Source organism: Bradyrhizobium sp. CCBAU 11361 (genome assembly GCF_028128935.1).
GTDB classification, from domain to species: Bacteria; Pseudomonadota; Alphaproteobacteria; order Rhizobiales; family Xanthobacteraceae; genus Bradyrhizobium; species Bradyrhizobium niftali.
Genome location: NZ_LBJZ01000193.1, coordinates 171,559 through 226,829 on the forward strand (window position 1 = coordinate 171,559; position 55,271 = coordinate 226,829).

Annotated in this window: 53 protein-coding genes and 1 pseudogene (2 of these 54 only partly in view); 22 read left to right on the plus strand and 32 right to left on the minus strand. The window is 64.0% G+C overall.

Going from position 1 to position 55,271, the window contains the following annotated elements; translation table 11 throughout:
- Together XI08_RS33775 and XI08_RS33780 are read left to right on the plus strand one after the other, a co-directional pair.
- On the plus strand, nucleotides 1-47 hold the end of the coding sequence (locus XI08_RS33775; RefSeq protein ID WP_271577711.1) for an O-antigen ligase family protein. Its footprint begins 1,312 nt before the window's first position; 47 of the gene's 1,359 nt are visible here — the last part of the coding sequence; the start codon falls outside the window, past its left edge; its stop codon occupies nucleotides 45-47.
- A 329-nt stretch (nucleotides 48-376) separates the two neighbouring features.
- Nucleotides 377-1,011, plus strand: a pseudogene (locus tag XI08_RS33780) (IS630 family transposase); the annotation flags it as partial.
- 547 nt (nucleotides 1,012-1,558) lie between these two features.
- Here XI08_RS33780 and XI08_RS33785 read toward each other — a convergent pair.
- From XI08_RS33785 to XI08_RS33795, 3 genes are all read right to left on the minus strand, one after another.
- Nucleotides 1,559-2,668 carry a Wzz/FepE/Etk N-terminal domain-containing protein gene (locus XI08_RS33785; protein ID WP_271577712.1) on the minus strand — a complete coding sequence of 370 codons (1,110 nt, stop codon included), beginning with the start codon at nucleotides 2,666-2,668 and terminating at the stop codon, nucleotides 1,559-1,561.
- 5 nt (nucleotides 2,669-2,673) lie between these two features.
- Nucleotides 2,674-2,964, minus strand: coding sequence for a hypothetical protein (locus XI08_RS33790; protein ID WP_271577713.1), 291 nt, complete (start codon nucleotides 2,962-2,964; stop codon nucleotides 2,674-2,676).
- Nucleotides 2,965-3,416: 452 nt separating this feature from the next.
- Nucleotides 3,417-4,316 (minus strand): LuxR C-terminal-related transcriptional regulator, encoded by a 900-nt coding sequence (locus tag XI08_RS33795; protein ID WP_271577714.1) that lies wholly within the window; start codon nucleotides 4,314-4,316, stop codon nucleotides 3,417-3,419.
- Nucleotides 4,317-4,994: 678 nt separating this feature from the next.
- Between XI08_RS33795 and XI08_RS33800 the strand changes: the two genes are divergently transcribed.
- On the plus strand, nucleotides 4,995-5,657 hold the full coding sequence (locus XI08_RS33800) for a LuxR C-terminal-related transcriptional regulator (RefSeq protein WP_271577715.1): 663 nt from the start codon (nucleotides 4,995-4,997) through the stop codon (nucleotides 5,655-5,657).
- A 709-nt stretch (nucleotides 5,658-6,366) separates the two neighbouring features.
- On the plus strand, nucleotides 6,367-6,627 hold the full coding sequence (locus tag XI08_RS33805) for a hypothetical protein (protein WP_271577787.1): 261 nt from the start codon (nucleotides 6,367-6,369) through the stop codon (nucleotides 6,625-6,627).
- A gap of 94 nt (nucleotides 6,628-6,721) precedes the next feature.
- Here XI08_RS33805 and XI08_RS33810 read toward each other — a convergent pair whose 3' ends face one another.
- Genes XI08_RS33810 through XI08_RS33830 form a run of 5 tightly spaced genes read right to left on the minus strand, consistent with a single transcriptional unit; the run spans nucleotide 6,722 to nucleotide 11,274 of the window.
- The gene (locus XI08_RS33810) at nucleotides 6,722-7,447 is read right to left on the minus strand and encodes an SDR family NAD(P)-dependent oxidoreductase (protein ID WP_271577716.1); all 726 of its coding nucleotides are present in this window, start codon (nucleotides 7,445-7,447) and stop codon (nucleotides 6,722-6,724) included.
- The gene (locus tag XI08_RS33815; RefSeq protein ID WP_271577717.1) at nucleotides 7,440-8,825 is read right to left on the minus strand and encodes an AMP-binding protein; all 1,386 of its coding nucleotides are present in this window, start codon (nucleotides 8,823-8,825) and stop codon (nucleotides 7,440-7,442) included. The genes XI08_RS33810 and XI08_RS33815 overlap by 8 nt, the downstream gene beginning before the upstream one ends.
- Nucleotides 8,812-9,057, minus strand: coding sequence for an acyl carrier protein (locus XI08_RS33820; RefSeq protein ID WP_027546417.1), 246 nt, complete (start codon nucleotides 9,055-9,057; stop codon nucleotides 8,812-8,814). The genes XI08_RS33815 and XI08_RS33820 overlap by 14 nt, the downstream gene beginning before the upstream one ends.
- A 34-nt stretch (nucleotides 9,058-9,091) precedes the next feature.
- On the minus strand, nucleotides 9,092-11,008 hold the full coding sequence (locus XI08_RS33825) for a long-chain-acyl-CoA synthetase (RefSeq protein ID WP_271577718.1): 1,917 nt from the start codon (nucleotides 11,006-11,008) through the stop codon (nucleotides 9,092-9,094).
- Nucleotides 11,005-11,274, minus strand: a complete 270-nt coding sequence (locus XI08_RS33830; RefSeq protein WP_027546415.1) for a phosphopantetheine-binding protein — start codon at nucleotides 11,272-11,274, stop codon at nucleotides 11,005-11,007. Before XI08_RS33830 ends, XI08_RS33825 begins: the two co-directional genes overlap by 4 nt.
- Nucleotides 11,275-11,517: 243 nt before the next feature.
- Here XI08_RS33830 and XI08_RS33835 point away from each other — a divergent pair, with 243 nt between their 5' ends.
- From XI08_RS33835 to XI08_RS33860, 6 genes are read left to right on the plus strand one after another with little or no spacing between them, the layout of a single operon-like run.
- Entirely contained in the window at nucleotides 11,518-12,744 is a 1,227-nt protein-coding gene (locus XI08_RS33835) for an acyl-CoA dehydrogenase family protein (RefSeq protein ID WP_271577719.1), read from the plus strand.
- A 26-nt stretch (nucleotides 12,745-12,770) separates the two neighbouring features.
- Nucleotides 12,771-13,775 (plus strand): amino acid--[acyl-carrier-protein] ligase, encoded by a 1,005-nt coding sequence (locus tag XI08_RS33840; protein WP_271577720.1) that lies wholly within the window; start codon nucleotides 12,771-12,773, stop codon nucleotides 13,773-13,775.
- A 32-nt stretch (nucleotides 13,776-13,807) separates the two neighbouring features.
- Entirely contained in the window at nucleotides 13,808-15,109 is a 1,302-nt protein-coding gene (locus XI08_RS33845; RefSeq protein WP_271577721.1) for an O-acetylhomoserine aminocarboxypropyltransferase/cysteine synthase family protein, read from the plus strand.
- Entirely contained in the window at nucleotides 15,106-16,263 is a 1,158-nt protein-coding gene (metA, locus tag XI08_RS33850; RefSeq protein WP_271577722.1) for a homoserine O-succinyltransferase MetA, read from the plus strand. The genes XI08_RS33845 and metA overlap by 4 nt, the downstream gene beginning before the upstream one ends.
- 11 nt (nucleotides 16,264-16,274) lie before the next feature.
- Nucleotides 16,275-17,132, plus strand: a complete 858-nt coding sequence (locus tag XI08_RS33855; RefSeq protein ID WP_271577723.1) for an acyl-CoA acyltransferase — start codon at nucleotides 16,275-16,277, stop codon at nucleotides 17,130-17,132.
- Nucleotides 17,133-17,160: 28 nt separating this feature from the next.
- The gene (locus XI08_RS33860) at nucleotides 17,161-18,048 is read left to right on the plus strand and encodes a branched-chain amino acid aminotransferase (RefSeq protein ID WP_271577724.1); all 888 of its coding nucleotides are present in this window, start codon (nucleotides 17,161-17,163) and stop codon (nucleotides 18,046-18,048) included.
- A 46-nt stretch (nucleotides 18,049-18,094) separates the two neighbouring features.
- Here the strand turns inward: XI08_RS33860 and XI08_RS33865 are convergent, their stop codons facing one another.
- The 11 genes from XI08_RS33865 to XI08_RS33915 form a co-directional block, all read right to left on the minus strand.
- Nucleotides 18,095-18,382 (minus strand): YciI family protein, encoded by a 288-nt coding sequence (locus XI08_RS33865; RefSeq protein WP_271577725.1) that lies wholly within the window; start codon nucleotides 18,380-18,382, stop codon nucleotides 18,095-18,097.
- 77 nt (nucleotides 18,383-18,459) lie between these two features.
- A complete protein-coding gene (locus XI08_RS33870; protein WP_271577726.1) occupies nucleotides 18,460-19,434 on the minus strand; it encodes a sugar ABC transporter substrate-binding protein in 975 nt (324 codons plus the stop codon).
- A 42-nt stretch (nucleotides 19,435-19,476) separates the two neighbouring features.
- Nucleotides 19,477-20,454, minus strand: coding sequence for an ABC transporter permease (locus tag XI08_RS33875; protein ID WP_027546406.1), 978 nt, complete (start codon nucleotides 20,452-20,454; stop codon nucleotides 19,477-19,479).
- Nucleotides 20,451-21,401 (minus strand): ABC transporter permease, encoded by a 951-nt coding sequence (locus XI08_RS33880; protein WP_027546405.1) that lies wholly within the window; start codon nucleotides 21,399-21,401, stop codon nucleotides 20,451-20,453. The genes XI08_RS33875 and XI08_RS33880 overlap by 4 nt, the downstream gene beginning before the upstream one ends.
- Nucleotides 21,394-22,917, minus strand: a complete 1,524-nt coding sequence (locus tag XI08_RS33885; protein WP_271577727.1) for a sugar ABC transporter ATP-binding protein — start codon at nucleotides 22,915-22,917, stop codon at nucleotides 21,394-21,396. The genes XI08_RS33880 and XI08_RS33885 overlap by 8 nt, the downstream gene beginning before the upstream one ends.
- The gene (locus XI08_RS33890) at nucleotides 22,914-24,308 is read right to left on the minus strand and encodes an FAD-linked oxidase C-terminal domain-containing protein (protein WP_271577728.1); all 1,395 of its coding nucleotides are present in this window, start codon (nucleotides 24,306-24,308) and stop codon (nucleotides 22,914-22,916) included. The genes XI08_RS33885 and XI08_RS33890 overlap by 4 nt, the downstream gene beginning before the upstream one ends.
- A gap of 60 nt (nucleotides 24,309-24,368) precedes the next feature.
- A complete protein-coding gene (locus XI08_RS33895; RefSeq protein ID WP_271577729.1) occupies nucleotides 24,369-25,253 on the minus strand; it encodes an intradiol ring-cleavage dioxygenase in 885 nt (294 codons plus the stop codon).
- 15 nt (nucleotides 25,254-25,268) lie between these two features.
- The gene (locus XI08_RS33900; RefSeq protein WP_271577730.1) at nucleotides 25,269-26,171 is read right to left on the minus strand and encodes an NAD(P)-dependent oxidoreductase; all 903 of its coding nucleotides are present in this window, start codon (nucleotides 26,169-26,171) and stop codon (nucleotides 25,269-25,271) included.
- Nucleotides 26,172-26,192: 21 nt separating this feature from the next.
- Nucleotides 26,193-27,566, minus strand: coding sequence for an amidohydrolase family protein (locus XI08_RS33905; protein ID WP_271577731.1), 1,374 nt, complete (start codon nucleotides 27,564-27,566; stop codon nucleotides 26,193-26,195).
- Nucleotides 27,567-27,570: 4 nt separating this feature from the next.
- Entirely contained in the window at nucleotides 27,571-28,650 is a 1,080-nt protein-coding gene (locus XI08_RS33910) for a maleylacetate reductase (protein ID WP_271577732.1), read from the minus strand.
- Nucleotides 28,647-28,970 carry a Dabb family protein gene (locus tag XI08_RS33915; protein WP_271577733.1) on the minus strand — a complete coding sequence of 108 codons (324 nt, stop codon included), beginning with the start codon at nucleotides 28,968-28,970 and terminating at the stop codon, nucleotides 28,647-28,649. The genes XI08_RS33910 and XI08_RS33915 overlap by 4 nt, the downstream gene beginning before the upstream one ends.
- Nucleotides 28,971-29,078: 108 nt before the next feature.
- On the opposite strand from XI08_RS33915, the gene XI08_RS33920 reads away from it, so the two are divergent.
- Complete coding sequence (locus tag XI08_RS33920) at nucleotides 29,079-30,002, plus strand: LysR family transcriptional regulator (RefSeq protein WP_027546397.1); 924 nt, start codon at nucleotides 29,079-29,081, stop codon at nucleotides 30,000-30,002.
- Nucleotides 30,003-30,062: 60 nt separating this feature from the next.
- Here XI08_RS33920 and XI08_RS33925 read toward each other — a convergent pair whose 3' ends face one another.
- From XI08_RS33925 to XI08_RS33950, 6 genes are all read right to left on the minus strand, one after another.
- Nucleotides 30,063-31,205, minus strand: a complete 1,143-nt coding sequence (locus XI08_RS33925; protein WP_271577734.1) for a caspase family protein — start codon at nucleotides 31,203-31,205, stop codon at nucleotides 30,063-30,065.
- Nucleotides 31,206-31,273: 68 nt separating this feature from the next.
- A complete protein-coding gene (locus XI08_RS33930) occupies nucleotides 31,274-32,422 on the minus strand; it encodes an amidohydrolase (protein ID WP_271577788.1) in 1,149 nt (382 codons plus the stop codon).
- 272 nt (nucleotides 32,423-32,694) lie between these two features.
- Complete coding sequence (locus XI08_RS33935; protein ID WP_271577735.1) at nucleotides 32,695-33,534, minus strand: alpha/beta fold hydrolase; 840 nt, start codon at nucleotides 33,532-33,534, stop codon at nucleotides 32,695-32,697.
- 10 nt (nucleotides 33,535-33,544) lie between these two features.
- Nucleotides 33,545-34,738, minus strand: coding sequence for a M20/M25/M40 family metallo-hydrolase (locus XI08_RS33940; RefSeq protein WP_271577736.1), 1,194 nt, complete (start codon nucleotides 34,736-34,738; stop codon nucleotides 33,545-33,547).
- A 168-nt stretch (nucleotides 34,739-34,906) separates the two neighbouring features.
- A complete protein-coding gene (locus XI08_RS33945; protein ID WP_271577737.1) occupies nucleotides 34,907-35,671 on the minus strand; it encodes an outer membrane protein in 765 nt (254 codons plus the stop codon).
- Between the two features lie 234 nt (nucleotides 35,672-35,905).
- Nucleotides 35,906-37,150 (minus strand): MFS transporter, encoded by a 1,245-nt coding sequence (locus tag XI08_RS33950; RefSeq protein ID WP_271577738.1) that lies wholly within the window; start codon nucleotides 37,148-37,150, stop codon nucleotides 35,906-35,908.
- Nucleotides 37,151-37,411: 261 nt separating this feature from the next.
- On the opposite strand from XI08_RS33950, the gene XI08_RS33955 reads away from it, so the two are divergent.
- A complete protein-coding gene (locus XI08_RS33955) occupies nucleotides 37,412-38,836 on the plus strand; it encodes a TAXI family TRAP transporter solute-binding subunit (RefSeq protein ID WP_271577789.1) in 1,425 nt (474 codons plus the stop codon).
- A gap of 779 nt (nucleotides 38,837-39,615) precedes the next feature.
- Nucleotides 39,616-40,062, plus strand: a complete 447-nt coding sequence (locus tag XI08_RS33960) for a 3D domain-containing protein (protein WP_271577739.1) — start codon at nucleotides 39,616-39,618, stop codon at nucleotides 40,060-40,062.
- A gap of 460 nt (nucleotides 40,063-40,522) precedes the next feature.
- Here the strand turns inward: XI08_RS33960 and XI08_RS33965 are convergent, their stop codons facing one another.
- Together XI08_RS33965 and XI08_RS33970 are read right to left on the minus strand one after the other, a co-directional pair.
- Nucleotides 40,523-40,792, minus strand: coding sequence for an HGGxSTG domain-containing protein (locus XI08_RS33965; protein WP_271577740.1), 270 nt, complete (start codon nucleotides 40,790-40,792; stop codon nucleotides 40,523-40,525).
- Nucleotides 40,789-41,394, minus strand: a complete 606-nt coding sequence (locus tag XI08_RS33970; protein WP_271577741.1) for a hypothetical protein — start codon at nucleotides 41,392-41,394, stop codon at nucleotides 40,789-40,791. Before XI08_RS33970 ends, XI08_RS33965 begins: the two co-directional genes overlap by 4 nt.
- A gap of 409 nt (nucleotides 41,395-41,803) precedes the next feature.
- Between XI08_RS33970 and XI08_RS33975 the strand changes: the two genes are divergently transcribed.
- Nucleotides 41,804-42,787, plus strand: a complete 984-nt coding sequence (locus XI08_RS33975; protein WP_271577742.1) for a Bug family tripartite tricarboxylate transporter substrate binding protein — start codon at nucleotides 41,804-41,806, stop codon at nucleotides 42,785-42,787.
- Nucleotides 42,788-42,823: 36 nt separating this feature from the next.
- Here XI08_RS33975 and XI08_RS33980 read toward each other — a convergent pair whose 3' ends face one another.
- On the minus strand, nucleotides 42,824-43,786 hold the full coding sequence (locus XI08_RS33980; protein ID WP_271577743.1) for a lytic transglycosylase domain-containing protein: 963 nt from the start codon (nucleotides 43,784-43,786) through the stop codon (nucleotides 42,824-42,826).
- Nucleotides 43,787-43,965: 179 nt separating this feature from the next.
- Here XI08_RS33980 and XI08_RS33985 point away from each other — a divergent pair, with 179 nt between their 5' ends.
- On the plus strand, nucleotides 43,966-45,000 hold the full coding sequence (locus XI08_RS33985) for a L,D-transpeptidase family protein (protein WP_271577744.1): 1,035 nt from the start codon (nucleotides 43,966-43,968) through the stop codon (nucleotides 44,998-45,000).
- On the opposite strand, the gene XI08_RS33990 is transcribed toward XI08_RS33985, so the two are convergent.
- From XI08_RS33990 to XI08_RS34000, 3 genes are all read right to left on the minus strand, one after another.
- Nucleotides 44,997-45,272: a hypothetical protein gene (locus XI08_RS33990; RefSeq protein ID WP_271577745.1), complete on the minus strand. Its 276-nt coding sequence runs from the start codon at nucleotides 45,270-45,272 to the stop codon at nucleotides 44,997-44,999. The genes XI08_RS33985 and XI08_RS33990 overlap by 4 nt on opposite strands.
- Nucleotides 45,273-45,349: 77 nt before the next feature.
- Entirely contained in the window at nucleotides 45,350-46,207 is an 858-nt protein-coding gene (locus XI08_RS33995; protein WP_271577746.1) for a VOC family protein, read from the minus strand.
- Nucleotides 46,208-46,359: 152 nt separating this feature from the next.
- Entirely contained in the window at nucleotides 46,360-47,550 is a 1,191-nt protein-coding gene (locus XI08_RS34000; protein ID WP_271577747.1) for a urate hydroxylase PuuD, read from the minus strand.
- 236 nt (nucleotides 47,551-47,786) lie between these two features.
- On the opposite strand from XI08_RS34000, the gene XI08_RS34005 reads away from it, so the two are divergent.
- The 4 genes from XI08_RS34005 (at nucleotide 47,787) to XI08_RS34020 (ending at nucleotide 51,737) form a co-directional block, all read left to right on the plus strand.
- Nucleotides 47,787-49,127 (plus strand): PQQ-dependent sugar dehydrogenase, encoded by a 1,341-nt coding sequence (locus XI08_RS34005; RefSeq protein ID WP_271577748.1) that lies wholly within the window; start codon nucleotides 47,787-47,789, stop codon nucleotides 49,125-49,127.
- Between the two features lie 80 nt (nucleotides 49,128-49,207).
- Nucleotides 49,208-49,690: a phosphate-starvation-inducible PsiE family protein gene (locus tag XI08_RS34010; RefSeq protein WP_271577749.1), complete on the plus strand. Its 483-nt coding sequence runs from the start codon at nucleotides 49,208-49,210 to the stop codon at nucleotides 49,688-49,690.
- Nucleotides 49,691-50,120: 430 nt separating this feature from the next.
- Complete coding sequence (locus tag XI08_RS34015; RefSeq protein WP_271577750.1) at nucleotides 50,121-50,579, plus strand: cupin domain-containing protein; 459 nt, start codon at nucleotides 50,121-50,123, stop codon at nucleotides 50,577-50,579.
- Nucleotides 50,580-50,828: 249 nt separating this feature from the next.
- Nucleotides 50,829-51,737: a hypothetical protein gene (locus tag XI08_RS34020; RefSeq protein ID WP_271577751.1), complete on the plus strand. Its 909-nt coding sequence runs from the start codon at nucleotides 50,829-50,831 to the stop codon at nucleotides 51,735-51,737.
- Nucleotides 51,738-51,844: 107 nt separating this feature from the next.
- Here XI08_RS34020 and XI08_RS34025 read toward each other — a convergent pair whose 3' ends face one another.
- Complete coding sequence (locus tag XI08_RS34025; protein WP_271577752.1) at nucleotides 51,845-51,997, minus strand: hypothetical protein; 153 nt, start codon at nucleotides 51,995-51,997, stop codon at nucleotides 51,845-51,847.
- A gap of 259 nt (nucleotides 51,998-52,256) precedes the next feature.
- Here XI08_RS34025 and XI08_RS34030 point away from each other — a divergent pair, with 259 nt between their 5' ends.
- The 3 genes in view from XI08_RS34030 to XI08_RS34040 are tightly spaced (each overlapping or abutting the next) and all read left to right on the plus strand, a layout consistent with a single transcriptional unit that may run on beyond the window.
- Nucleotides 52,257-53,063, plus strand: coding sequence for a cytochrome ubiquinol oxidase subunit II (locus XI08_RS34030; protein ID WP_271577753.1), 807 nt, complete (start codon nucleotides 52,257-52,259; stop codon nucleotides 53,061-53,063).
- Complete coding sequence (gene cyoB, locus XI08_RS34035; protein WP_271577754.1) at nucleotides 53,053-55,053, plus strand: cytochrome o ubiquinol oxidase subunit I; 2,001 nt, start codon at nucleotides 53,053-53,055, stop codon at nucleotides 55,051-55,053. The genes XI08_RS34030 and cyoB overlap by 11 nt, the downstream gene beginning before the upstream one ends.
- Nucleotides 55,053-55,271, plus strand: the 5' end (the start) of a protein-coding gene (locus XI08_RS34040) for a cytochrome (ubi)quinol oxidase subunit III (protein ID WP_271577755.1). Its footprint extends 423 nt past the window's final position; only the first 219 of its 642 coding nucleotides appear in the window; the start codon lies at nucleotides 55,053-55,055; its stop codon lies beyond the right edge, outside the window. Before cyoB ends, XI08_RS34040 begins: the two co-directional genes overlap by 1 nt.

The window sequence follows — 55,271 nt, forward strand, 5'->3', positions numbered from 1 at the left end:
TGGCGCGGTTGCGGTATCTCGCGAGCCAACCGGCGCCACGTGAATAATTGGCTTGCAGACAACCCATTGCGCCGAGCTGTTACCGGATACCAAGCGCGGCCGCCGTAACACTTGGCGTAAGCGCCAAGCTGAGGCCGTTCAGGCGTTGTGTCGGCCTCGATCTCCCATAGCCCAGCCATCGTCGTGACGGTCTGCGTCGCCAGGTGCTAGTAACATAATTATTGCATGGGTTTCGGGCATCTTGATCTCTTGATCGAAGGAGATACCCGATGCGGACCGAACGCCCGAAGGCGATGCTGACGGTCTCCGGCGACGAACGCACGCAGCTCACCGCCATAACGCGGTCGCGCTCGCTCCCTGTGGCGCTGACGCAGCGCCCTTCTTTGTCGAGAAGCTGTGCGATGTGGTCGGGCTCTAGCTCAATCCGCCTGACAAGGCCGTGGTGCTTTGCGTCGATGAGAAGAGTCAAATTCAGACTCTCGAACGAACCCAGCCCATGCTTCCTATGGGATTCGGCAACATCGAAGGCGTTACCCACGACTACCAGCGTCATGGCAGGACCACCCTGCTCGCGGCCCTCAATGTCCTCGACGGCGCAATCATCGCTCAATGCAATCCCCGCCATCGTCACCAAGAGTTCCTCGCCTTCCTGCGTCACATCGAAGCGAATGTGCCGGCCCAACTGGACATCCATCTCGTCGTCGACAACTACGCCACCCACAAGTATCCCAAGGTAAGGGCCTGGCTCGCCCGCCGCCCGCGTTGGCACATTCACTTCACGCCAACCTACGCCTCCTGGCTTAACCAGGCTGAACGCTTCGTCTCACTCATCACGCAACGCGCAATCCGGAGGCGGTCGTTCGATTCCACCGCCGAGTTCGGCAAAAAATCGACCGCTTTATCGGTACCCACCACGCAAGTTCACGCCCCTTCGTGTGGACCGCTACCGCCGACTCCATCCTCCAGAAACTTGCGCTACTTTGTCAGCGAATTTCCGGGACGGAACACTAGCTCTTGTTGACGTGCAGTTCGTAAATGTAAGCGTAGGTCTGCGGCCCCGTTAATTGGCGTTTGACCTCTATCTTGATCGAGCTGCAGCGCGGCGTGGGTTCCATTTTTCCGACAATGCGTTGACAGCGGCGTCGAGTGCCTTCCGATCGATGATGTTCGGATCGAACCCGCCGGCCCCAATCGCCGCATCTCTTCATACTCCGGATGCGTAGGATCGCCGATTGCTTCGAGTTAGTCCACGTCGCCGGGCGCGCCCCGACGTCCTCGGGAGGGGTAGCTAGAGTTTTGCGCCTCTGATCACGTTGACGGGCTGGAAACGCCGACGTGTTGTTGCAGCAAAATCGGCGGTAGCCGAAACGTCGCTCGGTCTGTGGCGCGCTATTGCGCCTAATCCCGATCGTCTATGGCCGTTGCCCGTCCCGCGAAGGTGAGATCAAAATCGGCTTGCTAGCGGACCACTGACCGGTGTCCGTCGTCAACCTAACGCCTTCGTAAGAACCGATCGGCCGGGCGGATGTCGATGGTCGGTGAATGAAAATGGCAGTCTTCAGCCGGATCCCGTGAAGCGCACTGCTCTTGCCTTTGCCGATGCTTCAGATTGAAGATCTGGTCGAACTGCGTCCGGAACAGGTCGCTCGATGATCCCGCCATCTTGTGCGCTTAGACGAGGTTCCTGCCCGCTGGCGTAGATGCCCCGATCCAACAGATCACGCAGCACTCCGATGGCGACGCCAAGAAGCAGCCCTCCAAGGGCCGATATTCCGAGCACGATTCTGGCTCTTGGCCAACTGGCCTTTAGGGGAGGAAACGCCCCGGCGACGAGACTGGCCTCAAACACCGGCGACGTCTGTTGTTGCGTCGCCTCCGTCTTACGCACCACGTGGCGAAAACTGTCATAGGTGTTTTTGGTTGATTCCGCTGCGGCCGTCAGTTTTTCGATGGTAGCTGCGGAATCCGCAAGCTCGTTCCCATCCTTACGATAATTCTCCAGTGCCTTTTGGGCAGCCAATGCTTGAACGCTCAATTCGTTCAGTCGATCCTTGACCCATTTCGCGTCTTGCAAGCCGGCATTGTCCATTTGATGGGTAATATATCTTTCGACAAGCGCGTTTAGGATCTCCGCCGCTCGATCAGGATTCTTGGATTCGAAAGTAACCTCGATAAGAAACGTAGGGCCGACACGTTTGGCCGAAAGTTTGCGTTCGAACGGTTCCAGGGCATAGCGCGCGGCGCTGGCTTCCGACTTCGGTTTACTCCAGCCGAGCAGCCGGGATATCGTGCTGCTAAATTGGCCCGTCGCAAATTCCGGGTCTTGAGCAAGGTCGAGCTTCTCGATCACGGCGGTCGCGATGCTCTCGGACTTTATGATTGCGATCTGACTTTCCACGACCGTTGACACCGCCGAAGCGTCCACCATGGCCAACTTCGAGTTTACGAGGAGTTGCGCCTTGGCGGTGAACGTCGGTACCGCGATGATGAGGTAAAGGATAGAAATGCAAAGCGCCGCGCAACAAGTCAGCGATATGATCGGTACATGTCGTCGTGTGAATCGCAGCACGGCCAGCACTTCTGCCAGCGACACGACCGGTCCTGGACGAAATTCGGGTGGCGGCCCATAGTCTCGATTTATCCGATTATCCGTATTGATCTGCAGCATTTTTTTTACCAGTGCTGATAGTTGAGGCGCGGCGGCGATACCCTACGAAGGAAAAGGTCGGTTAGCGGAAGATGCAGCAGATCAAGTCGCATCAATATGCCACCCTCTTGGAAGAGAGGGGCAGGGGGCGCATCTGAACTTGAAGCTTGCAGTTGCCCGATGAATCGAGCGGAATCCAGGGTGGCGAGCGGTAGCGCTTCCGGAATGCACTTGGCCCGGGCCGGCGAGGACACATCGACCGAATGTACCGGAAACCTGGTAGAGGCCAGCAAATCGGTGAAGAACGCATAACCCATGGCACTCTACGATCCAGCCGCTCATCTGCGATTGAATCAGTACATTCCAGGTCACTGGTTGGGAAAGGCGATAAATAGGTAACCAGGATGGTTGAGCCGCGGCGCTGCCGGACTAAGGTTCGAGCAGCAATCCGCTAGCGTGCCCATCTAACGGGCCTGGCGGCACTGCCGGGGTGACTCTCCCGTCGAGATGAAGACCGGCGCGCGCAGGATCATCAGCGCGACCTTCTCTCGCCGCTGGCGAGATACAAGCAGGAGGCACTGCGGGAGCGAGAAAGCCCGCTCCCGCAGTCCGCGTCGTCAACCCGAGGCCGAGGAGAGTGTCCGCACGACCTCGAGTGCTGTGCATGCAAGAGCAGCAGGGAATCTGCTGTCGGGCGCCTGGCCGTCGCGGAGTCGACGAAAGTGTCGCAGCTTCACTCCGCGATGGGGCCGTTCGCGAGTCCCTGCATCTACTTGCAGAGCCGTACCGCGGCGTGAGCCCCTGACTCGACACCCTTGCGGAGCAGGCTGTCGATACGGGGTACCACGACGTGACTGGAGTGAGGAACCAATGGCGCCGGCTCGTTGAGCTGCGCCATTTCGGAGATCACCTCGATGGGCTTCGCGATCCCTCTGCCCGCATCGACGGCTGAGGGGGCGCGATCGTTTGCCGGCCGTACCAGCGACCCGTGGTTCATTCCCCAGATCGCGGCCTGTGTCCGGTTCTGGACCCTGATCTTGCGCAGGATCGCCTTGACGTGAACCTTCACGGTCGCCTCGGCGATATTGATCTTCCTGGCAACGCACTTGTTGGAATCGCCTTCGATAAGGCAGGATAGAATTGCCTTTTCTCGGGGAGAGAGCTGCGGCAAGATCGCTTCGTCTGCAGCAGCGAGGATGGTTTGTCTGCATTCGCCGGGCTCCGCCGTTTCCGGCTCGCGATCGCGACCGGCATCAAGGGCGAATGACAGGAATGCAGGCGGGAAGACGGTCTCGCCCATCGTCACGAGTTCGACGGATTTGATGAACGCGTCGCACGAATTGACGTTCACGAAGTATCCGTTGGCCCCTGCTCGAAATGCTGAGGCAAGATCGACTGGCCGATAATTGTCGGACACGATCGCGATGCGCGCGTCCGGGTACCGATCTTTCACGAATCCGATTTGTTCTATCGCAACATTGAAGCCATCGCCGGTATGGACGATGAGGAACATCAATTTCTCTGCTTGAAGTGAGTTCGGCAATTCCTCGGGGCTCGATACCGAGGCCGGGATGTGAAAATTTGCCGCGTGCAGGATTTTAGCAATACCTTCTCTAATCAAAACGTTCTTTCCAATAAGAACGGTCTCGCAAGACTGCCGCCTCCTCATTTTACCCTCCAGCCTACTACGCAATGACACAACAGCGATGGGCGGTTGAACTGATATGACTTGTGGTTTTTAGGTCTATTGAGCTACCTCGATCGTGTTCCTCCGTTCTGGCCTGGTGTTCCTTGCCTCGTCTCGTTGGTGGATTTCGAGCAATCCATCGTGCTTAAGCTTTTATGAATGTTAGATGCGAATTCGCGATCGCCCTATATACCGTTGGTTATAGACGCGGGACTGCCTATACCCGTGTAATTGCGGGATAAAAAACCGCCTTCTGGCGCAGCCTCTGCGTGAATTAGGTGAGGATGTTCATTCAACATTGAAAGATTTGTTGGTTGTATTCGCTCGTAGATGCTATGTCTGGGCGAGCGCATTCTGCGAGCGAGTTAACGTTGAGGCATATATTGAACGTTGCGGAAATATCGAAGGCGTGCACCGTTGAGGATTACGCCATTAGGCGGACTGGATAGGCGCGGGGGGCTTGCTCGCCCCGTCAGATCACCGGAGGAAGCGAACAGATCCGGGCGTCGTGGATTAACCCTAAGTATTGTGCTGCGATTCCAACATTGCTTGTATGCTATGCTGCGATTCCAACATTGCGTGTATGCTATATGGTGTGGGTGAAACAGAAGAAGGTGCGCGGCGTTTATGTTGGGGGGGCGACTGGCTGAGGAGCGCGTAATGCGACGTATCAGTGTAGTCATTGCTGACCGGCATCCGGTGGTCTTGGAGGGGCTGAGCAAGGTGCTCGGCGCCGTGGCCGATTTCAATATCGTTGCATCCTGTAACGATGCCGCAAGCTGCATCGAGGCGATCCGGCGCTTGGCGCCCGATATGGTGATTGTCGATCCAGCAATGCCCGAGCTCGCCGCCGCGAAAATTCTTTCGACCGTCAATTCGGAAAATCGTTCGACGCATTTGGTGTTTTTCGTCGCGAGTGAAGATTGCGAACTGGTGTTCTCGGCGACGCCCGTGACCTGTAGTATCATCCTGAGAAATACCGATCCCGAGGCTTTGATGCAGTCGTTGCGGCATATCGCCAATGGTCACAACGTGCTGCCATCGACCCCATCCGACTCGATCGTGTCGCGCGAGCAGGGCACGCCTTCGGAGAACGGATTGACCGCGCTGACGGAACGCGAGCGTCAGATCATGCGGCTGGTCTCCGAAGGATTGTCGAACAAGGAAATCGGGCGCCGGTTGAATACGACCGACGGCACCATCAAGGTGCACCTTCACAACATCTTCCAGAAACTGGAAATCAGCAATCGGACGGTGCTCGCGGCCCTCGCCATCTCGCAACATGATCGCGCGACCGCCCCGCGGGAGAAGACGGAGGATTGAGTCCGACGAGTGGGGAGCGCTGAGGAGAGGCTCGTCACGCGCCACCATTCCCGGTCGACGCTCCCACTGCAATGGGCAGCGGCCTCTATGGGATGCAGCGACCCGATCCGAAAGATCCCCGTGAGCCCGCCAGACGCCGGCTTTCCTGCCGGGAGGCCCTGGTTCAGTCGGCCTTCCGTGCCATCGACGGCTGCTGAGCCAGTCCCAGGCCGCTATCGATCGCGACCACCCGGCCCAGCATCCGCCTCCTTTGGCGGCCGGCGATGAAGCTGCGTCTGTCATGGCGGCGCCCCGGCAACGCAACCGATCGACTGGAACAAGTAGCTTTAGGGGCTGAAGCCTGATTTCAAGCGCCGCTTGATTGGCGAGGTCGATGTCCGGGATGCCTAATGGGGTAGTCCCTCAGGCTTGGCGCCTGATCCAAAATCGCAGCCAAGGCGTCCGGCGGGAAGTGTACTTTATTCGTCATCTGCGGCTCTGGGTCGATCGCAGTCTGTCCGCTGTCAGGTAAAACGTAGTCGCGGGCTATGACGAACGGCTCCAGACATGATCGCAGAGATGTGCCGATTGGATCTCGGCGCATCCGGAGCGACGGCCCTGGCCCTACCTTCCTGCCCCCCCAGTGGTCAGGGTCGTTCCCTTCTGGCGGCCTGCCGTCAGGACCGGAACTCTGTCGTTGAGCTGAAAGCGAGTGCGCGGGCGCATCTTGATGTCCCTTCTGTTTCACCGTGCCGTCGAGGACATGGAAATCTGGAGTGCGGCCGGCGACGGCTTTTCCTTTGTGATCACGCATGAGACGCCTGCCGGTGCCGGCTTTCACGGACGTGCCGGCTACGTGGCGTCGTGGCGGCCGCTTTATCGGGGTAACGGCGCGATCAAGATTGGCGGTTCGGCGTTCTCAACCTTCGCGGAGGCGGAGAAGGCCTGCAACACGATGCTTGAGTATCTGAAGGGGCTATCGCCGAATTGAAGTGTGCAGCCTGATGTCAGGCCAGGTCGACTTCGAGTACCTTTGAGCCGAGAGGAGAGGTCGCCCTTGACGGCGGATGCCCGATTCCCGGCGCTCAGGCGGTGTTACCGGCGTCGACCGTCACCACGGTGCCGGTGATGTTTCGGCCGCCTTCGCCGAGAAGATATTCGACCACGGAAGCGACGTCGTCGGCTTCGGGCAGGTGGCGCAATGCGCTGCGGCGAGCGATGCGTCGACGCCCTTCGTCGTCCAGGGACCTGGTCAATTCCGTCTCGATGAAGCCGGGCGCGATCGCGTTCACTGTGATGCCGACCCTGCCAACTTCCCGGGCCAGCGAGCGGGTGAAGCCGGCAACCGCGGCCTTGGACGCAGCATACACGGACAAGCCGCTGTGGCCGGTCGAGGCGACGATGGAGGAAATGTTGACGATCCGCCCGGCGCCGTCGGCCATCATATGGCGCGCCACGTATTTGGTCAGGATCATGGGCGACAATACGTTCAAGCGAATCAAGGCCTCGATATCGGAATTGTGCATGGTCGCCAGCAGTCCGTCGGGACCGACCCCGGCATTGTTGACGAGGCCGTAGATCGCGCCGAATTCGTCGCGCAGCGATTTAGCGAAGGCCGGGATCGCATTGGTCACCGCAAGGTCGCAAGCGCGGAAATGCAGGCGTCGCTGCGCTTCGCGGACCGCAGTTGCAAGCTCCTCGCTCTCGCGGCGCGCGACGGCGATCACATTGTACTCGCCGGATGCGGCGAGCCTGCGTGCGATGGCAAGACCTATACCGCGGCTGCCGCCGGTGACGATGATGTTACGCATCGGCGCGTGCCAGCTTTCCCGCCGCGGTGACGTCGAGTCGCTGGACGAAGCGGATCACCGCAGGCACCTTCCATGCAGCCAGGCAATCTTTGCACTGACCGAGAATCTCCGTGCGAATCCTCTCGTGGCGCTCCGCATTGGTGCCGTTGGTGAGGATGACGTCGGCGACCACAATGGCGCCGGTGATGGGACTCCTGCGCGACCGCGCGCGCGACATCTGGACGGACGCGTGCCGGTTGATCACGGCTTCCACCTCCTCCGGATGCACCTTCAGCCCGCCGATGTTGATAATGCCGCCTCGCCGGCCGACGAAGTGGTATCGTTCGCCGCGCAGTTCGACCATGTCGCCGGTATCGACGAAGCCCTCGGTGTCAGCGAGCTGCGGAGCGTCGGCGCCGACATAGGCGCGCGCGGTACGCCGGGAACGGATCCGCAGTGAGCCGTCGACCACCTTCATCTCGACGCCGGCGTGACTCTGCCCGATCAGGTGGGCAGGAAAACCCTCGCGCCCGTCGTCCACGCTGAAACCGACGCCCGCCTCGGTCGAGGCATAGGCGTGCCCGATTGACGCATGCGGAAATGCTCTGGCCAGGCCGTCCAGCACCGCCTGGTCGGCGATTTCGCCGGACAGGCGGACATAGTCCGGCGCGAAATTGGCGGACGCGCCGCTCATCAGGAGCTTGCGCCAGTGCGATGGCGTCCCTGAGATGTGGGTAACCCCGCCCGCGCGCAGCCGCGCCACATGGGCGGCAATGGCTTCGCCGGGCTCCGAAAGCACCATCGATCCGCCGCCGATCACGGCCCGCAGGAAAATCTGCAGGCCGCCATAGCGGCGAATGTCGTAGAACGTCGCCCAGGTTGCGTTCCGGTGGCGCGCGGGCCCCTCGGCGATAATCGCGCCAGCGAGCCAATCAAGCGTATGTCGGACGATCTTCGGCAGTCCTGACGTCCCCGAGGTCAGCATCAGCCACTCGGTCGTGCGGTCAACCTCCGATCCCGTGGCCCTCCGTTCGGGCAGGTCGACGCCGATAACGACGTACTTGCCAGCGCTGCTTCGGTGCAGAGGCCGATCGGTGACGATGGTGTCGATATCGGCCTGCTCGAGCAGGACCTGCAGGCGATCCCAATCCAGGTCGGGCGGGCATAGGAGCATGCGACGGGCAATGCCGTCGAGCTCGATCATGGCTAGCGCGGACAGCAGCTGTCCCGACGTCGCAAGCAGCACCGAGCGGCCGGACAGCTCGGACGGTCCGCCAGCCAGGCAGCTGTGCTGGATCATGTCGGTCAGCGATACGCTGTGCCGGGCATCGGAAATCGTGCGGTCCTTCGGCCCCGCGCCGAGATATTGGCGGAGCGCGATGATGTCAGGCGGGAACATTCTCGTAGGCTCTGACAAACTCACCGAGGGTAGACGGGAAGGCCGCGTCCTCGGCGACAGTGAAGGGATCGATGCCAAGCTCGTCCTCCAGCCGCGCAACCAGGATGGCGAATGCCAGCGAATCGAACCCGGTTTCGTTCAGCGACAGATCGTCCTCAAGCGGCGGAAGCGTGACTTTCTGTTCTTCGGCGATCTGCTTCATCGCGGAGAAGATCTTCGATTTGACCGACATGATACACCTCACATTTCGGCTTTCCGAGCCAGTGTTAGAGCCTGATTTCGCCCTTTACGATGCGCGTGTAGACGGCCCGGTCGATCGAACGATAGTCACCGGTCGCCGGATCACGCATGAACAGCGGATCGTCCACCACCGAAGGATCGAATCCCTCGCGGATCAGCCGCTGCTTCTGCTGCTTGAAGGTGTCGGTCGTCTCGAGCGTCCGGCACAACCTGACGAAGACTGGAACTGCATAGCGCGGCAGCCGATACGAAAGGTGTTCTCTGAATATCCCGAAATCGAAATCTCGGCCCGCCACCAACGCCGCCATGCCGGCGCGGCCATCGACCCCGGACACCGCAACTCCATAGGTCGAGGCGTCGAGAACGCCGGTGCAGTCCCTGATTGCGTCGTTCACTTCGCTGGTCGCGACGTTCTCGCCCTTCCAGCGGAAGGTGTCGCCGACGCGGTCGATGAAGTGAAAGTACCCCTGCTCGTCGCGCAACATCAGATCGCCGGTGCGAAACCAGGCATCGCCCACAGCGAAGACGTCGTGCAGAACCTTCTTCCTTGTCGCCTCGGGATCCGTGTAGCCCTCGAAAGGCCGGCCGTCGCGATCGCCACCGCCGATACGTCCGACAGCCTCGCCGATCTCGCCAGGTGCGCAGGCGATGCAGAGCCCTGCGGCGCTCCGGACCGGGCTGCCGCTGTCGGCATCGACCTTGACGATCGAGGCGGGAAAGCGATGCGCCAGAACCGGCGGGATCCGGCCGATCGCGCCCGGTTTTCCATCGACATTGAACAGCGAGAAATTGCCTTCGGTTGCGGCATAGAATTCGAGGATCTGCGGAATCGCGAACCGGTCGGCGAACATCTCCCAGATGTCGCCGCGCAATCCGTTGCCGACGGCCAGCCGGAGCCGGTGTCGCGCCTCTTGTTCAGACGCTGGCGCCTTCAGCAAATAGCGGCAGAGCTCGCCAATATACTGGAAGACGGTGCAGTCGAAACGCTCGATGTCGTCCCAGAAGCTGCCAACGGAAAACTTCTCCGCAATCGCGACCGAACCGCCCGCGCAGAGCATGCTGCAGGGAGCGGCGACGCCGCCCACGGAGTGATGGAGCGGCAGGCAATCGTAGAGACGATCGTCGATGGACGCGTCCGTCAGTCCGGCAAACCATCCGCCCCAGGCGAGAATGCGGCGATGACTGACGTTCGCCGCCTTCGGTAGGCCCGTTGTGCCCGAGGTGTAGATGAGCAGCGCACGTCGGTCGATCGTGACGTCGCCGCGTTCGGCGGAGGATAGCGGGCGTGGGTCGAAGGCGGCGAGCGCCGCATCCAGATCGCCACTTGGATCGCCGGTGTCGAGGCTCCAACATTGCGGCACGCGGTGCAGGTGCGGACGCGAGCTCTCGAACGCATCCACGCATTCGGCAGCGAGGATGAGGTGATCGGCATGGGCGACGTCGATACAGTGGGCGAGCGACTGGCCGACCAGCCTGGTGTTGATCAGTGCCGCCGTCCCGCCGACGCTGCTGATGCCGAGCCAGCAGGCGAGGTAGTCCGGCCGGTTCGGCATCAGCACGCAGACGGTGCCTCCGGCATGGAGGCCGAGGTCCCGCGCCCAGCGTGCATACCGGTTGATCCGGGCAGCTAGTTCGCCATAGGTGAGGGATTGGCCATCCGAGAGCAAGGCGGGCCGCCCGGGCTGGCGCTGTGCCCAATCCTCCACGATGTCGGCGAACAACCGATGCGGCTGGGCTTCGAGCCGTGCGGTTAATGCGATGGCTTGCAGCCAGGTCTTGGCGGCGGACCGTCTGCGCCGCGGAGCGTCGCGGCTGGTCGCCCGCTGGATCGCGGCTTTCTTCGGGACGTGATCATGCGGCGGAGCTGGCTCGACGTGCGCGCGCGCCGGTTCGATGCTGCTCGCTTGGTTGTCGAAGCCGAACCTCTGTTCAACTGGCTTCATCCCGACCCGGATCCCAGCTGGTTGAGGATCATCCGCTCCATTGCCTTTACCGATCGGAAGTTTTCGGGGGTGATCTCGAACTGGGGAAGGATGAGATCGAACTCGGCTTCGACCTTGAGCATCAACTCGACCATGCCCATCGAGCTGAGCCCGATATCCACGAGTCGCGACTCCGGGTGGACATCGGCGGTGATCGCGTTCTGCTGCAGGACGCTCCTGACGACCGATAGAACACGGTTCTGAACGTTGATCGCAATGTTGTGCATCTCAGCCGGTCTCCCGCCGTGGCCAGGCGTGATCACATTCGGGGCGACGATACCCAACTGTTCTCTCGGCCAACAGCTCTGCTTCGGAGGTACCTCGCCCGGGAGTCACAGCTTCCTGATACCCACTTCTGCGCCAACGACGCGCCAGCGGAAGTGGGCTAGTTGTCGATTTGGAGCGGAATCCATCTCGATCTGGCTCGCATCGACCAATCATGACCACCATGAAACGGGAGGCTCTGGCCCATGACTGTGCAGGAAGTTCAGTTCCGCAACGTCGCCACGGAAATTGGCCGAGTAGCATTCTCTCCCGAAGGCCCCTCGTTCCAGCAGCGAACGGCAAATGTCGCGCAGGTCGCTGCGGCGGAGGCTGAGGCGGTCGATCGCGAGGCGCGCTTCCCGCGGAAGGCGATCGACGCGGCGCGCAAGGAGAGACTTCTGGGCGCCCAGATTCCGGTCGAGTTCGGCGGAGACGCTGCGTCTATCTCCGAGGTGGCCGATATGTGTTACGCGCTCGGCCGCTCCTGCGCTTCGGTCGGGATGATCTTCGCGATGCATCAGACCAAGGTCGCGTGCCTGGTTCGCCACGGCGCGGGCAGTGGCTGGCACGAAAGTCTCATGCGCCGCGTGGCTGCCGAGCAGATGCTGCTGGCATCGTCGACCACGGAAGGCCAGAACGGCGGAAACATACGCTTCAGTTCGGCCGCAGTGGAGAGCGCAGGCACCGAGATTTCGCTGGTGCGCGATGCGACGGTGATTTCGTACGGCGCCGAGGCGGACGGCATCATCACCATCGCGCGCCGCTCGGACGAGGCCGCCGGATCCGATCAGGTGCTGCTGGCCATCACCCGTGACGACTATACGCTGGAGCCCACGCTCGCCTGGGAGACGCTCGGCATGCGCGGGACCTGCAGCGCCGGTTTCAAGCTGAATTTCAGGGGCGCTGCGGAGCAGATATTCCCCGTGCCATACGAAAAGATCCATGCGCAGACGATGACGCCCGTCGCCCATCTGTGCTGGTCCTCGGTCTGGGCGGGGATCGCGGCTGCGGCGGTGGACCGGGCGCAGATCTTCATCCGCAAGGCCGCCCGCGGATCGGGGGGCAACATGCCTCCCGGCGCGGCGCACTTCACCGCCGCCAAAATGAGCCTGACGAAATTGCGCGCCGTCATCGCCGCGAATCTCCAGTTCTTCGAAGTCCGCGAACGGGACGTGCGCGCGCTCTCGTCCGTCGACTTCCAGTCCTCGATCAATCTCCTCAAGGTGGAGGCCTCTGAGCTCGCGGTTGCGACCGTCATGCACGCGATGCGCGCCTGCGGCCTGTCCGGATACCGCAACGACACCGACGTAAGTATCGGCCGCCACCTGCGTGACGTGCTTTCCGCTCCGATCATGATCAACAACGATCGCATCCTCGCCAGCATGGGGACCGCCACGCTGATGAGCACGGTTCCGGACTCTTTGTGCGATTGATCTTCTTCTGAAAAGGAAACGGCCTGATGAACGTGGTCATTGTCGAAGCACCTGCGGACTCCACTCCCCCTCCAGCCGATCCGTTGGATCATCTTGCAGATGCGCTGTTCCACGAGATGGGCTCTCCCGGCGTCTATGCCCGCACCGCTCTCTACGAAGACGTTGTGGAGCGAATTGCGGCGCTGATCTCGCGGAATCGCGAGCCGGACACCGAGGTGATGCGCTTCCCGCCCGTCATGAATCGCGCGCAGCTCGAGAGGTCGGGCTATCTGAAGAGCTTTCCCAATCTTCTCGGCTGCGTCTGTGGCCTGCACGGCATAGAAAGCGAGATCCACGCGGCGATCAGCCGCTTCGATGCCGGCGGCGACTGGACCGAATCGCTATCACCGGCCGATCTCGTGCTGTCGCCGGCAGCCTGCTATCCGGTCTATCCGATCGCGGCGAGCCGAGGGCCCGTGCCGGCAGCCGGCTGGAGCTTCGACGTCGCCGCCGACTGTTTCCGTCGTGAACCCTCGCGCCATCTCGACCGGCTGCAGTCCTTCAGGATGCGCGAATTCGTCTGCATCGGCAGCGCCGATCACGTCTCGGTGTTCCGGGACCGTTGGATGATACGCGCGCAGAAGATCGCCCGGGATCTCGGCCTGACCTTCAGGGTCGACCATGCCAACGACCCGTTCTTCGGCCGGGTCGGGCAGATGATGGCGGTGAGCCAAAAGCAGCTGTCGCTGAAGTTCGAACTGCTGGTGCCACTGCGCTCCGAGGAGCAACCGACCGCCTGCATGAGCTTCAACTACCACCGGGATCATTTCGGCACGACCTGGGGCATCGTCGATGCGGCCGGCGAGCCGGCCCACACTGCATGCGTCGCCTTCGGAATGGACCGTCTCGCCGTCGCCATGTTCCATACCCACGGCAAAGACGTCGCTCAGTGGCCGATCGCAGTACGGGACCTGCTTGGCCTGGGGCAGACCGACCGCGGGGCAGCGTCAACAGTCGAGGAGTACCGATGCGCCAAGGAAGTCGGGAGCTAGCCCGGGCTCGAAGAGCAGAAGGGGGCGCCTCCATGAGGAGAGAGACTCTCGCCATTCACGGCGGCTTCGAAAGTGATCCGGCAACGAAAGCCGTTGCCGTGCCGATCTACCAGACGGCCTCCTATGCATTCGACAGCGCCGACCATGGAGCCGCGCTCTTCAACCTTGAAGTGGACGGCTTCCGCTACACCCGGATCGGCAATCCGACCAACGCGGTGCTGGAGAAGCGCGTCGCCGCCCTGGAAGGAGGCATCGAGGCACTCAGCGTGGCCTGTGGTCAGGCCGCGGTGAATTATGCGGTCGTGAACATCGCGGAGATGGGCTCCAACATCGTCTCGGTTCCGCAGCTCTATGGCACCACGCATACGCTGTTCGCGCACATCCTGCCGAGGCAGGGCATTGCGGTCCGTTTCTCGGAAGACGACCGGCCGGAAAGCGTCGAAAGGCTGATCGACGACGATACGCGAGCGGTGTTCTGCGAGAGCGTCGGGAATCCGGCCGGAAACGTCTGCGACATCCAGGCGATGGCCGATGCCGCGCACAGGCACGGCGTCCCGCTCATCGTCGACAACACGGTGCCGACACCGATCCTGCTCAGGCCGATCGAATACGGCGCAGACATCGTCGTGGAGTCGCTGACGAAATTCATGGGCGGGCATGGCACGACGCTCGGTGGAATCATCGTCGACGGCGGCAGGTTCCCGTGGGCGGAGCATCGCCGGCGCTTCCCGATGATGAACGAGCCGGAGCAGTCCTACCACGGACTGGTCTTTACCGAGCGCTACGGCGCCGCCGCCTACATTGCGCGTTGCCGCGCCGTCTCTCAGAGGACCACCGGCGCCGTCCTGGCGCCGATGAACGCCTTCCTGCTGCTCCAGGGCATCGAGACCGTCGCGCTCCGGATCGAGCGGCACGTCGAGAATGGGGCAAAGGTCGCGCAGTTCCTGCGCAATGACCGCCGTGTCGAGTGGGTGAATTATGCCGGCTTTCACGACAGCCCCTATTTCGTGCTGACGCAGAAGTATCTGGGTGGTCAGGCGTGTTCGCTGCTGACGTTTGGCGTGGCCGGAGGCTTCGAGGCGGGCAAGCGGTTCTACGACGCGCTGAAGCTCTGCAAGCGGCTGGTCAATATTGGCGACGCGAAAACGCTGGCCTGCCACCCCGCATCGACAACGCACCGGCAAATGTCTCCCGGAGAACAGGACAGAGCCGGCGTGCGGCCCGAGATGATCAGGCTGAGCGTCGGAATTGAGCACATCGACGACATCGTCGCGGATCTCGATCAGGCCCTTTGCGCCGTTGACGTTTCGTCAAGCATGAAGGCACTCGCATGACTGTCTTGATCGACGTAGATTCGCACGAGCACCACCTCTTATCGCGAGCACCGGGCACAGGCGCCCACGCGACGGCGTCGTCGGGGAACCGGGCGGAGTGCCTCGACATCGGGCTCATCAACAACATGTCGGATGCCGCCTTGATGTCGACCGAGCGCCAGCTGTTCGACCTGCTGGCTGCGGCTTCCGGACGACTTTGCGTCAGGCTGCATTTCTATACGATGGAGGCGACCCCCCGTTCGGAATGGGGGCGCGATTACGTTCGTCGATACTACCGCAGCATCGACGATCTGCTGAACAGACAACTGGATGGAGTGATCGTCACCGGCGCCGAACCCAGAGCCGCCAGTCTGACGGAAGAGCCATACTGGACCACCTTCGCCGAGATCGCCGACTGGGCCAGGGACAATACGGTGTCGTCGGTGTTTTCCTGTCTGGCCGTCCACGGGGTCGTCCTGCACCTGGACGGCGTTACGCGCCACAAGCTCCCCACCAAATGCTTCGGTGTCTTCGCCCAAACGAAGACGAGACATCATCCCTTGATGCAAGATGTGCCGAGGACCTTCCGAATTCCGCACGCCCGGTGGAACGAAGTGCAGGAGGAGGATCTCTCGGACTGCGGATATTCGGTTCTCACCTGGTCGGCGGATGCTGGCGTCGATTGCTTCGTCAAGCAGCAGAAGAGCAGCCTCTTCGTCCATTTCCAGGGGCACCCTGAGTACGAAACCCAGAGCCTGCTGGGTGAATATCGCAGGGATATGGGTCGCTTCCTCCGGGGAGAGAACGAGGTCTGTCCGACGATACCGACGGGCTATCTGAACGAGGGCGCGGAAGAGATGATGATCGCTTTCCGGCAGAAAGCCCTTTCCGACAGAAACCCGGAGCTTTTTGCCGAGTTTCCGGTCGATCGGCTGACGAAGGACCTGCGCAATGTCTGGCGTCTGCCGGCCCAGCGCATATACCGCAACTGGTTGCTGTACATGGTGTCGCAGCGCGCCGGACGCTCAAAGCCGCTGGGAGCCCGAGAAGCGGCCCTGTCTGCCGCCGGAATTCCGGCGCATCGCCACGGACGCAAGTTGGTTGCCGCTCGATCCGCTCGTCTGGCGCGCTCGTCAAACCCGGCCAGCAAGAGGCGGCTCGGATACTACGAGTGAGAGTTCGGACCATGATCCGATGCCGTGAGATAGGAATAGCCGATCTTGATGCCATCGCCGATCTTCTGACACGCGGCTTTCCGATCCGTTCGCGCGACTACTGGATCGACGGACTCCGGCGCCTGTCCGTGCGCGAGACGCCCGACAGCTTCCCGCGCTTCGGCTACATGCTCGAGCACGACCGGGCGCCCGTCGGTGCTCTGCTGTTGATCCACACCGCAAGGAACGACGGTGGAAGCACCTCCATCCGCTGCAATCTTTCCAGCTGGTATGTGGAACCCGCCTTTCGCAGCTACGCACCGATGCTGACCAAGGTCGCGCAGCGCCACAAGGACGTGACCTACGTCAATAGCAGTCCGGCGGAATGGACTTGGCAAACCATCGAAGCGCAGGGATTCCAGCGCTATTGCGGCGGCTTGTTCTTCTCCCTTCCGGCGCTGTCGCATCCGGTCAAGGCCATGCGCGTGGAGATCTTCCGGCAGGACACGCAGGCGATCGACGGCTTGTCCGAGGCCGACGTTGCGCTGCTGGCGCGTCACGCAGCCTACGGCTGTTTCTGCCTGGTGTGCCGCGCCGCCGATGGCCGCGCCTTTCCGTTCGTCCTGCAGCAGATGCGCGCCGGTGGCATCAGGCTGCCGGCGATGCAGATGATCTATTGCCCCGATGTGGCCGATTATGTCGTGTGCGCCGGCGCCATCGGTCGCTTCCTGCTGCGGCACGGCCGGATATCGATTGCGTTCGACGCCAATGGCCCTGTGGCTGGCCTCGTCGGCATCTACAGGCCGGTCGGCCGCAAATACTTCAAGGGCCCGCATTGCCCCCGGCTTGCCGATCTGTCGGAATCCGAGCTGGTGATCTACGGACCATAACTCAGTCGTCCCGGAACGGAGGTTCGTCATGGTTCCCGATACCAAGTCCGTCAGCCATTCGAGGACATGGACATTCTTCCGCGGCCAGTGGCACGAGGGCAACGTGCCGATCATGGGGCCGCGCACCCATGGGCTCTGGCTCGCCTCGACCATCTTCGATGGTGCGCGCGCTTTCGAAGGCGTCATGCCCGACCTCGATCGTCATTGCGCCCGCGTCAATCAATCTGCAGTCAATTTCGGGCTCAAACCGGTCGTCGATCTCGACACGTGGCTCGGACTGGTGCGCGAAGGTATCGCCCTTTTCCCGATCAATGCCGAACTCTACATCCGCCCGATGTACTGGCCGCAAAACGGCATCGGCGGCGGTGTGCTGTTCGATCCGGAAACGACGGACTGGTGCCTTTGCATCTACGAATCGCCGATCCCGGAGCCCGTCGGCAGCGCGATTACACTGTCGCCGTTCCGCAGGCCGACCGCCGAATGCGCGCCGGCCGATGTCAAGGCCTCCTGTCTTTATCCGAACAGCTCCCGTGCGCTCAGGGAGGCGGTCTCGCGCGGCTTCCAGAATTGCCTGATGCTGGACATGCTCGGTAACGTCACGGAGTTCGGCAATTCGAACGTGTTCATGGCGAAAGACGGCGTTGTCTTTACGCCGGCGCCGAATGGCACTTTCCTGAATGGGATCACGCGGCAGCGCGTGATCGAGCTCTTGCGTGGTGACGGCATCACGGTGTTGGAGGCAACGCTGCGCTATGCCGATTTCGTCAGTGCGGACGAGATCTTTTCGACCGGCAATTTCGCAAAAGTCGCGCCGGTGATCCGGATCGACGACCGGCAACTCAGGCCCGGGCGCTTTTATGCGCGGGCACGAGAGCTGTATTGGGATTTTGCCCACGGGGTGAAGCTTGCCGCGTGAGAGGACTTCGAATCGAACTTGCCGGTTCGGCCGATGCCGAGGCCGCTCAACCCTGGCGGCGCAGAAAGCCCGTGATCGTGACCTTGTCCCAGATGCCGGCCGCGGCGAAGGGATCGGCGCGGTTGAAGGCTTCGACTTCGTTGCGGCCCGACGCCTCGATCAGGAACAGGCTGCCGATCATGGTCGCGCCGTCGTCGGAGACGAGCGGCCCCGACATCACGATCTTGACGCCGTAACACGAGGTGTCACTGAGAAAAGCCTTGTGGGCGTCGTAATTGGCGAGCCTGGTCGGCAGCGCTCCGGCGCGGTCGATGGCGTGAATGGCGAACAGCATGGTGGTCTCCGTTCTCTTGCTTCGGTTCTTGGGACGGCCGCGATGGCGGCCGTCCGTGCTTGTCGGGATCGGTTGATCTACTTGGCGCCGAGCTTGCTGGCGTCCTCGAAGGTCGGGCAGGTCCGCTGCTCCAGCGGCACGTCGAACGGCTGGTAATTGTCCTTGGTGATGACGGTCGGCTTCAGCACGATCTCGCTGATGACAGGCTGGTTGCGCAAGGAGCGGATCGCCATCATGGTGCCGAGGCAGCCTTGCGCAAATCCGTTGTAGTCGCCGCTCGCGAGCAGCTTGCCGGACTTGATCGCGTCGATCGCCTCCTTGGTGCCGTTGATGCCGATCACCTGCGCCTTGCGGTTGGCGCCGTCGAGCGCCTCGATCGCACCGACCGCCATGGCGTCGTTGGCGGCGAGCACGCCGTCGATCTGCGAATTCGACTGCATCAGATTCTCCATCACCTGGAGCGCCTGGAGCCGCTGGTAGTTGCCGGGCTGCGAGGCCAGCAGCTTGGCGCCGGCGTTCTCCTTCAGCGCGTCGTTGAAGCCGCGGACGCGGTCGACATTGGTCAGCGAGCCCTTGACGCCCTCGATGATGACGATGTTGCCCTTGCCGCCCAGCGTCTTGAGCAGGAAACGCGCGGTTTCCAGCCCGAGGCTGTAATCGTCGGCGCCGACGAAGGAGAGGAACTTGCCGCCGGCGGAGCGGTCGGTGATGTTGACGACGGGGATCTTGGCTTCGTTGATCTTCTCGACCCCCGGCACCATCGCCTTGTAGTCGACCGGCGTGAAGACGATGGCGCTCGGCTTCTTCACCACGACGTCCTCGATCTGGCTGAGCTGCTCGGGGATCGAGTCCGGCTTGGTCGGAATGTACTGGAGCGTCTTCGCGTTCAGCGCCTTCGCCATGTTGTCGGCGCCGACCCGCACCGTCTGGAAGAACGGGTTGGTCTGGTTTTTGGTGAAGACGGCGATGGTCTCGCCGTCCGCGCGCGCCTCCGTGGTGAGCGCGGCCGCCATCAGCAGCGGCAGCGCCAAATAGCCAAGTTTCCGTTTCATGTTGCCTCCATCCCTCATTTTGCTTGTTGGAACTCTAGGAACTCATTGCGCGCGGCGGCGGGTCTTCATGTCGAGCCAGACCGCGAGAATGACGATGATGCCGGTCACGAGCGGCTGCCAGTTGGCGCTGACCGAGAGCAGGTTCATGCCGTTCAGCACCAGCGTCAGGATCAGCGCGCCAATAAAAGTGCCGAACACGGTGCCGACGCCGCCGAACAGCGAGGTGCCGCCGATCAGCACGGCCGCGATCGCGGGCAGCGTCAGGCTCTCGCCGATGTCGGCCTCGGCCGAATTGAGCCGCGACAGGAAGATGATCGAGGCAAGGCCGGCCATGGTGCCGGAGACGGCATAGACCAGCAGCAGGCGGCGCGCGACCGGGATGCCCGAGAGCCTGGCCGCGACCGGATTGGCGCCGATCGCATAAATCTCCTGGCCCCAGATCGTGCGCTGGGCAAACAGCGTTCCGATGCCGAGGAAGACCAGCAGCAGGTAAACCGGGATCGGCAGGCCGAACAGATAGCCGCTGCCGATCTGGCGGAAGCCGGCCGGAAAACCGTGAAGGGTCTCGCCCGCCATGTACCAGTAGGTGAGGCCGTTCAGCACCCAGAGCATGCCATAGGTGGCGATGAAGGAGGGGATGCGCAGCGCGGTGACCATGACGCCGTTGAGCAGGCCGACGATGCCGCCGCAGGCAAGGCCCGTGAGGATGCCGAGCGCCGGTGAGCCGGTCTTGTGGATCACGGTCCCGGCGATACAGGCCGACAGCGCGACATTGGCGCCGACGGAGAGATCGAGGCCGGCCGTGAGCACGACCAGCGTCAGGCCCGAGGCGATGAAGAAGGTCAGGCTCGCCTGCCTGAGCACGTTGAGGATGTTGCCGAGGCTCAGGAAGGAATCGCTGAGCACGGCCAGCACTGCGCAGATCAGCAGCGCCGCGAGCAGCCGGTAGAACACCTGGATCGCGTCCTGCGACAGGAAGGAGCGCGGCGGCACGATCGCCTCTTTGCTGATGTCGGTCATGCGCGGCTCCTGAGGCCGTCGAGGAACAGGGCGACGATGACGAGGACGCCGACGCTTGCGACCTGCACCGAGGAGGGCATCGAGATCAGGTTGAGCCCATTGCGAAGCACGCCGACCGCGATCACGCCGAGCAACGTGCCGAGCAGCCAGCCATTGCCGCGCTCGAACGAGGTGCCGCCGACCGCGACCGCGGCGATGGCGTCGAATTCGAGCCCGAGGCCCGCGGTCGGATGACCTGAATTCATCCGCGCGGTCATCAACAGGCCCGCGATACCGGCCATGGCGCCGCCGATCGCATAGACCGCGATCAAGAGCCGGTTCGGCGAGAGGCCGGCATAGCGCAGCGCCTCACGGTTGCCGCCGAGCGCGAAGATGTAGGTACCGAAGCGGGTGTGATAGAGCAGGCCGTGAAAGACCGCATAAGTCACCAGCGCCATCACGATCGGCACGGGAACGCCCAGCAGCGTCGCCGAATAGATGTCGCGCACGCTGTGGGGGATGCCGACCACGCTCTGGCCGTCGCTGACGATCAGCGACAGGCCCTGCGCCATGCCGAGCGTGCCGAGCGTCGCCACGAAGGGCGGGATGCCGAGGATCGCAACCAGCCAGCCGTTGACGGTGCCGAAGGCTGCGCCGACCAGCAGGCCGGCGCCGAGGCCCAGCAGCATCGACTTGGTCGCGAGCGACACGATCGCGACGCAGAGCGAGGTCAGCGTCAGCACCGCGCCCATCGACAGGTCGAGCCCCTCGGTCATGATGATCAGGGTCATCGGCAGTGCGAGCATGGTCAGGATGGTCGACTGCACCAGCACGTTGGAGAGGTTGGCGACCGACAGGAAGCCGGGTGCGATCGCGCTGAACAGCGCGATCAGCAGCACCAGCACGATGGCAACGCCGGGAATGCGTTGCAGCGGATTGGGCTCGGAAACGACCGCGGCTTCACGCATGATGCATCCCCAGTCGCACGATGTTCTCCTCGGTCAATTCGTTGCGTGTCAGGTGCCCGGCGATGCGCCCTTCGCGCATCACATAGGCACGGTCGCAGACATGGCAGATCTCGACCTGTTCGGACGAGATCATCAGGGCGGCGGCGCCTTCGGCGACCAGGCGGTCGATCAGCGCAAAGATCTCGGACTTGGCGCCGATGTCGATGCCCCGGGTCGGCTCGTCGAAGATGAAGAGCTTCGAGCCGGCCGCCAGCCACTTGCCGATCACGACCTTCTGCTGGTTGCCGCCCGAGAGCAGGCCGACCGTCTGGCGCGCGCTGGGCGTCGCGATCCTCAGCTGCCGGATCAGGCCGTCGGAGGTGCGCTGCGCCGAACGCTGGTCGAACAATCCGCTCGGGAACAGTTTTCGCAGCGCCGACACCACCAGATTGTCACTTACGGACCGCAGCAGCGCGAGGCCTTCGCTCTTGCGGCTCTCCGGGATCAACGCGATGCCGCGGCGGGCGGCGAGATCAGGCTCGCCGGAAATGGTCTTGCCGTCGAAAATGATCTCGCCGGCGCTGACGGGATCGGCGCCGAAGATGGCGCGCGCGACCTCGCTGCGGCCGGAGCCGACCAGGCCGCACAGGCCGACGATCTCGCCCCGGCGCACCTCGATGTTGATGTCGGAGATGCCGGTCGACGAGCTCAGGCCCTTGACCTCCAGCAGCAGCTCGCCGGGCTTGTCGGCAAAATTGCGCGGATAGGTCATGTCCACGGTGCGGCCGACCATCATGCGGACGAGCTGGTCCGGCGTGACGTCGGCGGGACGGACGCCGTCGATGCGACGGCCGTCGCGCAGCACCGTGATGCGATCGCCGAGCGCGAACACCTCCGCCATGCGGTGCGAGATATAGACGATGGACACGCCGTCGGCTTTCAGCCGCGCGATCAGCGCGAACAACAGCTCGGTCTCGCGGTCGGACAGCGCCGCGGTCGGCTCGTCCATGACGAGGATGCGCGCGTTCTGGCTGATCGCCTTGGCGATCTCGACCATCTGCTGCTGCGCCACCCCCAGCTTGTCGACGACGGTGGAGGGGTCGATGTCGAAGCCGATCGTGCCGAGCACGCGCTTGGCGTCGGCGAGGATCTTGCGCCGATCGATGCTGCCGGGGATGCGCCCCTTCGGCTCGCGGCCGAGGAAGATGTTCTGGGCGATGTCGAGATGGGGGACCAGCGAGAATTCCTGGAAGATCACGGCAATGCCGAGCTTCTGCGCATCAGCGGCCGAGCCGATCGCGACCTTCTCGCCCTTGTAGTAGAACTCGCCGGCATCGGCGCTGTAGGCGCCGCACAGCACCTTCATCAGGCTCGACTTGCCGGCGCCGTTCTCTCCGAGCAGCATGTGGACTTCGCCGGGGAAGACGGCAAAGGACACGTCATCGAGTGCCTTGACTCCGGGAAACTCCTTGCTGACGCCGCGCAGCTCGAGCAGTGGCGTGGGCGAGGTGACCTCGATCGGAAGCGCGTCGCTCATGCCTTGGCTCCGCTCGCAAAGATCTTTCCGGGATTCATCAGGCCGTTGGGGTCGAGCGCGGTCTTGATCGATCGCATCACGTCCACGGCCTCGCCGAGCTCATCGGCGAGATAATCGATCTTGCCGAGCCCGATGCCGTGCTCGCCGGTGCAGGTGCCGTCCATGGCGATGGCGCGGGCGACCATGCGAGCCTGGAGCGCCTTGGCGCCTTCGCTCTCCTCCGGCTTTGCCGGATCGATCAGGATCAGCATGTGGAAATTGCCGTCGCCGACATGGCCGACGATCGGCGCGGTGAAACCGTGCTCGTCCGCGTCGCGCCGCGTCTCGGTCAGGCATTCCGCCAGCCGCGAGATCGGCACGCAGACATCGGTGATCACGGCACGTGCGCCGGGCCGGAGGCCCAGGCCCGCATAGAGCGTGTTGTCACGGGCGTGCCAGAGCCGGCTGCGGTCTTCCTGCGCCTTGGCCCAGGCAAAGCCATGGCCGCCATGGTCGGAGGCGATCGCCTCTGCGGCCTCGGCCTGCTCGGCGACAGAGGCCTCCGAGCCGTGGAATTCGAAGAACAGGGTCGGGGCCTCGCGATAGCCGAGCTTTGCGTAGGCATTGATGCCGCGCATCATGACGTCGTCGAGCAGCTCGATACGCGCCACGGGGATCGCGGACTGGATCACGGAGATCGCGGTGTCCACGGCATCATGCAGGGTGTCGAAGCTGCAAACCGCGGCCGAGATCGCCTGCGGCACGGGATGTACCTTCAGCGTGATCTCGGTGATGAGCCCGAGCGTGCCTTCCGCGCCGACGAACATGCGCGTCAGGTCGTAGCCGGCGGCCGACTTGCGCGCGCGCCTGGCGGTGCGGATCACGCGGCCGTCGGCCAGCACCACCTCCAGCGCCATGACATTGTCCTTCATGGTGCCGTAGCGCACCGCCATGGTGCCGGAGGCTCTCGTCGATGTCATGCCGCCGATCGAGGCGTCGGCGCCCGGATCGATCGGGAAGAAGAGACCGGTGCCGCGCAGCTCCGCGTTGAGCTGCTTTCGCGTGATGCCGGGCTGCACCACGACATCCATATCGCTGTCGTGCACCGCCAGCACCTTGTTCATGCGGGCGAAGTCGAAGCAGACGCCGCCGGCGACCGAGGCCGCATTGCCCTCGAGCGAGGTCCCGGCGCCGAACGGGACGATCGGCATGCCCGCGGCAGCGCACAGCTTGACGATCTCGACCACTTCCTGCGTGGTTTCGGGGAAGACGACGATGTCAGGCGGCAGGTTGCGGTAATGCGACTCGCTCTGGCCGTGCTGATCGAGCACGCCGCGCGCGACGCTCGCGCGCGGGCCGATCATGCCCGTGAGGCGATCGGCCAAAGCCACTGTGCTGACCCGCGGTCCCATCCTTGCTCCCTGTCTGCCCCGATGACGGACTCTTGCCGGTCCGCTGCGTTGTGGTTCGGCTTAGGCGGCTCTTGCGCTGCTCGCAACCTGCTTCAGGCCGAAATCGTAGTTGAGATGAAAATACTCGCTGTCCACCATGCGACCATCCGGCGCACGCCCCGCCGGGTGACGGACGAACTCGCGGATCAGGCTGTCCTTGACGCCGAACACCACGTCGCTGTCGAGATATTGGTCGCCGGCGACGAACACGTGGGTCACGAGCTGCTCGAAGCCCGGCGCTGAGATCATGAAATGCACGTGCGCCGGACGCCAGGGATGGCGGCCCTGCACCTCCAGCATCTCGCCGACCGGCCCGTCATGCGGAATCGGATAGGCGGCCGGCTTGATCGACCAGAAATGGAAGCGGCCGTTGGCGTCGGTGTGGAAGCGCGCGCGCATCGCGAGATCGCCGATGTCGTCGAGCTGCTGCACGTCGTAATAGCCGTCATCGTCGGAATGCCAGACGTCGACGATCGCGCCCGCGAGCGGCCGTCCGTCGACGGTCGAGACCGAGCCGGTGACCAGCATGGGGTCGCCTTCCATCGGACCCGAGATGTCGGCGCCGCTGTCCTTTTCCGGTGCGGCCTGGACGAAGAAGGGGCCGAGCACCGTGGTCTCGGTCGCGCCTTCCGGCACCGGATGGTTGATCGCGTCGACCAGCATGGAGACGCCGAGCGTATCCGACAGCAGGATGAACTCCTGGCGCTTGTCGTCGCACATGTGGCCGGTGCGGGTCAGGAAGTCGATGCCGTATTCCCATTCCTTCTGGGTCGGGCGGACCTCGCGGACGAAGGCATGGAGGTGGCGCACCAGCGCCTCGCTGACCTCCTTGATGCGCGGATCGGTTGCGCCTGCGATCCGCTCCAGCACCGCGTCCGTGATCGTGGTCTCGTTGAAGTTGCGCATGGGTGTCTCCGTTGATCAGAGCTTCGGTTCGCCGAGGCCGGACAGCCGCTCGAGATGCTTGACGGTCGCGATGAAGTCGGCCTCGCCGTCGCCCTGCGCCACCAGCGCCCCATAGGTCTCGCGCACTTGCGCCGCGAGCTGCAGCGGCACGCCGACGGCGTGGCCGGCGCCGAGGATGAGATCGAGGTCCTTGGCCATCTGCTTGCAGGAGAAGGTGGACTCGAAGTCGCGCGTCCGCAGCGGTGCGGTCTTGTACTTCACCATCGGTGAAGCCACCGCGCTGTCGTCGAGCACCTTCAAAATGTCCTGCCAGGCGATGCCGCCCTTGCGCGCCAGCGCCAAGCTCTCCGCCATCATCGCGGCCGACACCGCGATCATCAGATTGACCGCGAGCTTGGCGTAGCGCGCTTCCTCGGCTGGTCCGAGATAGGTCTGGGCGCGGGTGAAGGCCGAGAACAGCGGCTTTGCGCTGTCGAAGGCGTCCTTCGGCCCGGAGACGAAGCAGGTCAGCGCGCCGGTGTGAACGATGCTGGCATTGCCGGAGACCGGTGCGCGCAGATAGGCGACGCCGCGGGCTTGCGCGGTGGCCGCAACTTCGGTGGAGGCCTCGACGCTCACGGTGCTGGTCTCGATCAGAACGGCTCCCGGTGCCATCGCGGCGATGAGGCCGGCGGGGCCGAGCAGCGCGCCGCGCAAGGCGGCGTCATCCGGCAACGACGTGATAACAGCCGCCTTGCCGCTCACGGCCTCGGCCGGCGAGGCGGCAATCGAAATGCCCTGGGTGCGTGCCTCGTTGACCCGTGCCGCGCTCTGATCGAACGCGGTGACGGCATAACCGGCCTTGGCGACGAGCACCGACATCGGCAGGCCCATCTTGCCGATCCCGATGAAAGCGACATTTTTTGCAGCGTCAGTCATTGTTGGTGTCCATTGGCGCCTTCAGGCGGCGCGTCCCTGTCGTTCGATGTCCTGCACCAGCCGCCGGCCGGATAGCGCCAGCAGTTCCTTCTTCGTCTCCAGCCCCTCGACCAGCAGCCGGCCGTTCCGCCTCCTCCATGCGCCGCCGATCATGACGGCCTCGATGTTGGCGAGACTCGTCTGCATCACGACGGTCGCGACGGGGTCGTGCACCGGAAAGAGGTTGAGATCGGATGCGTTGATGATGACGAGGTCGGCCAGCTTGCCCGGCGTCAGCGATCCGATCTGGCTCTCGCGGCCGAGCATGCGCGCGCCTTCCGTCGTGATCCAGCGCAGCGCTTCGCGCACGGGAATCGTGGTGGTCGCCGGAATGGTGCCGCTGTCCCGGCGCGATTCCGCATTGTCGAGCGCCCGCTGCATCGACAGCGCAACGCGCGCGGCGGAGAAGAGATCGCCGGCCAGCACGGATTCCAGATCAATGCCGATCGTCGGCCGCACGCCGCGCTTGAGCAGCCGTCCGGTGATCGGAAAGCCGTGGCCCTGGATCATCTCGTTCTCGGGCGTCACCGAGAACGACACGCCGAGGTCGACCATCCGGTCGAGGAGTTCATCGGGCAGATCGTTGCCATGGACGATGTTGATTCCGGCGCCGACGAGGCCGGCCGCGATCAGCTTCTCCCAGCCATCCGGCGTCTTGGCCGGCCCGCCGCCCTGGTGCATCGAGGCGATCAACTTGAGCTCCCGCGCCAGGCGGAAATCGTGCATGGCGACGTCGAGCGTCGAATAGTGCGGTCCGAGAATCGCGAGCCCGAGCGTGACGAGGCCGTCGCGATCGGCGAGGGGGCCGGCGAGCAGCCGCTCGACCTCGCGGCGCGGATGCGGGATCTCCGAGAAATGCGGCTCGCCCGGCTTCGGCTCCGGTTTCGGCGAGCCGTGGAAGAACGCGGCGCGGATGCCGCTCTCGATCAGGCCGCGCACCGCGGCATCGGTATGATCGGGCGTCGGATTGTTGTGGCACCAGTCAACCAGCGTGGTGGTGCCGCAATTGATCTGGTTCAGCGCGCCGACCAGCGTGGCGATGTAGATGTCGTCGGGCCGGAACACGGTCGCGAGCCCGGCATGCATGCGGCGGAAATATTCCAGCAGCGTCCAGTTCGCGGCATAGCCGCGCAAGCCCGTCTGCCAGGTGTGCATATGCGCGTTGACGAGACCGGGGATGACGATGCGCCCGGCGCCATCGACGATCTCGGTCTCGGCCGCGCCGCTGCCGAGGTCGATCGATGGCCGCACATCGAGGATACGGCCGCCCTCGACCAGCAAATCGCCGGTGCTGAGGTCGCCAATCGCATCATCCATGCTGATGATTGTGGCGGATCTGATCAGCGTGCGCCGCATCGCTTCAAGCCACCGCTTTGACAGTAACAGGCGGCTCGCCGGCCCAGGCGCGCGCGATCAGGTCGCGGATGGCGCCCCGCTCGAGCGGCCGCGGATTCCAGTAGGCGTTGGTGACGGCGAGATCAGCCGCCTTGTCGATGCCGCTCGCGGGCATGCCGACGTCGCGCAGCGCCAGCTTTGCACCCAGCCGCTTTGCGAGGTCGTAAAGTCCCTGCGACGCATCGGCGGCGCCGATCGCGCGCGCGACGCGCGCCATCGCCTCGGGCACGGCGGGGGCGTTGTAGGCCAGCGCGTGCGGCAGAACGATGGTGTGCGTCTCGGCGTGCGGCAGATCGAAGGTGCCGCCGAGCGTGTGGCAGAGCTTGTGATGCAGCGCCATGCCGACGGTGCCGAGGCAGACGCCGCACAGCCAGGCGCCATAGAGCGCCTCGCTGCGGGCCTCGCGGTCATCGCTCTTTGCGGCAATGGCGGGCAGGGCACGCGCGAGCGCGCGAATGCCTTCTTCCGCCATCAGCGACGTCACGGGATTGGTATCGCGCGCGTAAAGCGCTTCCACCGCATGCGCGATCGCGTTGATGCCGGATGTTGCGGCGAGGCTCGCCGGCAAAGTCAGGGTGAGATCGACATCGTAGATCACGGTCTCCGGCAGCACGGCCGCATCGCGCACCGTGGTCTTCAGGCCGTTTTCGGTCTGGCCGACGATCGGCGTCATCTCCGAGCCGGCATAGGTGGTGGGGATGCAGAGCTGATTGACGCCGGTGCGCAAGGCGAGGGCCTTGCCGAGGCCGGTGGTCGAGCCGCCGCCGAGCGAGACGACGCAGTCGGCATCGCACGCCTTCATCGCCACGAGCGCCCGCTCGGTGACGTCAACCGGCGTATGCATGGTCGCGCCCGGAAAGATGCCGGCATAGAGCGGGCCGAGCGCTGCGCCCAGGCTCTTGCCCTGGGCCTCTTGCTGCGGCGTCGTCAGCACCAGTGCGCGCTTGCCGCCGAGCCGCTCCACCTCGGCCTTGGCGCTGGCCAAGGTTCCGCTGCCGAACACGACGCGGCAAGGCAGGTTTTCGAAGGTGAACGAACCGATCATGCGCCGGTCTCTTTGATGGGATAATCGACCTGAAAGCGGCCGATCCGCAAGTCGCCGAGCGCCTCGCGCACGCGCAGGTGCTCCGGGTGGGTGGCATAGGCCGCCAGCGCGGCCTGGTTGGTGAATTCGGAGAACAGCACGACGTCGCAGGCGTAATCGACAGCGCTGACGTCGACGCCGACCTCGATGTGGGTGAGGCCGTCGATCCGGCCGCGCAGGCCCTCGAACAGGGTCTTGACCTTGGCCCGGGCGGCGGACCGCTCCTCGGCGGTCTCCCCGCGCAGCCGCCACATCACGATGTGCCTGATCGGGCCCGACATTTCCCAGTTTCCTCGCCTGCTATCTTGCTTGTGTTGGGCCCATTTTGGCTTGCGGGATACGGAAATAAAGGCCAATAATTGTAAGTCTCTTTTCCTGAAAGTGGAAAAATGGATCGCCTGCTGCAACTCGAGGTGTTCGCCAAGACGGCCGAGCTCGGCAGCCTGTCCAAGGCCGCCGAGGCCTTGCGCATGTCGAATGCGGCCGCGAGCCGCTATCTCAGCGCGCTCGAGGAGCGCCTCGCCGTTCGCCTGATCGAGCGCAACACGCGCCGCTTGTGGCTGACGGAGGCGGGGCAGGAGCTGCTGGAGCGGTCCAGCCGGGTGCTGAGCGAACTGGCGGAAGCCGAGGACATCGTCAGCGATCGCGCGCTATCGCCGCAGGGCATGCTGCGGGTCACGAGCTCGCTGTCCTTTGCGGTGATCTATCTCGCACCGATGCTGCCGGCGTTCCGCGCGCGCTATCCGAAGCTCAACATGCAGATCACCACCGCCAACCGCTATCCTGATTTCATCGAGGCGGGCATCGACGTGGCGATCCGCACGCGCGAGCAGGAGCCGGATTCGAACATCATCGTCCGCCGTATCGGCCAGATGCGCCGCGTGCTGGCAGCCGCACCCTCCTATCTCGCAAGCGCAGGCGAGCTCGAACAGCCCGCCGATCTCGCGCGCCACAACATGCTCGTCTACAATCTGGCGAACGATCCCTATTCGCTGCGCCTGCGCAAAGGCAATGGCGCACAGACGGTGCGCATCACGCCGACGCTCGACAGCAATGACGGCCAGGTCATCCGCGGCGCGGCGCTGGCGGGGCTCGGCATCCTCATCCAGCCGCTCTACATCGTCCAGAGCGATATCGCGGCGGGCCGTCTGGTCCCGGTCCTGCTGGACTGGGAGCTGCCTCTGCTCACCATGAACATCGCCTACCAGAACCGTGCCGGGCTGCCGGCCAAGATCAGGGCCTTTTCCGACTTCCTCGTCACCCACATCCGCGAGCATTCAGAGCCGGGGATATGGATGGACGCGGCGAAGTAAGTGACGGACATTGAGATCCCGACTGTTTCCGAGAAGGCATGGGCACCAGCCGAGGCGCCTCTATTCGGCGCTGCGTTTCCAGGCGCCGGTGCCGAGCTTGCCTGTGATCACAGCCAGCGCATCGCGGATCTCGTATGCGCCACCGTCGCTGTAGCCTGACAGGCCCCTGAGGGCACGCAACGTCCAGCGGCCGTTCGCGGCAGTGATCGTGCCTTCGTGCGAACGAGCCGAGCGCTGCGGCTCGGCGTGGAACCTGTAGGTACCGTCGCCCATGATCTCCCAGATCCAGCGCGACTGGCCGCGGCCATTGGGCACCATGATTTCCCAGGTGCCGACCAGCGCGGGATCAATCGTCGACGACGGCCCGCGCGGCGCAGCAGGAGAGACGACGGCCGGAAGCGCCGCACCGTCGGCACCGGCGGGCGGCGGGCCAGCAAGGTAGATCGCCTTGCGTGACAGCGAACCATAGACGATCGGCTGCTGCCTGTTGCGGGTCGCCTCCATCACGTCGTCCCGGACATTGCGGAACATGAAGGTAACCTCGACACCAGGCGCCTCGATGTTGCGCAGGAGCGCCGCTGCAAACGGGCTGTTGCGCGCGTCCCCGTCAAGCGCCGTGGTGCCGTCGCGCGCGGCATAGGCGACGAGAACGTTACCGGTGGGCTCGATGCGGCCGAGCCCGCCCATCGTGGCCGCCCGTGTGGCGAGCGAGCGGCTCATCCTGACGGCAAAAGGATTGTCGCGGCAGGCGTCGAGGATGACGAGGCCGAGGTTCGTGGTATTGGACACCTGCAACATCACGCTTTGCAGGCTGATGGCTTCATTCGCCGCGTCCGTGTCGCGCTTCAGCGCTGCGTCGGTCGGGATCAGCCAGTTCTCGCCGTTGATCTCCATGCCATGGCCGGCGAAATACACGGCCGCCATGTCGGCGCCGGCGGCGTCGCGCCCCAATGCGATCAGGCCGCGGCGCATCTCATCGAAGTTGGCGTTCGTGGCCAGGGACACGGTGAAGCCTAGCCGCTTCAGCGCCGCAGCGATGTCGCTCGCGTCGTTCGGCGGATTGAGCAGCGCGGGAACGTTGCCGTAGGCGCCGTTGCCGATGACCAGCGCGACCCGCCTGCCTTCCGCTGCTGCAGCCGTCGGCGCCACGCCGGCAAGCGCGGCCGCAGCCGTCAATCCCGAAACGAATTCGCGCCGATTCATCCGGATCTCGCGGGCTCGAACGAGCCTCTATCCTAGCGCAACCGGTCCGGGGGAGCCACGGGGCGTTCCTAGTTCGACGCCAGCGCCGTCTTGGCGACCTCGGCCATCCAGCCGGATGCCACGGGAAGGATTGCGTCGTTGAAATCATAGCGCGGGCCGTGCAGCTCGGCGCCGTCGCGCAGTTCGCCGTTGCCGATCCAGACGAAGGCACCGGGCCGCTGCTGGAGATAGTGGGCGAAATCCTCGCCGGCCATGCTGGGCGCAAGGTCGCGCCTGACCTCGGCCTGCACCTTCTCCGCGGCAGCGCGCGCAAGGCTCGCCTCATCAGGCGTGTTGACCACGACGCCGACGCCCATGACGATCTCGGGCGTGACCTTGACGCCAAAGCTCGTGGCGATTCCGGCGCAGATCTCGCTGATCCGCGCGAGGAGGACGTCCTTGACCGCCTCGCGGTGAAACCGCAGCGTGCCGCGGATGGTGACGCGTCCGGCGATCTGGTTCGGTGCGGTGCCGCCTTCGATCGTGCAGAGCGACAGCACGGCGGTGTCGAGCGGATCGACGCTGCGCGACACGATCGACTGCAGCGCCACGATGAGATGGCCGGCCGCCATGACCGGATCGCGCGTCAGATGTGGCATGCCGGCGTGCCCGGCATGGCCCTCGATGGTGATGGTGACGCGCCCGCCCGAGGCCATGACGACGCCGTCATGGATCGCGATGGTGCCGGCGGCAAGGCCCGGCCAGTTGTGGAAGCCGAACACCCGGTCCATCGGAAAGCGCTCGAACAGCCCGGCGCCGACCATCGCGCGCGAGCCGCCATAGCCTTCCTCGGCCGGCTGGAAGATGAAATCGACCGTGCCGCTCCAGCTGGTGTCGGCGGCGAGCAGCGCCGCGGCGCCGAGCAGCGAGGCGGTGTGCCCGTCATGGCCGCAGGCATGCATCACGCCTGATGTCTTTGAGGCGTAGGGCAGGCCGGTATCCTCGGTGATCGGCAGCGCATCCATGTCGGCGCGCAGGCCGACGCGGCCCTGCGCGTGCCCGCGCGTCAAGGTCGCGACGACGCCGTGTCCACCGACGCCGGCCTCGAAGGGAATGCCGAGCTCGGTGAGCCTGTCCTGCACGAAGGCCGCGGTCGCCTTCTCCTGGAGGGACAGTTCGGGATGGGCATGCAAATGGCGGCGCCACGCGGTCAGTTTCTGGTGCAGCTCGGGTGTCAAGGCGCGGCTCTCTCGAATGGTGTCGGTTGCCGTCACCATAGCGGATTATCCGCGCCGCGCATCAAGCGTCCCGGAATAGCTCGCGTGCAGTCATATCGTCATGGCCGGGCTTGACCCGGCCATCCACGTCTTGCTTGCCGCACAAAGTTCGTGGATGCCCGGGACAAGCCTGGGCATGACGGCTTGCGCTACGGCACGAGCTTCGCCAGGACGCCTTCGGCACCAGCGGGCAACCGCGTTTGCGGCAATGCTGATGGTCGCTGCGAGCGACTTCAAGCGAAGAAACGACGCAGCTCTGCGGCGACACGGGCTGGATCGCCTTCGTTGTCTGCCGCGATGTGGCCGGTGCCCTTGAGTTCAATTCGTGTCGCGTTCGGCAGGATCGCAGTGAGAGCATCGACCCCGGCCTTGAGATAGCCCTGGCTGCGATCGCCACCGAGAAGCAGCGTTTTCGTGCCCAGGCCCCTGTAGCGATCGGGGTCGCCGACCATCTCCTTGATGAGCTCGATATCGTAATGGACCAGCGGGATGAGAGTAGCCAGAGGTGGGCGATCGCCCGCGCTTGAATCTCGACGCAGTCGCATCATCATGGCGAAGAACGATCTCAGCACAGGCGCGGGGAGCTTTGTCATGACCCCGTTGTCGCCGGTGCCTTTGACCACGGCAACATAGGCCGCGGCCAGGTCTCCCTTTGTCAGGGCCGCCTCGTAGTTCGAGGCCCAGTACCGTGGTTGGACCGAGCCGAACTCGAGCGGAGGCTCGTAAAGGGCAAGGCGTGAGATCGCCGGATTGACAAGCGCGGTGTGCAAGGCAACCAGCGCTCCGGAGCTGAGTGCAAACACATTGCGGGCTCCTGTCTCGGCGAGAAGCCGACCGAGATCATGGATCTCGGTCGCCATGCAGTGATCGGGCCGGAAGGGGCCGCTCAGACCCCGACCTCGACGGTCCGGGATGATGGCAGTAAAGCGGTCAGCCAGCGCAGCTCCGAGGTCGGCAAAGCTTGCTGCGCTCTGCAGCCCGCCATGGAGCAGCACAAGTCCGGGACCTGAACCGAGCTGCCGGTACCCAATGACGGTGCCGTCATTGGCGACAAACGATCTCTCAGAGCTCATCCGACGCGGCTCACCGCATCGTCGCAAGCTGCAAGGCCAGTGCGCAGGCGCGGTCGTATTCGTCGAGATTGATCCATTCGTCCACCGTGTGCGCCTCGTTCTGCCCCGCACCGAAGGTTACGGTCGGAACGCCGTGGCGGACCATCCAGTTCGCATCCAGCCCGCCATTGGCGGCGCGGACATTCGGAGTGCCGCCGACCGCGGACACCGCCTCGATCGCGCGTTTGACAACCGGCAGGTTGTCCTTCATGCGGAACGGATAATAGTCGGTCTCGGCCTTGAACTTGACCTTGCCGGACTTGCCCTGCGCGTTCGTCACCTTCTTGGCGGCCTTCTCGAACGCGGCCTTGTAGGCTTTGGTGATCTCCTTGAAGAATTTTCCGTCATGGCTGCGGCTTTCGCCGCGCACATGCACGTAGTCGGTGACGACGTTGGTGGCATCGCCCGCGGGGCGGCCCTCGCCGCCGGTGACCGGGCCGATATTGCTCGTCCCTTGCTGCTTGCCCTTCACCACCTTGCCGAACCAGCCGCCGGCCTTCACGTCCGCGAGTGCCAGCGCCATGATCATGGTCGAGGAGATGCCGCGCTCGGGCGCAACGCCGGCATGCGAGGCGCGGCCGAAGATCTCGACGGTCCAGCGGTCGGCCCCGACCGCGCCGATGATCACGTTGGAGGCCGAGCCGCCGTCATAGTTGAACGCCATCACCGGCGAGCCGAGCTCGCCCAGCTTGACGTGGCGCGCGCCATAGAGCCCGCTCTCCTCGCGCACGCAGAACAAAAGCGTGATCGGCGGATGATCGAGCTTCTGCTTGGCGAGCTCGGCGGCCAGCGTCACCAGCACGCCGCAGCCGCAGCGGTTGTCGCCGCCGAGCGCGGTCTTGGCTTCGTTGACGATCTTGCGGCCGGACTTCTTCGGCTTGGCGCCGGCGCACAGCGGCACGGTGTCCATGTGGGTCATGAACATGATGCGCGGCTGGTTGTGCAGCGCGCCGCGGCCCGGCAGGTCGACGATGAGGTTGCCGGTCTCGGTCGGCACCGGAATGCGCGTGTTGGCGTCGTCGAGCCGGATCGCCTTGGCCGGGACGCCGCTCTCCTTCAGCGCGGCGGTGAGCTCACGCCCGATCGCCGCCTCCTGTCCGGTGACGCCCTCGACGGCGAGGAAGCGCATGAGGCGGTCGGTGGCGGCTTTGTGGTCGACAGGCATGAGATGGTCCTTTGATGCACGGTACGTGTCAGCATCCTTCGCTGCGCCGTGTTTCGCAAGGCCTCTCGGACAGTCCGGTGAATCTGGGGCGGGGCAGGGACGACCGCATCAAAGCCACGGCCGCGGCGCGCCGAACACGACGCGCCGCGGCCGCCTTCGGCACACCAATCAGTATCGCGCGACGAGCGGGGCGAGGGCCGTATTGAATCGCCAGTTCACGCCGAGCATGACGGTTTGCATGTTTTGCCGGACGCTGGCCGGGAACAAGGGAGTGCCGGCACATGCGGGATTGCCGGAGCAGTTCAGGGTGTAGCCGTTCGTTCCAAAGTCGAAATAATTGTATTCGGCCTTCAACGACAGGTTTGGCAGCAGCGCATATTCGATACCGGCACCGACGACGAATCCCGCCACATCGCGCGACCCCTTGAAATCAGCCGTGAAGGCGGCGAAATCGGTCTGCGTCATCTGATGGTTGAAGCGGGCGAAGGCGGCGCCGCCCTTGGCGTAGAACAGCACGCGATCGAAGGCGTAGCCGATGCGGCCCGTCGCGGTGGCGACGCGATCGAGCTGGGTCGTCAGCAGGATGCCGGCGGCGCCGCCCGAAATCAGTGTCGCGGTGGTGTCCTTCATGTCGGCCCAATCGAACTGGCCTTCGAGGCCGACCACGAGGGAGCCGACCTGATAGTCGCAGCCCCCCTGCACACCGGCGAGCCAGCCGCTGCTGTGATCGGCATTGAATGTTAGCCCGAGGATGGGCTGCTGCTCGTTGACCCCGCGACCGCCGCCGCCATTGCCGCCGACATAGCAACCGGTCCAGGAGAAGGCCGGGGCCGCAGGCGCCGCCTTGTACGGCATCGACACGTCCGCCGCCATGGCCGAGGTGAACGTCGAGACGGCCAGCGCGATGGCGCTGACAAGGGTTTTGGTGGTCATGGGAGGATCTTCCTTCAACTAACGGCAATGGCGCCTGAAGCGTATCGTGCGCGTCGGCATCGCACAGGCCAGCGACTTCATCTGGTGAGTTGCCCGACTTCGCGATCTGGTCACAGTACGCGGCGGCTCACGCGGCGGCTGTACCCACCGGGCCACAGTGGAAATAACGGCCACTGCAGGTTGCGACTTTTCACAGAGGCTGGCGCGACAGGAAGAATCGGGAATTTCGCTGCTTCACGCAGTCCGCGTATACGCCAGGAAGATCAGCGTGCCGAAAAGGAGCGCTGCTGCCATGAACAGCAGCACTGCCGGCAGCCCCGCGAGCGCCGCGACCGCGCCGGTGAGCGACTGCATCAACGCCGCGCCGAGGAAGAAGGCGAGGTTGATCGCGGCGAGCGCCTTGCCCGCAACCTGCGCGTCGACCAGTTGCCTGGACATGCCGAACAGCAGCGGCTGCGCGGAGGTCGCGAGCCCAATCAGCACGAACAGCACCAAATCGTATTGCGGCGGCATCACGTCGACGCCGAACAGCGCGGAGACCGCAAAGTGCGGCGCGCCGAGCGCCATCAGCGCCAGCAGCAACGCGCCGGCGAGATGTGAGCCGGCCACCAGTTCGCGGCGGCGGCCGAGCCTGCGATCGATCATGCCGATGAGCAGCGGCCCCACGATCATCGCCAGCGTGAACGCACCAAGCTGGTTGCCGGCCTCGATCCGCGACAATCCCTTGACGTCCATGAGCCACGGTCCGCCCCACAGGCCGCGCAGCACCAGCGAGGTCGCCAGCGACACCAGCGCCAGCGCGATCAGGCCGCGCAGCGGCCGCGACAGGCCGAGCCTGAGCACCTCGATCATCTGCGACATCGGCGAGGAATGATCCTTGTGCTCGGCCGGTTGGTTCGGCACCAGCGCGAACACCGCGAGCGCGACTGCAACGCCGCCAGCTGCGGAGATCCAGAACCCGGCGCGCCAGCCCCAGGTGTCGACGACGAAGGCGAGCGGGCTCGACGACAGCAGCATGCCGATATTGCCGATCGAGAGGATCGCGCCCGACCACAGCCCGAAGCGCGCCGCCGACAATTGCTTGGCCGCCAGGGTCATCGGGCACATCAGCATGCCCGAGGTGGCAACGCCGAGCATGAGCTGGCCGACCGCAAAGCTCTCGGGGCCGGTCGCAAAGCCCGATGCGACCGCGCCGAACACGGTTCCAGCCAGCAGGCCGAGCGACACCGGCCGCACGCCGAAGCGGTCCATCGCCGCGCCGACCGGGATCTGCGCCGCCGCAAAGGCGAAATGATAGACCGAGGTCAGGCTCGCCAGCGCCTGCGGCTTGACGTGGAAATCCGCCGCCATCAGGTCGAGGCTGATGGCGGGAACCGTGCGCAGCAAGGTCGAGAGCATATGCCCGCAGGCGAGCGCGACCAGCGCGAAGATCAGCGCGCGGGTGGCGCCTCCCGCGTCGTTAGTGGCTGCGGTCTCCATGAGTGTCCCGTCCCGAGAAGGTTTTGGATGGGGGTACATGATCGCGGGGCGGCCGCCAATGGCGGCAGCGCGACCCCCTCATTCCGGAATGGCGGCGCCGTCAGCGCAAAGTGGTGCCGGCGCGCCGTGACGGCAGGCACGTTGCCCATCAAAGCGGGTCTGACGCCGCTGTCTGAGACGATGAACCAAGCCGGCCGTCAGGACGTTGTTCCCGGGAAGATGTGGTATCATGGGGACCAGGATCTGCAGCTGGCGGCGGCAATGTCTTCCAACGAGAGTACAAGCAAGACGACCAGTGACGCGGCCCGCCGAGAGCGGAGGAGGAGCAATTCCCTACTGCTGGCTCTCGCCGTTGGATTTCTTGTCTTTGGTGCGGCCGCGGGTGCACTCTACTACGCATTGCGGCCCGAGGTTCTCCGGATCGCCGTTGGCCCGCCCGGCAGCGACGATTCCAAAGTCATCGAGGCAATGGCCGATGCCTTCAGGAGCGAAAGTCGAACCGTCAGGCTGTCTCTGATCAAAACCAACGGGGCGGTGGAGTCTCTCGCCCTGCTTGGGGCAGGCAAGGCGGACCTTGCCGTCGGCCGCGGTGATCTGGAAATGCCCGCCGAGGCGCAGACCGTCGCCGTCGTGCGTAAGAACTTCGTCGTGCTGTGGGCGCCCTCCGCGCCTGCGGGCAAGGGCTCGAAAGGAAAGCGGTCGCCGAAAATCAAGGAGGTCGCTGATCTCGCGGGGCACCGCGTCGGCGTGATTGGGCGGACCCCCGTGAATGCCGCGTTGCTGCGAGTCATCCTGAGCGCCGCCGGCGTGGACGCCGAGAAGGTCGCGGTGACGCAGTTTGGCACTGAACAGATCGGGGAGCTGGCGCGCGATCTCACCCTCGATGCGTTCATGACAGTCGGGCCACTCGACAGCAAAATCACATCCGACGCCGTTGCTGCTACGGCGCGCGCCCGCGGCGAACCGAAGTTTCTCGACATCGAGACGTCGGAAGCGATCGCCTTGAGGCATCCCCGGTATGAATCGGAGGAAATTCCGCCGAGCGTCTTCAATGCGGATCCGGCCTGGCCGGGTGACAAGGTCGAGACGGTCAGCGTCAGCCACCTCATCGTGGCAAGAAAGAGCATGTCCGAAACCACGGTAGCGGCGTTTTTCCGGCAGCTCTTTGCCGTCCGTCAGGCGATTGCGAAGCAGGTCCCTGGCGCTGCACACATCACCAAGCCGGACCTCGAGAAGGACACCGAGCTGCCGGTACATCGGGGAGCGGCGGCCGTCATCGACGGCAACGAACGCACCTTTCTCGACCGGTACGGCGATTTGTTCTGGTTCGGGCTCCTGCTTCTCTCCGGGATCGGCTCGGCCGCCGCCTGGTTGCGCCGTTACTTGAACCGCGACGAAAGGGAGGACAACACCAGCCATCGCAAGAGAATCCTCGCCATGGTCTCGAGCGCGCGTACCGCCGAATCCAACCAGGAACTGCTGACCCTGCAGAGCGAGGCGGACGCCATCATCGCTGAAACGCTCGAGTGCTACGATGACGGTGCTATCGAGGAAGAGGAACTCGCCGCTTTTGGGCTGGTGCTCGATCTCTTGAGCAATGCCATTGCCGAGAGGCGAGCCGCGTTGCAACGTACCAGCTTCGAAACCATTCGAGGCGCGGCAACAGGCTCTACGCTGCGAGGATAGCGGCAGCCGTTTGAACAGGCCGTTGCGGATTCCTCCGCGCCTGCGCCGCCGTGGCTGGACCTCCGGTTCTCGGCCGTCAGCTTGACTTCATCTCGACCAACAGCTTCAGCGTCTCGTCCAGCAACGCCTGGATCGCCCGTCGTTCCGCGATGGCCCTCGCGGCGTACGCCAAAGCTAATCCGCGCCGACTGCGGCAAAGGCGAAGGGACAGACCGGGGTGAGGCTCTCCAGCGCCTGAGGCCCGATTTGGAAATCTGCCGCCATCAGGTCGAGGCTCCATCGGTATTTCCGGAGAGCTCAATCTTTGGTTGACATTGCATTCGCTGCCTTGTGTATTTGGCGATTATATGGGGGAAGGCGATGGGGCAGTCGTGTGCGCGTGTTCGCGCATCTTTTGTTTGTTCGATTTTCTTGTGTCTGGCTGGCTGTGGCACTTCGGTTGTGAACGTCGCACCGGAGAGAAGTTCTTGGAACGCCAACGAAGCTTTCTCCCGTGCATATTGGAAGAGCTTTGCGCCTCCAGCCGCGATCGAAACGGGGGATGCGCTTAATCTTTTTGGACCTACTATTACACGCCGACCCATGGCTATTCGGCGAGCGGTGTTCCCATTCTTGATCTGTCCGGACAACGCTTGGGACCGAGACTGTCCGTTGCGGACTTCTGCAACGCGGCGGACGAGGGCGCCTTCCGTGCGCGGCCGAGCCCCTCCGCTGCATATTCGTCCTACACCATCGCAGGTGCTGTGCTCGCATCAGACGCTCAGACTGACTGCACCACAATGTTTCGATCGAAGCTCAATCTCTACGAGCAAGGCAGGGTGAGCGAAAATTGGCCCGCCATAGTCGCGGCCTTTGAACGCACGCGGTATCGGCAGACGATGGCCCCGTACGGCAACGGAAAGGGGCAGCGTTGGCTTGTGCCGTGGCGGACCGTCGCCACATACAACCCGCAGATCACCCAAGGGACTGTGCTTTATATTCCTCATCTTCGTGGCGTGCGCGTGAAGCTTCCTTCCGGTCAAACCGTTCGGCATGACGGATACTTCTTTGCTGCCGATTCAGGCAGCGGGATCAAAAGCGATCACATCGACTTCTTCACTGGCCTGATTAGCCCAAGGCCGAACCTGCTTCCGGGGGTCGATGGTCGAGAAAAACAGTTTGCTGCGTACGTCGTCAAGAACCCCGCGCTTACGGCCCATATGAAGGGCCTCCATCGAATGGATTGATGTCAGGAAGCAAGAATGGAGAGGACGTGAATGGTCGGTTATGGTTGTCACGAGCCTTCGTGCTGGCTTCTAGTGCTGCTCTCGCATATCCGGGGACTGTGGCAAAGTGACCTGTACTGACATCTGTCGTCTAAAGGGCAAGATCACAAACGTCAGTCGACGGGCAGGCCAACCAGCTACGCTCATGTTCAACGGGCCCAGAGAACTCTCCGCCGTCTTTTCGAGGTATACGGGATTGCGGCGAAGCAACTCGGGACAGCGGCCAAGCCGGGGACTGCATCGAGTTCAAGTGGGCCGAAACGTCTCTCCGGGAAGCACTAACATCAACCATTGCGCGGGCTGCGCAATGAATGATCGAATCTCCTCCGGCCGGTGAACAGATGGTCGACAGCCATCGTGCAAGTCCCCCTCGATTAGCCATCAATGGCTTCGTCTGGTTTCCTCATCGCGAACTTGCGAATCAGCTCATCCCGACCAACAGCTTCCGCGTCTCGTCCAGCAACGCCTGGATCGCCTGTCGTTCCGCGATGCCGTCCGGTGTGAAGGCGCCGTGCGTGCGCGCATTCCGGTTTCCTCTCGGCGCACCGGTCCTCAGCGCGCCGCCGTGCATGCGGCAGCGCGCCTTGCCGTGTGCGGCTGGTGCGCGGCAGGCATCGCCATCGCGGGTTCGGGCGCCGCAGCGGGGACTGGCCCGCATCGGGACGGTGTTGCGGGTGTGGTCGCCGGTCATGGGTTGGTGCCTTGCCTTGCGTCGCTCGAACCCGGCTCCGCAACGATCACGTTCGCATGCTGCGTGACGTTGCCGACGATCGCTCGTCCTCCGTCCTGCACGGACAGGTTTTGCACCGTGATTGCGCGCTCGTCACTGTTGCGGTGGCGGCTCAGGGCCTCGACCTGAGCGGCGAAGGTGCGGGTCAGCCGGGTCAATGCGCGCGTGACGCTTTCCTGCTGCGGAAGGTTGTCCGTGCAGGCGAGGCGACAGGCGCAGCGCATCGTCGCCACGTGAACGGAAACCATCTGCGACACCAGCATGGCCTCGATGGAATCCTTCGGTGCGATGCTCCTGATCATCGAGACCATGAAGGCGAGATTGGCCTCATTAGGCTTCTGCCCGACCGCGCTCGCTTTGACCAATTGCCTCAGCATGCCGTGCAGCGCGTCGCGGTCGGCGGCACCGAGCGCTTCGGCCAGCAGCCGCTCGCCGGCTTGCGGGTCCGGATGGCTGATCGCAATGCTGCGCTTGTAGAGTCTGATCCGCGGGCTCGCGGCGGGGCCGCCGCGATCGTTTGTCGCAAGCGGCGAGGTGATGTGGCGGTTCGGTGCTGTCGTCATGGGCTGTGTCCTTTGCCGGCGCAGGCGCGCGCGAACGACCGTTCGCTGCTGCGTGCGGATGCGAATTTTCAGATGTCGATGAAGGGCTTACGCGCAACCACGTCGGGGCGGTCCTGGTCAGGCCGGCCGTCACGTTCACGATTGTTGCGATGATGGCATTCTGCAGGTGTTTTGCCCGACGAGTCAAACGGCATTGCGAAGCGCGCAAGTCCTTGTTCTCTCAAGCGCCGGCTACTGTGCATGGGGTTGTTTTCGCATTTTTTGTTTTGAACCGGCGCTTACGTGCCGTGCGACGGAATTGACTGCGCGGAAACGAGATTGCGGAATCCCGTGCGGCCGCTCATCATGATCACCGAACGCCGCACCAACAAACATGCACAAGCGGCACTGAAGTCTGGGGAGAGAAGGAATGCAACGAACGGCTCGCCTGCTGGCAGTCATCGCCGGATTGTGCGCCTGCGCGCTGTCGACAGAGGTCTTCGCGCAGAAATATCCGGCGCGGCCGGTGAAGGTCATGGTCGGCTTCAGCGCGGGCGGGCCGGTCGATGTCGTCGCGCGGATCATCGGCGACAGGCTGAGCAACAAGCTCGGGCAGCCCTTCGTGGTCGAGAACCGCGCCGGCGCCAACGGCATGATCGCCGCCGAGGGCGTGGCGCATGCGGATGCGGACGGCTACACGATGCTGGCCTGCAACTCCTCCACCATCACGCTCAACAAGACGCTGTTCAAGGACATTCGCTACGACCCGATAAGCGACTTCGCGCCGCTGACGACCGTGGTGTCGGCGCCGCTGGTGCTGGTGGTCAATCCGGAGAACCCTGGGACCGTCGACATCAAGACCGTGGCCGATCTCGTTGCCGCGGCGAAGGCGAGGCCGGGCGAGCTTGCCTACGGCTCGGGCGGCAACGGCAACCTCGCCCATCTCGCCATGGAGCTGCTCGGCCAGAAGGCCGGCATCAAGATGATCCACGTGCCTTATCGCGGCGGTGCCGCCTCCGAGGTCGGCATCCTCGCACAGGAGGTGCTGGCGGTGTTCGATCCCTTGTCCGCCGTGCCGCTGGTGAAGGCCGGAAAGCTGCGCGCGCTCGCGGTGTCCTCCGCCGAGCGGCTGCCGTCGTTGCCTGATGTGCCGACGGTTGCGGAAGCAGGCTACCCCGGCTTCGACCTGTCGTTCTGGGTCGGCTTCTTCATGCCGAAGGCCGTGCCTGCGCCGATCCTGGAGACGCTGCACCGGGAGATCGTCGCCGCCGCCAGGGATCCGGCGGTTGAGGCGAAGCTCGGCTCGCAGGGCGTCGTCAGCGTGCTCAGCCCGGCCGAGTACGCCGCGAAGATCGCGAAGGAGACCAAGGAGCTCGCCGAGGTCGTGGTGGCGGCGAACATCAAGGCGGAGTGAGGCGCCCGCGGCACCAAAGAGCATGGCCGGTGTGAGCTAGCTCGAGGAGCGTTCGCGCGCCGCAAGGCGGATCGCACGAGCTCTTGCACTCTTTCCGGTCGCGCGGGCCGCGATCATGCTCCGTGCCTTGCCGTGGGCCCCGGCATTCTTGCGCAGCAAGATTGCGAACCGCTTGCGTGCACGGCTCGCCGAGAGCCGCGCCGCCAGCTGCTCGGCGTTGCGCATGATGGTGACGACCGACGGTGTCAGGTTCACCGGAACCCAGGCGACGTCCTTCGTCTTGGACAGGCTGCCGACGCCTTCGCAAGGCGCTTCGCGCGGCAGGTCGATCCGGATTGCGAGAGCCTCTGTGCGCTCGGTCCAATCCTCGGCCCTGGTGCCGGTGATGATGCGGACATAGTCGCGCGTCTCGCGCGGCAGCTCGCTCTCTCTGGCGAGCCATTTCTGGATGCGGCCGGGACCTGCGTTGTAGGCGGCCGCTGCGAGGCCGAGATTGCCGAAATCGTCACGCAGCTTGCGCAGGAATCTTGCCGATGCGGGCAGCGCCTTGATGGGATCGAAGGGATCATCCAACCCGACCTCGGCCGCCGTCTCCGGCATGAACTGCGCGACGCCCTGTGCGCCGGCCGGGCTGACCTCGTTGGAACGAAAGCGGCTCTCCTGCCAGAGCAGGCGTGCGAAGAACGGCACGGGAATGCCGCTGGCCTCGGCGGCTTCGCGAAGCGCGCGGCAGAATCGTTCAGTCGCTGAAACCGGGGCCTGCGCTACGGGCTCGACCGCGCGCGGCGGTTCGATCGTGTCCTCAAAGGCCGCGCGGGCGTTGGCGAGCTCGATGGCCTGAACGCTTGCGAGGAAGAGCTCCACCACTGGAACAAGCGGGGAGGCTCGGTTGTTCTCAAGTACGGCGTGGTCGAAGGTTGATGTTTGCCGGGACGCCGACGGATCGAGGTCGCACATCAGAATCAGAAACGCGGCGCAAGCCGCGACGACAAATCGCATTGCGTGGACAACCTCGAACTGTGGGATGAACGGCCGGTGATACGCCCGGCGAGAAGGTGTCCTTAACCGTCCGATTGCGGCAAAGCTGCGATCTCACAGGTTGCGTCGGTGCTACTACGGTGTTCCCGAAGGGAAACTTCCCGTGCGTTTGCGGGCATCTGCAAGCGGGACGAGCGAACATGGTGCGATGGATCTTCGGTGCGGTGATTTCGCTGTGGCTTGCTGTCCCGGCCGTCGCGGGCAATCTTGGCGCCGCAGCCGTGAATGACGCTGCGCGCCCTGCAAGACAGCCGGCCGCCGACAAGGTCGATGCATCCGTGGTGAAGCTTCAGATCCTGCTCGATCGTGCGCAATTCTCTCCCGGCGAGATCGACGGCAAATTCGGCGAGAACGCGCAGAAGGCGCTGAAGGCATTCGCAGAGCAGAACGGCATCGCGTCCGACAAGGGTATCGCTCCGGAGCTGTGGGACAAGTTGAATGCGGCGAGCGAAGGCCCTGTTGTCGTCGACTACAGGATCGGCGATGCGGATGTGAAAGGGCCGTTCCTGAAGGTGCTGCCGGCGAAGCTCGACGACATGAAGTCGCTGGAGGCGCTGAACTACACCAGCCCTCTCGAGGGACTCGCCGAGAAATTCCACGTGAGTGCGGATCTGCTCAAGGCCCTCAATCCCGGCAAGTCGTTCGACAAGGCCGGAGAGACCATCATCGTCGCGAATGTTTCGGCGCGGCGAGAGCTGCCGCGTGCTGCGCGGCTCGAGGTCGACAAGAAGAACGGGACATTGAAGGCGTTCGACGGTACTGGCCGCCTGGTCGCGTTCTATCCGGCGTCAATCGGCAGTCCGGATCGGCCGACGCCGAGCGGGACGCTCAAGGTCACCTCGACCAATGACAAGCCGACTTATCACTACAACCCGGAGTACAGGTTCAACAGCGTCAGATCCAGAAAGCCGTTCGATGTCAAACCCGGGCCGAACAATCCAGTCGGTTCGTACTGGATCGGCCTGTCGGCGCAGGGCTACGGCATCCATGGAACGGCGGAGCCCGACAGGGTGAGCAAGTCCGCGTCCCATGGCTGCATCAGGCTCACCAATTGGGACGTTCGCGCGCTGGGCGAGAGCGTCAAGCGCGGCACGCCGGTCGTCTTCCTCGATGCTCCCACGGACTCTTCGTCGAAGCAGCAGGGAAAGCCTGCTGCCCGGCGCGCGGCGAACTAATCCTTCGGAAAATCCTTGCGCATCGCGATCTCGGCGGCATCGCCGGGCGACAGCACGGTCTGCTCGAAGGCCGGTTGCGGCCTCGTCATGATGTCGTAGAGCGAGATGCCCTTGATGGGCTTGCCCATCAGTTCGCGGACGCAGTCGGCGAGCGTGCCGTTGTAGACGAGGTAGGGCGGACCTCGGTCCTTCTGCCTCTCGCCCTTCAGCGACGGCCACTTCTTCAGTTCGGCCGGCGCGTCATAGACGATCGGCGATCCCTCTTTGAACATGCGTCTGGCCCCGGGCGGCGTGGATAGCCAGAAGCCTAGAGCCGCCCGGTAAACGCTTGTTAAAGAATTAGTTCAAATCAGCCGGCAACGAAGGCGAGCAGAGTGCCGTTGGCCTTGGCCGGCGGCACGACGATGGCAGGCCCGCTGCGCAGCGCCGCCACGCCCAGCGCCTTCTCGGTCGCCGCGAGATCGCCGCTGACGAGCACCAGCGCCGCGCCGCCGCGCTCGGAGAGGCCCGCGAGCGGCACGCCGGGATAGCGCTTGCCGAGCTGGTCGAGCGTCAGATAGACGAAGTCGGCGCGATCGCCGCCGGAGGGCACGGTCACCGCGCCGTCGGCCTCGGTCTTCGGATCGCGGTCGATCAGGCGCGCGAGGTGCGCGGCTTCCTTCGCGGGCTCGGGCGTTGCGATCAGCGTCTGCCTGATCCGCTTTGCCGCATTGGCGTGCTTCATCAGCTCGGGAATCCACACGGTCTCGCGGGTCTTGTGCTGGCAGGCGAAGATGCGCACGCCGCCCGGCGCTTCCGCGGTCGGCCACATGAAGGTGCGGAATTTCGCCGCCGAGACCGTGCCATCGGGCAGCGTCACCGGCCGCTCGAAATCGGTCGGGCCGATCGGCGTCAGGCCACGCGCGCGGATTTCCTCCGCGCCGGCGGCGCTGTCGACAGCCGTGAAGGCGATGCGCTCGATGCCTTCGCCGCGCGTGTCGAGGAAGGCGCGGGCCGGCGCATTGTGCTCGGTCGCGGCCAGCACGCCGAGCAGCTCCATGTAGTCCGGGTCGAACATGATGGTGTAGTTGCCGGTGCCCATATGCGCGCTGTGGGTGCCGCGCGGCGAGACCGTGAAGCCGAGCTGCCGGTAGGTCTCGGCGGCCTTGTCGAGGTCCTTCACCATGACCACGGCGTGGTCGATACCGATGACGTTCTTGAGGGCCACTGTGATTTCCCCGCGGCAGATGCAGATTGGATTTGGACGGCACGAGCGGCCGCTGTCCCTGTCTACGCCGGATGGACGATCAAGTCATTTTCAAATCGGCGGGACATGCGGAAATTTCAGTCCGCGAAACGCGATATCGACGCGTGATGGCGTCAGCGCGCCTGCTCGATATAGGCGGCGAGGATGGCGCGCTCCTCGCTTGTCATCTCAGTGATGTTGCCGGGCGGCATCGCAGTGGACCAGGCCGCGACGCGGCCGATCAGGCGGATGTTGCGCTGGATGTGCTCGGGCGCGTCGAGCAATATGCCCTTCGGTGCGGTGACGATCCCGGCCCAGACCGGTTCGGCCGCATGGCACATGCTGCAGCGGGACATCACGATCTCCTCGACATTGGCGACCGTGGGCTGCACCGACAGCGCGCCGGTCTTCACCTCGCGCGGGCCGGCCGCGGAGAGGAAAAGGATCGCGATTGCCCCCGCGGCGGCGACACCCCACACCCACCACGGCGATTTCCGCCCGGCGTGACGCTCGTTGAAGAAGTGGCGGATCACGGGGCCGAGCGCCAGGATGATCGCGACGATGATCCAGTTGAAGCGGGTGGCGTAGAGCAGGGGATAGTGGTTGCTGATCATCAGCACGACGACGGGAAGCGTCAGGTAGTTGTTGTGGACCGAACGCTCCTTGCTGGTCTTGCCGAGCTTCGGATCGGGCGCCTGTCCCGCGATCAGCGCCGCCACGATCTTCTTCTGGTTCGGGATGATCAGCGTGAAGACGTTGGCGACCATGATGGTGCCGATGATCGCCGCGATCTGGTTGAACGCACCGCGGCCGCTCAGTACATGGGTGAAAGCGTAGGTCAGCGCGACCAGGAACAGGTAGCCGCCGATGGCGAACGGCAGCTCGCGCTGGGCTAGCCCGGTGCGGCAGGCGGCCTCGTAGAGCGCCCATGCCAGAGCCAGGCTGAAGAAGCTGAACAGCCCGGCCTGCAGTGGTGTGAGGTCGAGGATCGACTTGTCGACCAGGAACAGATCGGCCTCGAGATAATAGACCACCACCATCAGCGCGAAGCCGGACAGCCAGGTGGTGTAGGCCTCCCATTTGAACCAGGTCAGCTCATCCGGCATCCGGGTGGGCGCGACCAGGTATTTCATGATCCGGTAGAAGCCGCCGCCATGGACCTGCCAGGCCTCGCCCTGCACCCCATCAGGTAGATCGCTCCTGGGTTTGAGGCTGAGGTCGAGGGCGATGAAATAGAAGGAACTGCCGATCCAGGCGATCGCCGCCACCACGTGCAGCCAGCGGAGCAGCAGGCTCGCCCATTCCGATATGATGGATCCCCACATGATCACCCCATCAGGTGCGACACAAATGCCGCAGCTTTGATGACCGCAACCGGCGGTCGTGCCCTTACAATGTGTCGCACCGATCAGCGGCATTTTCCAGTACGATGGGTCGCGGCTGATGCACATCGTGCGGGCATGAGCTGATGTGGGATTCGGCAGGCGTTTGACCCGCCGCAGAACGTTTACGGATCGATCGGCGTTGACGTTCGAGACGTACAGGCCGGGAGGAAGACGACGTGAAGAACCGGATTTCGACCGCGGTGATATCTGCGAGCTTGCTGGTGGCCGCCGCGGCCGGCGCACAGGCCGAGCCGGTGCTGCAGGGCAAGGATGCCTACGGCGACTGGCAGGCCGACAAGCCCGGCACAATCAGGCTGATCCGGCCGCAGGATCTGGTCAGGCCCGGCGCCACGCGGTCGGTCGCGAGCTCGTCGCGTGTGGTGCCGCGTCCGCCGGAGGCGGCGCTTCAGGTGCCGGCAGGCTTCAAGATCGAGCTGTTCGCAGAAGGCCTGCGCGCGCCGCGCATCGTGCGCGTGGCGCCGAACGGCGACGTCTTCGTCGCGGAGACGCGGGCCGGCACCATCCGTGTGTTGCGCGCCGGCGAGGGCGGCAAGGTCGCGACCAATGAGGTGTTCGCCAGCGGCCTGCGGCAGCCGTTCGGCATCGCCTTCTTTCCGAACGGCGACAATCCGCAATGGGTCTATGTCGCCAACACCGACAGCGTCGTCCGCTTTCCCTATCAGGCCGGCGACCTCAAGGCGCGTGCCAAGGCCGAGACGATCGTGGCAAGCTTGCCGCATGACGGCGGCCATTCCACCCGCGACATCGTCTTCACGCCTGACAACAAGCGTATGCTGGTCTCGGTCGGCTCGCTCAGCAACGTCGCCGAGGGCATGGGCACGCCGCCGGGCGGGATGGATGCGTGGTCGAAAACGCAGCCGCTCGGCGCGGCCTGGGCCAGCGAGACCGAGCGCGCCACCGTGCTGGCCTTCAATCCCGATGGCAAGGAGCGGAAGATCTACGCCACCGGCATCCGCAATTGCGTCGGCCTCGCGATCGAGCCGCAGACCGGCCTGCCGTGGTGCTCGACCAACGAACGCGACGGCCTCGGCGACGACCTCGTGCCCGACTACGTGACCAGCGTGAAGGAAGGCGCCTTCTACGGCTGGCCGTGGTTCTATATCGGCGGCAACGAAGACCCGCGCCATGCCGGCGCGCGGCCCGACCTCAAGGACAAGGTGACGATCCCCGACGTGCTGATACAGCCGCACTCGGCCTCGCTCGGCATGACCTTCCACCAGGGCACGCAGTTTCCATCCGAATACCAGGGCGACGCCTTCGCCGCCGAGCACGGCTCCTGGAACCGGTCGAAGCGCACCGGCTACAAGGTGATCCGTATCCGGATGAAGGACGGCAAGCCGACCGGCGAATACGAGGATTTCGTCACCGGGTTTGTGGTGAGCGACACGGAGGTGTGGGGAAGGCCGGTGGGAGTAGCCGTGGCGAAGGACGGATCGCTGCTGGTGTCGGAGGACGGCAACGGCACGATCTGGCGGGTGACCAGCACGCGGCAGTGACAGTGCTTTCCCTCTCCCCTTGTGGGAGAGGGTGGCTCGACGCGTAGCGGCGAGACGGGTGAGGGCTGATGGAGCCGACGATGTCTTTGAAAAAGGAATTCTCTGATCTGCGCCTGTCGTTCGAGCCGCTGACGCTTTACCAGAAATTCGAGCAAATCTGCGTCCTGATGCTGACCACGCTGATCGCCATCATCATCGCCCTCGCGCTGTGGAATCTGACGCTGAAAATCCTACTCAGCATCTGGGCAACCAATTTCGATCCGACCGATTATGGTGTATTCCAGACGGTGTTCGGTATGATCTTTACCGTCATCATTGCACTTGAGTTCAAGCGCTCCCTGCTGGTGGTGGCGGAGCGGCGCGACAGTGTTGTGCAAGTACGCTCTGTCATCCTGATTGCGTTGCTGGCGGTGGTACGCAAATTGATCATTCTCGATCTGTCGAGCACGGATGCCTTCCATCTGCTGGCGCTCGCCGCAGCCATCCTCGCGCTGGGCGCCGTCTATTGGCTGGTGCGCGACCAAGGGCAGCCGCGCGAAATCATCGCGGCGGGAGACGGATGAGATTGCATTGCAAGGCGGTCGCTACAAAAGCTGACAAAACGAGTTCAAATTCGAAGTTCCTGGCCTGACGCGAAGGAAACAGGTTTGCCAGCAAACCGACCTGCACTGTTGGCCCTTAGCGGACCTTCGAGGCGTCCCCGGTCGATGTCTGGTTTTGACCCTACTCCGACATCCAAGACGGACATGGAAGGAGCACGGCACTCTGGCGGGCGGCCACGGTCAAAGGTGATGGTGCGCTTGAGGAGGCCGCCGACCTCGGCCGTCCGCCGAAATGGGTACTACTTTAGAGTGCGGGCGGAATATGCCGTTGCGACAAACTGCCCTCTTCACGGCTTCCGCCGAAGATCTGATCGTGTCGCTCCATCGGGAAAAAGTGACACTCGGCTGATTTTGAAAACCTGCGAATTCGTTCTAGTTGGAGGTGATCTCAATGCCGCTCGCGCTGACTGAAGTCGCGTATTCCGGGATAGAACTCGATCCGTCGCCGATTGAGCCATCCTGGATCATTGAAGGCAATCCGGAAGCTCGCTCGCGACTGGTGTCGGCCAGCCGATGCAATACTGCCAAGACCCTGGTCTGGTCCTGCACTGAAGGCAAGTTTAACTGGTACTACGACCTCGACGAGACCATCATGATCCTCGAAGGCTCGATCGTACTTGAGAGCGAGGGCATGCCGCCGAAGCGCTACGGCATTGGTGACGTGATTTATTTCCGCAGGGGCGCGCGCGTCAAGTGGCACGTCGAGGGCTATGTGAGGAAACTCGCCTTCCTCCGCCTGAACATTCCGTTTCCGTTCGGCATCGCCATCCGCGCCGTCAACAAGCTCAAGTCCCTAATTGCGCGGAACAGCGCGGGGATGGCGGCCGCTGGCATCATCGTTTCGGATTGAGATCGCACTTCCGGTATTGGGCCCTTAGCGGACCTTCGAGGCGTCCCCTGTCGAAGTCTGGTTTGATCCTAAGCGGTCATACACCCGGCCACGGGACATGCGAAATCGCCTAGCGCGATTGGGCATCACCACAACAATTGCCTTTGAACGCCCAGCCATGTGGCGTACGCCACAGGTCCATCATTCGCAAATCGCTTTGCTCTCCGTAAGCTCGGAGGCATGGCAACATTCTTCCGACGAAAATCACCCATGGAAACACTCGAAGCCGAACTGGCCTCGCTGCGCACACGCGCCGAGACCTTGAGCAGCCGCCATGCGGCTGCTGACGCGGAGTTCATTGACGCCAAGTCAAAGCTCCAACGCCACCACCTCGAAGCCGATCTCAATACGGACGACAAAGCTCGCACGAAGCTGGAGGCCGCCGTCGCCGCCTGCGCGATGACCCGCGACGGCTACGCCGATGCGCTCGCCGAGGTGCAAACGAAGATTGCCGACGCCGAACAGAAGCTCGCGGCTAAGCGCGCTATTGTCGAACGCAAGGCCGCAAGCGAAAAGCTGGCGCGTGACCTCGATGCGATTGAGCGGGCGCTGCCGGATTATCTGGCGGCTGGCAAGCGCTTTGCCGACGCCCTGGAGGAATTTCATTTCCACCACGAGAGCGGCGCAATGGCGCGTTTTATCGGCAACGCCGCGAGCCAGGTCGAAGTCGCCGCCGGCTTCGCGGTCGTCGAGCTGCGCGGCATGGTAGACGCGATCCACAACGGCGTTGCGCCGATCCCGGCAGCCAAGCAGGTCTCCGCTTCCGTCCCGGTGCCTGAGCCGTCGCCGCCGACGCAGACGGTCTTCATGATGAAATCCGCGAAGTACGGCGACCATGACGGCCGCTGCCGCTTTGCGGGTCAGTGGGAGGATGCCACCATGCCGGTGACGACTGCACAGCGCGCCCTGCGCCTGGGTGTGGCGGTCCCGGTGACCGATCCGAAGCGCGCTCGGCTCCGCGGTACGCGCGGCGGCGACTTCAATCCGCGCGCGCCCGATGTTATCGATCTCGATGCCGTCGAGGAGCCCAAGAACCTGCCGCAGTTCGATCCGGTGCTGCGCTCGGCGAACTTCACTCCGCTCCCCACCGCAGCTTGTGCAGATTGGTGTTGCGCTTGAGCATGTCGCGATATTCGGGCGCGACCTGGTCGGCCTCGAAGTAGGGCATGCGGGCCATCGTGTGTTTCCTCAGTGTTCTCTGGACTCACGTTCAGGCGCCTGCAGCGTCACGCCGCCGTCGGCCACCAGCACTTTTGCACCTGCGCGGGCCAGCAGAATTGCTGCAGCGCGGCCGTTGCCGATGCCGTCGCCGCGGCGCCGCCGCCGCTGATGAGCGCCATCTTGCCGGCGAGGCCGGCGTCGTCCTCAGGGCCCTGCATCCCGTTTCATCCCGATATTTTCGTGCAAACTAGCAATGGAGGGCGGAGGTGAGAAGGCCGGCCGTCCCGCGTAGATGTCATTGACATCGCATGGAATTGCATGCCGCCGGACGGCGCGGCGCGCGATTGAGCGGGCGTGTTGCGGAACCGTTCTACCGAGCTTGCGTTTGTTGCGGGGGCTTTTCCGCGCTAGGCTCTCGCCTGGGGTTTCCCAATCGCCTGTGGCTTGCCGATGAATCTGCTCGATCCACGAGGGCCGGTGGCTGCCGCCAACAGCACCATCCTGGTCGATTCCGTCTTCATCATGCTTGCGATCGTGGTGCCGACCATCATCGCGATCCTGGCGTTCGCGTTCTGGTTTCGCGCCTCCAATACCAAAGCGCGCTTTCAGCCCGACTTCGTCTATTCCGGGCGCGTGGAGATGGTGGTGTGGGCGATCCCCGCGCTCACCGTGATCCTGCTCGGCGGCGTCGCCTGGATCGGCTCGCATCAGCTCGATCCCGCAGCGCCCGTGCCGGGCACCGGCAGTCCGGTCCGCATCCAGGCGGTCTCGCTCGACTGGAAATGGCTATTCATCTATCCGGACCAACGCATCGCCACTGTCAACACGCTGACGGTGCCGGCCGGCGCCGAGCTGAATTTCCAGCTGACGTCGTCGAGTGTGATGAACGTGTTCTTCATCCCGCAGCTCGGCAGCATGATCTACACCATGAACGGCATGGTGACGAAGCTGAACCTGCGCGCCGACAATGAAGGCAAGCTGCAGGGCCTGTCGGCGCATTTCTCCGGCGACGGCTTTCCCGACATGATGTTCGACGTCAACGTGATCTCGCCGCTTGCCTTTCCGGATTGGGTCGCGACCACGGCGAAGTCCGATGCCGTGCTGAACGAGGAGAGCTACACGAAGCTGATGCAACAGGGCATCGAGAGGGGCAGGCCGACCTATCGCCTCGAAGATCCCCGCCTGTTCGACTTGATCGCGACCCAGCACATTCCGCCAGGGCCCGGCCCGGAGCTGCTCTCCGATGCAGGCAGGCCGCACAGTGGAGGCCACGATGCTCGGTAAGCTCGATTGGTCGGCCATTCCATTTGATCAGCCTATTCCGCTCGTCGCCGGCGCCGTGGTGCTGGTTGCGATCCTCGCGGTGTTGATCTGGGTGGTGGTGAAAGGGCATCTGCCCTATCTCTGGCACGAGTGGATCACCAGCGTCGACCACAAGCGCATCGGCGTCATGTACATCCTGCTGGCCTCGGTGATGCTGCTGCGCGGCGGCAGCGACGCGATCATGATGCGGATCCAGCAGGCGGTGGCCTACCAGTCGCAGGGCTATCTGCCGCCGGAGCATTACAACCAGATCTTTTCGGCGCACGGCACCATCATGATCTTCTTCGTCGCAATGCCGTTCGTGATCGGTCTGATGAACCTGGTCGTTCCGCTCCAGCTCGGCGTGCGCGACGTCGCGTTTCCGACGCTCAATTCGGTCGGATTCTGGCTGACCGCGACCGGCGCGCTGCTGGTCAATCTCTCGCTCGTAATCGGCGAGTTCGCCCGCACCGGCTGGCTCGCCTTCCCGCCGCTGTCGGGACTGTCCTATTCGCCGGGCGTCGGCGTCGATTACTACGCCTGCTCGCTCCAGATCTCCGGCGTCGGCACGCTGGTCGCCGGCATCAATCTCGTCACGACCGTGCTGAAGCTGCGCACCAGGGGCATGAACTATCTGCGCATGCCGATGTTCTGCTGGACCACGCTGGCCTCCAATCTCCTGATCATCGCGGCGTTTCCGATCCTCACCGCCACGCTCGCTATGCTGCTGCTCGACCGCTACCTCGGCTTCCACTTCTTCACCAACGAGGCCGGCGGCAACGTCATGATGTTCATGAACCTGATCTGGGCCTGGGGCCATCCGGAGGTCTACATCCTAGTGCTGCCGGCCTTCGGCATCTTCTCCGAGGTGGTTTCGACCTTTTCCGGCAAGGCGCTGTTCGGCTATCGCTCCATGGTGCTCGCCACCATGGCGATCTGCGTGATCTCCTTTATGGTCTGGCTGCACCATTTCTTCACGATGGGCGCCGGCCCCGATGTCAACGCCATCTTCGGCATCGCCAGCATGATCATCGCGGTGCCGACCGGGGTGAAGATCTACAACTGGCTGTTCACGATGTATGGCGGCCGTATCCGCTTCGCGACCCCGATGCTGTGGGCGGTTGGCTTCATGGTCACCTTCATCATCGGCGGCCTGACGGGCGTGCTGGTCGCGGTGCCGCCGGCCGACTTCATGCTCCACAACAGCATGTTCCTGGTCGCTCACTTCCACAACGTCATCATCGGCGGCGTGTTGTTCGGCGCGTTCGCCGGTTTCGAATACTGGTTTCCGAAGGCGTTCGGCTTCCGCCTCGACGAGCGCTGGGGCAAGCTCGCGTTCTGGTTCACCTTCCTCGGTTTCTACGTCACCTTCATGCCGCTCTATATCGCCGGCATGCTCGGCATGACCAGGCGTTTGCAGCATTACGACGTCGCGGCGTGGCGGCCCTGGATGCTGGTTGCGGCGGCCGGCATGGCCGTGCTGACGATCGGGGTGATCTGCCAGATCATGCAGCTTGTCGTCAGCATCAGGAACCGCGAGACCCTGCGCGACCGCACCGGCGATCCCTGGGACGGACGCTCGCTGGAATGGGCGACCTCGTCGCCGCCGCCGGTGTTCAACTTCGCTTTCAGTCCCGATGTACGTGGCGAGGATGCCTATTGGGACATGAAGACCCATGCCCGGCAGCAATCGTTCGAGCACGAAGCGCCCGAATATCACGACATCGAAATGCCCCGGAACTCGCCGACCGGCTTCGTCTGCGCGTTCTTCGCCACCATCATGGGCTTTGCGCTGATCTGGCACATCTGGTGGATGGTGATCCTGGGAGGCATCGGCGCGTTCGCGACCTTCGTCGTGTTCGCCTGGCGCGACCATGACGAGTACGTCATCCCGGCCGACGAGGTCGCGCGCATCGATCGCATCAATCTCGAGGAGCGGCGCAGCCTCGTCAGCATGGCGGGGGCGCTCTGATGTCGATGACCGCGACTGTCGGCCGTGCGCATGCCGATCCCCATCATATCGGGCTCGTCGTCGAGCATCCCGGGCCGGCGTCGAAGCGGATCGTGACCGCCTACGGCTTCTGGGTCTTCCTGCTCTCCGACATCGTGATGTTCTCCTGCTTCTTTGCGGCCTATGCGGTGCTGTCTGGCCAGACCGCCGACGGCCCCAAGGGCTCGGAAATCTTCGAG

What these genes read in the sequence shown, in the direction of transcription:
- metA (WP_271577722.1), top strand. Translation starts at nt 15,106, where the DNA reads ATGACTGTCTTGATCGACGTAGATTCGCACGAGCACCACCTCTTATCG.
- XI08_RS33810 (WP_271577716.1), bottom strand. Translation starts at nt 7,447, where the DNA reads ATGCGTAACATCATCGTCACCGGCGGCAGCCGCGGTATAGGTCTTGCC.
- XI08_RS33950 (WP_271577738.1), bottom strand. Translation starts at nt 37,150, where the DNA reads ATGGAGACCGCAGCCACTAACGACGCGGGAGGCGCCACCCGCGCGCTG.
- XI08_RS34015 (WP_271577750.1), top strand. Translation starts at nt 50,121, where the DNA reads ATGCCGCTCGCGCTGACTGAAGTCGCGTATTCCGGGATAGAACTCGAT.
- XI08_RS33990 (WP_271577745.1), bottom strand. Translation starts at nt 45,272, where the DNA reads ATGTTCAAAGAGGGATCGCCGATCGTCTATGACGCGCCGGCCGAACTG.
- XI08_RS33805 (WP_271577787.1), top strand. Translation starts at nt 6,367, where the DNA reads ATGTCCCTTCTGTTTCACCGTGCCGTCGAGGACATGGAAATCTGGAGT.
- XI08_RS33895 (WP_271577729.1), bottom strand. Translation starts at nt 25,253, where the DNA reads ATGCGCAACTTCAACGAGACCACGATCACGGACGCGGTGCTGGAGCGG.
- XI08_RS33915 (WP_271577733.1), bottom strand. Translation starts at nt 28,970, where the DNA reads ATGTCGGGCCCGATCAGGCACATCGTGATGTGGCGGCTGCGCGGGGAG.
- XI08_RS34000 (WP_271577747.1), bottom strand. Translation starts at nt 47,550, where the DNA reads ATGTGGGGATCCATCATATCGGAATGGGCGAGCCTGCTGCTCCGCTGG.
- XI08_RS33880 (WP_027546405.1), bottom strand. Translation starts at nt 21,401, where the DNA reads ATGCGTGAAGCCGCGGTCGTTTCCGAGCCCAATCCGCTGCAACGCATT.
- XI08_RS33965 (WP_271577740.1), bottom strand. Translation starts at nt 40,792, where the DNA reads ATGACCGGCGACCACACCCGCAACACCGTCCCGATGCGGGCCAGTCCC.
- XI08_RS33910 (WP_271577732.1), bottom strand. Translation starts at nt 28,650, where the DNA reads ATGATCGGTTCGTTCACCTTCGAAAACCTGCCTTGCCGCGTCGTGTTC.
- XI08_RS33920 (WP_027546397.1), top strand. Translation starts at nt 29,079, where the DNA reads ATGGATCGCCTGCTGCAACTCGAGGTGTTCGCCAAGACGGCCGAGCTC.
- XI08_RS34025 (WP_271577752.1), bottom strand. Translation starts at nt 51,997, where the DNA reads ATGCAGGGCCCTGAGGACGACGCCGGCCTCGCCGGCAAGATGGCGCTC.
- XI08_RS33870 (WP_271577726.1), bottom strand. Translation starts at nt 19,434, where the DNA reads ATGAAACGGAAACTTGGCTATTTGGCGCTGCCGCTGCTGATGGCGGCC.
- XI08_RS33925 (WP_271577734.1), bottom strand. Translation starts at nt 31,205, where the DNA reads ATGAATCGGCGCGAATTCGTTTCGGGATTGACGGCTGCGGCCGCGCTT.
- XI08_RS33890 (WP_271577728.1), bottom strand. Translation starts at nt 24,308, where the DNA reads ATGGGACCGCGGGTCAGCACAGTGGCTTTGGCCGATCGCCTCACGGGC.
- XI08_RS33900 (WP_271577730.1), bottom strand. Translation starts at nt 26,171, where the DNA reads ATGACTGACGCTGCAAAAAATGTCGCTTTCATCGGGATCGGCAAGATG.
- XI08_RS33905 (WP_271577731.1), bottom strand. Translation starts at nt 27,566, where the DNA reads ATGCGGCGCACGCTGATCAGATCCGCCACAATCATCAGCATGGATGAT.
- XI08_RS33940 (WP_271577736.1), bottom strand. Translation starts at nt 34,738, where the DNA reads ATGCCTGTCGACCACAAAGCCGCCACCGACCGCCTCATGCGCTTCCTC.
- XI08_RS33800 (WP_271577715.1), top strand. Translation starts at nt 4,995, where the DNA reads ATGCGACGTATCAGTGTAGTCATTGCTGACCGGCATCCGGTGGTCTTG.
- XI08_RS33860 (WP_271577724.1), top strand. Translation starts at nt 17,161, where the DNA reads ATGGTTCCCGATACCAAGTCCGTCAGCCATTCGAGGACATGGACATTC.
- XI08_RS33835 (WP_271577719.1), top strand. Translation starts at nt 11,518, where the DNA reads ATGACTGTGCAGGAAGTTCAGTTCCGCAACGTCGCCACGGAAATTGGC.
- XI08_RS33935 (WP_271577735.1), bottom strand. Translation starts at nt 33,534, where the DNA reads ATGAGCTCTGAGAGATCGTTTGTCGCCAATGACGGCACCGTCATTGGG.
- XI08_RS33815 (WP_271577717.1), bottom strand. Translation starts at nt 8,825, where the DNA reads ATGTTCCCGCCTGACATCATCGCGCTCCGCCAATATCTCGGCGCGGGG.
- XI08_RS34010 (WP_271577749.1), top strand. Translation starts at nt 49,208, where the DNA reads ATGTCTTTGAAAAAGGAATTCTCTGATCTGCGCCTGTCGTTCGAGCCG.
- XI08_RS33795 (WP_271577714.1), bottom strand. Translation starts at nt 4,316, where the DNA reads ATGAGGAGGCGGCAGTCTTGCGAGACCGTTCTTATTGGAAAGAACGTT.
- XI08_RS33845 (WP_271577721.1), top strand. Translation starts at nt 13,808, where the DNA reads ATGAGGAGAGAGACTCTCGCCATTCACGGCGGCTTCGAAAGTGATCCG.
- XI08_RS33875 (WP_027546406.1), bottom strand. Translation starts at nt 20,454, where the DNA reads ATGACCGACATCAGCAAAGAGGCGATCGTGCCGCCGCGCTCCTTCCTG.
- XI08_RS33825 (WP_271577718.1), bottom strand. Translation starts at nt 11,008, where the DNA reads ATGAAGCCAGTTGAACAGAGGTTCGGCTTCGACAACCAAGCGAGCAGC.
- XI08_RS33945 (WP_271577737.1), bottom strand. Translation starts at nt 35,671, where the DNA reads ATGACCACCAAAACCCTTGTCAGCGCCATCGCGCTGGCCGTCTCGACG.
- XI08_RS33975 (WP_271577742.1), top strand. Translation starts at nt 41,804, where the DNA reads ATGCAACGAACGGCTCGCCTGCTGGCAGTCATCGCCGGATTGTGCGCC.
- XI08_RS33955 (WP_271577789.1), top strand. Translation starts at nt 37,412, where the DNA reads ATGTCTTCCAACGAGAGTACAAGCAAGACGACCAGTGACGCGGCCCGC.
- XI08_RS33885 (WP_271577727.1), bottom strand. Translation starts at nt 22,917, where the DNA reads ATGAGCGACGCGCTTCCGATCGAGGTCACCTCGCCCACGCCACTGCTC.
- cyoB (WP_271577754.1), top strand. Translation starts at nt 53,053, where the DNA reads ATGCTCGGTAAGCTCGATTGGTCGGCCATTCCATTTGATCAGCCTATT.
- XI08_RS33960 (WP_271577739.1), top strand. Translation starts at nt 39,616, where the DNA reads ATGTTTCGATCGAAGCTCAATCTCTACGAGCAAGGCAGGGTGAGCGAA.
- XI08_RS33970 (WP_271577741.1), bottom strand. Translation starts at nt 41,394, where the DNA reads ATGACGACAGCACCGAACCGCCACATCACCTCGCCGCTTGCGACAAAC.
- XI08_RS33785 (WP_271577712.1), bottom strand. Translation starts at nt 2,668, where the DNA reads ATGCTGCAGATCAATACGGATAATCGGATAAATCGAGACTATGGGCCG.
- XI08_RS34020 (WP_271577751.1), top strand. Translation starts at nt 50,829, where the DNA reads ATGGAAACACTCGAAGCCGAACTGGCCTCGCTGCGCACACGCGCCGAG.
- XI08_RS33830 (WP_027546415.1), bottom strand. Translation starts at nt 11,274, where the DNA reads ATGCACAACATTGCGATCAACGTTCAGAACCGTGTTCTATCGGTCGTC.
- XI08_RS33855 (WP_271577723.1), top strand. Translation starts at nt 16,275, where the DNA reads ATGATCCGATGCCGTGAGATAGGAATAGCCGATCTTGATGCCATCGCC.
- XI08_RS33985 (WP_271577744.1), top strand. Translation starts at nt 43,966, where the DNA reads ATGGTGCGATGGATCTTCGGTGCGGTGATTTCGCTGTGGCTTGCTGTC.
- XI08_RS33840 (WP_271577720.1), top strand. Translation starts at nt 12,771, where the DNA reads ATGAACGTGGTCATTGTCGAAGCACCTGCGGACTCCACTCCCCCTCCA.
- XI08_RS33865 (WP_271577725.1), bottom strand. Translation starts at nt 18,382, where the DNA reads ATGCTGTTCGCCATTCACGCCATCGACCGCGCCGGAGCGCTGCCGACC.
- XI08_RS33980 (WP_271577743.1), bottom strand. Translation starts at nt 43,786, where the DNA reads ATGCGATTTGTCGTCGCGGCTTGCGCCGCGTTTCTGATTCTGATGTGC.
- XI08_RS33820 (WP_027546417.1), bottom strand. Translation starts at nt 9,057, where the DNA reads ATGTCGGTCAAATCGAAGATCTTCTCCGCGATGAAGCAGATCGCCGAA.
- XI08_RS33790 (WP_271577713.1), bottom strand. Translation starts at nt 2,964, where the DNA reads ATGGGTTATGCGTTCTTCACCGATTTGCTGGCCTCTACCAGGTTTCCG.